Source organism: Methyloceanibacter sp., from assembly GCF_050726195.1.
GTDB lineage: Bacteria > Pseudomonadota > Alphaproteobacteria > Rhizobiales > Methyloligellaceae > Methyloceanibacter.
The window spans coordinates 1-56,504 of the sequence record NZ_JBOHJC010000012.1 but is presented as its reverse complement, the minus strand read 5'-3'; the positions used below and the strand labels follow the sequence as shown (position 1 = coordinate 56,504).

The window sequence follows — 56,504 nt, the reverse complement described above, 5'->3', positions numbered from 1 at the left end:
CGCTACCAATGCGGCCAAAGCCACCACGATCACGTTTCTTCGGCGATTCATGCATCACTCCATGAGTGCTCAATCAATCTCGCAGATCGGCGAACAAGCGCAAGTCCAGGCCCCTCCTGGACAGCCCCGCGACGCCGGCGTTCCCGCTCGCGGCGTGACCGGGGAATAGGCCAGAAGCATTGCAGGCAGGCGCGCAAATTGTCCTCTCCGGCATCCAGCTCGTGCTTGCCGGACTCGGTATCGGCGTGCTGATGGCCGCCCCCATCGGCCCGGTCAACGTCCTCGTCATACAGCGGGCGGTGTCGCGCGGATTTTGGGGTGGCCTGGCCGCCGGTATCGGCGCGGTTCTCGGCGACGGCGTGCTCGCCGCCATCGGCGCTTTCAGCATCGCGGCGATCTCCGACGTGATGATCGCCTACGGCGACGCGATCCAGTATGTCGGAGGCGCGCTGCTCATAATCTTCGGACTTGCGCTCCTGCTCGCCCGGCCGGTGCTGCTGACGCCCTTGAACGAGAAATCTCATCTCCTCGAGCACACCGGTATCATTCCGCAAACCTTCGTCCTGACGGTGACCAATCCAGGCGCCATTCTCGGCATGGCGGCGATGATCGGCGGCCTCGGTTCGCTCATCGGGGGTCTCAATACCAACCTCGAGGCGCTCATTCTCGTCGCCGCCATCATGGGCGGCAGCCTCCTCTGGTGGCTTGGCCTCTCGGAGCTGATCGCCACGATCCGGCACAAACTCACGGAGAACCGGCTCAATCTCATCAACCGGATCGCCGGCACCGTGCTGTTCAGCTTCGGCGTCGCGCTGATGATTGAAGGTCTGATTCGGTATTTCCGCTAGCAGTGCGGGACTACTGCGCGGTCCGCCTCAAGGTGAACTCACCGTGATGAATCCGGCGCGATAGGCCCGTGGTCATCTTGGCCACGGCGTCCTCACCGTAGAGATCGATGAGATCGGCGAGTGCGGCGAACAGGGCGGCGTTCGCGAGCATCTCCGGCTCGATGCCGTCGTGGAGCGCTTCCTCCCACGCATCGAGAATATAGCGCAGCGCCGCCTGCTTCTGGGCCTCGCTCGCTTGCGATTGCAATGGTCGCTTCGCCGTCCGCACGTCACGTGCCCCTTTCGGCAGACCTGGAGTGTCACAATTACACCCCTCTTCCGCCGCCTGTGGGACAGAGTGAACTAACGGTTAAATTTTACGCTTAATCTGGAGGTTCTGGCTCGGCGGGGCGCTCCGGGAGAGCCTCGGTCTCGGCCGCCTCAGCCTCATCTTCGGTGTCGGCTTTGGCCTGTGGCGCTGGCCCGCTGGCGAAGACCGAGGTCGATGCAAGGGAGGCGGCGATGGTGGCGCCTTCGGTGGAAAAGCGCCGCGTGGCGAGCTCCGCCGAGGGCGTGCAGGTGCGGTAGGTGCGGCGATAGCCCCGGTAACCATCGTTGAACGCATTAACGAGCTTGGCGCGGCGCACTGCGGTCGTGCCCTCGTTCTTGAGGATCTCCTTCATCTGGTCGCGCCAGAGCTGGCCCTCGTCGGCGCCGCAAAGCTCACGCAGATAATGGACGGCACCGAGGATCTCGGCGAGCCGCATCAGCTTGTTGTCGTAGGGCCGATCGTCGGGAGGCGGCGGCGCGAAGCTTTCCCGCGGGACGATGGGGGGCAGGTCGTCGCCAGGGGGTCTCGCCGGCCTGGCGGCCCGGGGCGCCGCTTGCTTTTTCTTCTGATCGAACCACCAGAAGAACTGGGCCTCGGCGCGGGGCGGCACGCTCAAGGTCCCGACGGCCGCCCAAACGGCACCGGCGGCGAGCAGCAACAGGCGCTTTGACAGCGGTCCCATCGGGCCTGAGTAGCCTCAATTTTTGTTCAAATCTAGCCGGTCTAGGCCGCCCGGCCGGCGGCGCGGGAAATCAGCGATTGCCGAACAATGCGTCGATGGCCGCCTGGCCGCCGATGTCGCTATCGCCGCGCTCGGAGGCGATCTCGCCATTGGCGATGGCATTGGCCTCCTCGATGAGGACGCGAAGCTGCGCGGCGGCCTTGTTGCAAGTTTTGTCCAGGTCCTTATCGCGGTCCATCAGCGCCGCGCCGACGCTCGCCACCAGAGTCAGCGCTTCGCCGTGCAGCCGCGCCACCGCCTCATCGAAACGCGCCCTGATCTTCGGCGGCGCGCGGCGATAGGCGGCGATCGCGAGGTTCTTGTCGCGGAAGCCCGACTGGGAGAAATGCTCCTCGTAGGTCAGCGGGCGCCAGGAAAGGAGGTCGTCGGTAAACCCTTGCGGCTCGGAGGACAGCGCCTCAAGCAGCATCACCAGCTCGTGGAAATGGTTGAGGTAGTCGCTGGCGAGCAGCGTTGATTCGTTGATGTTGGTGCCCGGGATGTGCGAGCGGAAGTGGCCGACCATGGCCTGCCGGAAGGCCGAGACGATATCCTCCCGGCTCACATCTTCCTGGATTTCCGCTGGGCGGACGTTACGATTCTCGTCAGCGAACATCGGCAATCACCTTAGAACTCAACTAGAAGCTGCCCGATCATGATTGCCAAAGTGTTACCGAGGACCTGCGACGGTGTGCTCGCGCTATAATCTCACCACGCCGCCTGAGGCCGTGCGCGCCTATTTCGGCTACGCCGACACGCCCAACTTCCCCGCGCGCTACAACATCGCCCCGACCCAGCCAATTCCCGTGGTGTGCCGCGACCGCGAAGGCGGCAGGCGCTTTCGGCTCATGCGCTGGGGCTTGCTTCCCCGCTTCGTCAAGGACCCGAAGAAGTTCCCCACCCTCATCAACGCGCGGTCCGAGGAGGCGCTTGTCAAGCCCTCGTTCCGCAACGCCATGCGCTGGCGCCGCTGCCTGGTGCCCGCCGACGGCTTCTACGAGTGGACAGGGCCCAAGGGAAAGCGCCGACCGTTTCTGCTGCGGCCGCGCGAGCCAGGGCTGATCGCCTTTGCCGGGCTTTACGAGCGCTGGCGGGATCCTGAAGGCGGCGAGGTTGACACGGTTGCGATCCTGACTTGCCCAGCCAACCGCACCGTGGCCGCGCTCCACGACCGCATGCCGGTGGTCCTTCCCCCCGAGCAGTTCGAGGCGTGGCTCGATGTCAACGACGTAAAGCCGGAGGACGCCGCCGCGCTGCTTGCGCCTGCCCCGGACAATCTGTTCGAGGCGATCGAGCTGCACCCGAAGATCAACGATTCGCGAAAAGACGAGCCCGGCATCCAAGAGCCGCTTCAGCTCTCCCTCCTCTAGAGGAAGCGTGCGACACTCGGCCGGCGCCAGACAGGGGGAAACGATGCTTCCAGTGAAAATCATCGAGCGATTTCGCGTCACCAAAGGCGAGGGTTTCAAGCTCAAGGACTACGACCCGAGCGACACGGCCGACGTCGACTTCGACAAGGAGGACGGCAAGGAAATGCTGGAGGCCGGGGTCAAGCGCCTCGCCAAGTTGCAGGAGCGGCTCTACGCCGAGGGACGCTGGGCCATTCTCATGGTCCTGCAGGGCATCGACACCGCGGGCAAGGACGGCGTCATCAAGCACGTTCTGTCCGGCGTCAATCCGCAAGGCTGCTCGGTGCACTCCTTCAAGCAGCCGAGCAGCCTCGAGCTCGCCCACGACTTCCTGTGGCGCACGACGGTTGCGTTGCCGATGCGCGGCCGCATCGGCATCTTCAATCGCTCCTACTACGAAGAGACCCTCGTGGTACGCGTACACCACGATTTGCTCGAGAAGCAGAACTTGCCGGAAAAGCTCGTTACGCCCGACATTTGGCAACAGCGCTTCGAAGACATCAACAATTTCGAACTCCACCTTGCCCGCAATGGGACGGTACCTCTCAAATTCTTTCTTCATATTTCCAAGGAGGAGCAGCTGAAGCGCTTGCTTGCGCGCATCGACGATCCTGACAAGAGATGGAAATTCTCACCCTACGACGTGGTCGAGCGCAAGCTGTGGGACCGTTACGCCGACGCCTATGAGGATATGATCCGCCACACGGCGACCAAGCATGCGCCGTGGTATGTGGTGCCGTGCGACAAGAAATGGTTCGCGCGCCTGGTTGTCGCCGGTGCGCTTGCCGAGCATATGGACGCGCTCGATCTGCAATTCCCCAAAGTCGACGAAGAGGAAATGAAGGCCATCGAGAAGGCACACGCCGAACTCTTGGCCGAGAAGAAATAGCGACAGGCGTTGCCTATGGCTCGGAAATGACGAGCACGATGGCGAGCCCATCATGCCCCTTGTTGCCCACGGTCTGGAGGGCGGTGGCGCTCACCCGCGGATCGGCGCCGGCGCGGGCGTAGAACTCGCGCAAGCCCCTTACGTGCGGGTTGTCGCTCTGCGCGGCGAGAATCGCCCCCTCGCGCACCACATTGTCGACGACGATGAGGCTGCCGCGGCGCGACAGCCTGACCGCCCAGTCGTAGTACTGAGGAGTGCTCGGCTTGTCGGCGTCGATGAACACAAGATCGAACGGTCCGGCGCTTTCCGTCTCGAGCTGCGGCAGCGTTTCGAGCGCGTTGCCGACGCGCACCTCGACCCGGCCGGCAAGTCCCGCAATCGTAATGTTGGCGCGGGCGACCTCCGCATAGTCGGCGTTGGCGTCGAGGGTGATCAGGCGCCCATCTTCGGGCAGGGCGCGGGCCAGCCATATCGTGCTGTAGCCGCCAAGCGTGCCGATTTCGAGGATCTTGCGCGCGCCAATGGCCATGGCGAGCAGCATCAGGAGCTTGCCTTGCAGTGGCGCCACGTGGATCGGCGGCAGGCCCGCCTTTTTGCTCGCTTCAAGCGCCGCCTCGAGCGCCGGATCGTCCTTGAGGAAGTTGCCCGCGATGTATTCGTCGATCGCGTCCCAGTTCGCGTCCTGGGTCCTGTCCCAGATCTTGATGGTCATAGCAGTTTGCCCGGATTCAAAATGCCGTTCGGATCGAAGCTCGCCTTGATCTTGTGCATCAATTCGAGCGCGACCGCGTCCTTGGCGTGGGGCAGGAGATCGCGCTTCATGCGCCCGATGCCGTGCTCGGCGCTGATCGAACCGCCGAGGTCGAGCACGATCTCATGCACCGCTGCGTTGAGCGCCTCCCAATTGGCAAGGAACACGGCCTTGTCCATGCCGGGCGGCTGGCTCACATTGTAGTGGATGTTGCCGTCGCCGAGATGTCCGAACGGCACCGGCCGCGCGCCCGGGATCATCAATTCGACAAGCTGGTTGGCGCGGACGATGAACTCCGGCACGCGCGCCACCGGCACGGAGACGTCGTGCTTGATGCTGCCTCCTTCGTGTTTTTGCATCTCGCTCATCAGCTCGCGCAAGCGCCACAGCTCCTGTGTCTGAGTCAGCGAGCCGGCGATCGCCGCGTCGGCGATCTCGTCGGCTTCGATCCCCTCTCCGAGCAGCCCTTCGGCGATCGTGCGGGGCTCGTCACTCTCGCGCGGGCTCGAAAACTCGAACAAGAGGTACCAGGGGTAGGGCGTTGACAGCGGATCGCGTGTCCGGCTGCCATGCTTCAGCACGAATTCGACGCCGAGCCGCGGCAGGATCTCGAAGGCCGTGAGCATCGGCCCGGCGCGCTCATAGACGCGGGCGAAGAAGGCGGGCGCGCGCTCAAGCTCCTTGATGCCGGCGATGCACGTCACCCGCTCCACTGACTTTGGGAACAATCGCAAAACCGCGGCAGTAATGATGCCAAGCGTGCCTTCGGAGCCGATGAACAGGTCCTTGAGGTCGTAGCCCGTGTTGTCCTTGCGTAAGCTCCTCAGCCCGTGCCACACGCGCCCATCGGCCATCACCACTTCGAGCCCGAGTGCGAGGTCGCGCGCGCTGCCATAGGCGAGCACCGCCATGCCGCCCGCATTGGTGGCGAGCACCCCGCCGATCTGCGCGCTGCCCTCCGAGGCAAGGCTCAAGGGAAACAGTCTGCCGGCGCTATCCGCCACTTGCTGGGCGACGGCTAGCACGAGTCCTGCCTCCACCGTCATGGTGTTGGAGGCAAGGTCGATGTCGCGCACATGCGTCATCCGCTCCAGCGACACCACCACCTCGTGGCCGCTTTCGAACGGGATCTGCCCGCCGACCAGCCCGGTATTCCCGCCTTGCGGTACGATGGCGATTCGCGCCGCATTGGCGCATGCGAGGATCGCCGCAACCTCCTCCGTCGACCCCGGCTTGAGCACGAGCGCCGCCTTGCCGCGATAGCGGTCGCGCCACTCCGTGAGGTAGGGCGCCATGTCCGCTTCGTCCGTTATCGCGTGCTCCTCGCCCACGATGCGCACCAGCGCCGCGATGGTGTCGCGGCTCGGGGGCCGGAGTTTTGGGCTCTCGCTCATGAATGAGGGCTAGCGCGCCTTGGCCGCACGCTGCAAGCGGTCGTTGATGGCCTCACCCAAGCCGGAATTGGGGATCGGCATGACCGCGATGGCGCGCGCGCCGGCGTCATCGAGCGCCCGCAGCGTGGCGAAGAGATTGGCGGCCGCTTCCTGGAGGTCGCCACTGGGACTGAGATTGATGCTGGTGGATGCGCCGCTTGGCACGTCGGGTCCGAAGGCGAGCAGAGCTTCGCCTGGGCGCACATCCGTCGCCCCGAGCCGCAGCGGCGTGTTGGGTGCGTAGTGGCGTTCGAGCTGCCCTGGCGCGGCGATCGGCGTATCCGTTTCGACCAGGGCAAGTTTCTGCCCGATGACCGCCTCGATGGTCTCGCGTGGGACGGCGCCCAGACGAAGGAGGAGGGGCGTACGTCCTGCCACGCTGATCACGGTGGATTCGATCCCGAGCTGGCAGGGGCCGCCGTCGAGGATCATCGCGGGAATGTCGTCGAGCTCGGCTTCTACGTGGGCCGCAAGCGTCGGGCTGATCCGCCCCGACCGGTTGGCGCTCGGCGCCGCGATGGGAAGCTTCGCCGCGGCCAAGAGCGCTTGCGCGACTTTGTGATTGGGCGCGCGGAGCGCAATCGTATCGAGCCCGGCGGTGACGAGCTCGGCGATGCCGCTCCCCTCGCGCTTTGGCAGCACGAGCGACAAGGGGCCAGGCCAGAACGATTCCACGAGCTTTCGTGCCGTGGCGTCGAACACGGCGTACCGCTTCGCCGCGGCGATATCGGTCACGTGCACGATAAGCGGATTGAAGCGCGGCCGTTCCTTGGCGGCGAAAACGCGCGCCACGGCGCGTCCGTCGAGCGCGTTGGCGCCGAGCCCATAGACCGTCTCGGTCGGAAACGCCACGATGTCACCGCGGGCAAGCGCCTGCGCGGCGTCACCGATGGTCTGGGCGTTGGCTGGGACGACGGGCATGGTCGGCCCTCATTTCGCGTGTTACCACAGGCCGGTCAAGCTGGAGTGCCGAAGTCAGTGAACCCTATACTTTGTGAATGACCACGCTGCTCCTGACCCATCCCGCCTGTCTTGAGCACGACACGGGCTTCGGTCATCCCGAGCGGGCCGACCGGTTGCGGGCCATTGCTGATGCATTGGCCAAGCCCGAATTCAAGCGCCTCAAGCGTGAGGAGGCGCCGCGCGCCGAACTCGCCGCCATCGAGCGCCTACATCCCAAGGCCTACGTGGAAATGGTCCGCGCCGAAATCCCGAAGCAGCATCACAACTGGCTCGATCCCGACACTGTCGTCTCGTCGGGCAGCTGGGAGGCGGCGTTGCGCGCCGCGGGTGCCGCGATCTATGCCGTCGATCAGGTCGCAGGCGGTCACACGGACAATGCGTTCTGCGCCGTGCGTCCCCCGGGCCATCACGCCGAGCCCTCCCGCGCCATGGGTTTCTGCCTGTTCAACAGCATCGCCATCGGCGCACTCCATGCCCGCGCCGCCCACGGCGCCAAGCGCTTGGCGGTGATCGACTTCGACGTGCATCACGGCAACGGCACGCAAGCCGCGTTCTGGGACGACAAGGATTTATTCTACGGCTCTACCCATCAGATGCCGCTCTTTCCCGGAACCGGCGCGCTCTCCGAGACGGGCGTCGGCAATATCTTCAATGCGCCGCTGAGGCCCGGCGATGGTGGCGAGGACTTTCGTGCCGCATACAGTGAACGCATCCTGCCGGCGCTCGACGATTTCGCGCCAGACTTTATCCTGGTCTCCGCCGGCTTCGACGCCCACCTCAAGGACCCCTTGGCGCAGCTCAGAGTGTTGGAGTCCGACTTCGCCTGGATCACCGAGAGGCTGCTTGAGGCGGCCGCCAAGCACACCGGCGGCAAGCTCGTCTCCACCCTGGAAGGCGGCTACGATCTCGAAGCGCTTGCCGATTCGACCGCCGTCCACGTCGAGACCCTGATGGGCGCCGGCAGTTGAGATGAGCCCTTGATCCAAGGCAACGCAACGCGCTAAGCCAGGCCATGGCCGACCCGACTGACCATTCCGACATCAAAGCCATGAGTTTCGAGCAGGCGCTGAAGGAGCTCGAGACCATCGTCGATCGCCTGGAGAAGGGCGACGTCGAGCTTGAGGCGTCGATCGTGATCTATGAGCGCGGCGAGGCGTTGCGCGCCCATTGCGATGGTCTGTTGCGCCAGGCGGAAGCCCGCGTGGAAAAGATCTCCCTCAACCAGAATGGCCAACCCACCGGCACCGAGCCCCTCGACGTCGAGGATTAGCTGGGGCTTGACGCTAAAGCGGCGTGACCTTGAGCGTCAGCCCTTTCTCGGGGCGCAGCGTAATGCGGGCCAACGGGGTCGGCGCCTCTCCGTCAGGAAGCGCGAAGCGGGCGCCGGCGAGCAGCGTCGCCAGCATGGCCTTGCCCTCGGCGAAGGCGAACGACGCGCCAATGCACGACCGGGGCCCCGTGGAGAACGGCATATAGGCGCACCTATGTCGTTTGGCGCGCGCTTCCGCCGTGAAGCGCGAAGGATCGAAGGCGAGCGGATCGCGCCACAAGTTCCGGTGCCGGTGCACCACGTAGATCGGAATCATGATGGTGGCGCCTGCCGAAAGCGCATGATCGCCTAGCGTCACTGGCGCAAGAGTCCGGCGCATCAGGTTCGGCGCCGGCGGATAGAGGCGCATCGCTTCTTGGAATACGCCATCCATCAGCGGGAGTTGGGCCAGATGCTCGCGGCCAATAACGCCATTGCCGACCACCCTCTGCCCTTCCTCCCGCACGCGTTCCTGCCATTCCGGAAACAGGGCGAGCAAATAGAGCGTCCAGGTCAGCGCCTGCGCCGTCGTTTCGTGTCCCGCCATGAGAAAGGTCACGACATTGTCGACGAGGAGATCGTCCGGCATGGCCTCGCCTGTCGCCGGATCGCGCGCCGTCACCAAGCGTCCGAGGAGATCGTTGCCCGGCGCCCCGCTCGCCCGCGTCCGCGCCAGCACGCGTCCGGCCACCTGTCTCAGGGTCTGTCCCGCGCGCGCCATCACCCGCGCGCCAGGATGGGGCAGGGACGGCGGCAGGCGAAGCGAGGTCAGCGCGAGCTTCCACACGGAATAGGCAAGAAAATCGCTTCCCGCCTGTTCGATCAGGTCCCGATCCTCCCCCGTGAGATGAGCTCCGAGCACCGTGTCTTGAAGTACCTGCAAGGTGGCGCGCGCCATGTCCTGATCGATCTTCTGGCTGGTGCCGTCGCCTCCCTCGCGCCACCGCGCGAGCACCGGGCCGCAGGCGGCGGCGAAAGCTGGAACGAAGTCGAGCACGTCTTCCGGCCGGAACAAGGGTGCCGCGAGGCGGCGCTGCCAGCGCCATTCCTCGCCTTCCGCGTTGAGCAGGCCGCCGCCGATCGCCTCGCCGAGCACATCGTCGTAGAGCGGCTGCTTGGAGAAGCTCCCGGCGGCGTCGAGCAGGACCGTCTGGATCAGCTCGGGCTCCATGACGAACAGCGTCTCGATGCCGAGCCACCGGTAGTAGATCGTCGACTTATCGTAAAAGTCGTCAGACCAGGCGGCGATCGGATTGCCGATCAGCCGCAGGATCATTCCCGGAAACGAAAGACGCCGCTTGGGCGGGGCCGGTCTCTCCGTTATGGTCGCCTGTTCCGCCATCTTCTGTGATGTCCTGGGCGCCCTTATACGATAGTTGCAACTACGCCGTTTGGCCGATAAAGGACGCAAGGTAGCTTGCTGATCTTTCACGCCCTTTCCCGTAAATCCGCCAGGTAAGCGAATGAGCGCCAAAAATGCCACGCCGCTGCTTGATCGCATCCAGACCCCGGAGGATTTGCGGCCGCTTTCCGATCATGAGCTGAAGCAGCTCGCCGATGAGTTGCGGCAGGAGACCATCGACGCCGTCTCGGTCACTGGCGGCCATCTCGGCGCCGGCCTCGGCGTCATCGAGCTTACCGTGGCGCTGCATCATGTTTTTGATACGCCGCGCGACAAGCTGGTCTGGGACGTCGGGCATCAGTCCTATCCGCACAAGATCCTGACGGGACGGCGCGACCGCATTCGCACCTTGCGCCAAGGCGGCGGCCTGTCCGGCTTCTGCAAGCGCGCCGAGAGTGAGTACGACACGTTCGGCGCCGGCCACTCTTCGACCTCGATCTCGGCCGGTCTCGGCATGGCCGTCGCACGCGACCTTGCCGGCGGCGCGAACCACGTGGTCGCCGTGATCGGCGACGGCGCCATGAGCGCGGGCATGGCGTATGAGGCCATGAACAACGCCGGCGCTATGGACTCACGTCTGATCGTCATCCTCAACGATAACGACATGTCGATCGCGCCGCCCGTCGGCGCCATGAGCGCCTATCTCGCGCGCCTCATCTCCGGCGGCACCTATCGGAGCTTTCGCCGCGGGATGAAGCGGCTCGCGGCCAAGCTCCTGCCCAAGAGCTGGCAACGGCGCGCGGCGCGTGCCGAAGAGTTCACCCGCGGCTTCTGGACCGGCGGCACCCTGTTCGAGGAGCTCGGCTTCTACTACGTCGGTCCCATCGACGGTCATAATCTCGATCATTTGCTGCCCGTACTGCGCAACGTGCGCAAGATGAAGAACGGACCGATCCTGGTTCACGTCGTCACCCAGAAGGGCAAGGGCTACGGCCCGGCTGAGATCTCGGCCGACAAGTTCCACGGCGTCGGCCGCTTCAACGTCGTCACTGGCGCGCAGGAAAAATCGGCGCCTGGCGGCGCGCCGAGCTACACCAAGATTTTTGCCGACGCGTTGATTGCCGAGGCCCGCGCCGACGACAGGATCGTCGCCATCACCGCGGCAATGCCGTCTGGCACCGGGCTCGACCGCTTCGCCGAAGTGTTTCCCGATCGCTGCTTCGATGTCGGCATCGCCGAGCAGCATGCCGTGACCTTCGCCGCCGGCTTGGCGACGGAAGGCTATAAGCCGTTCGCGGCCATCTACTCGACCTTCCTTCAGCGCGCTTACGATCAGGTAGTGCACGACGTGGCGGTCCAGCATCTGCCGGTGCGCTTCGCCATCGACCGCGCCGGACTGGTCGGGGCCGACGGCCCGACTCATGCCGGTGCCTTCGACGTTGCCTACCTCTCTTGCCTGCCTGGCATGGTGGTCATGGCCGCGGCCGACGAGGCCGAGCTGATGCACATGGTGGCGACGGCCGCCGCCATCGACGATGGGCCCTCTGCCTTCCGCTATCCGCGCGGCGAGGGCGCAGGTATTCCGCTGCCGGAGCGGGGCACGCCGCTCGATCTCGGCAAAGGACGCATCGTGCGGGAAGGCTCGGCGGTCGCGCTGCTGTCCTTCGGCGCCAGGCTTGCCGAATGCCTAGCCGCAGCGGACGAGCTTGCGGGCTACGGCCTCCCCGCTACCGTCGCCGACGCGCGCTTCGCCAAGCCGCTTGACATGGAGCTTCTCCGCCAGCTCGCGCGGCACCACGAGGTGCTGATCGCCGTCGAGGAGGGCGCAAGCGGCGGGTTCGGCGCGCAGGTGCTGCAGGCCCTCGCGGCGGAAGGTCTCCTCGATCGGGGCTTGAAGGTGCGGACGCTTACCCTCCCCGACCGCTTCATCGAGCAGGACAAGCCCAACCTGATGTATGCCGAGGCGGGTCTTGATCGGGCCGGCATCGTCGCCGCCGTGTTCGCCGCCCTCGGCAAGGATCTCGGCACCGAGGTTGTACGCCGCGCTTAGCCCAACTCGCAGTCCTTGCTGAACTTCTCGACCGACTCGGTTCGGTTGTGATCGGAGAGCGTGGCTTTCGCGGCGCCCACCTCGACACTCACCGGCTCCGTCCCACGCAGCACGTCGAGAACAGGCTTCATCCTGACCTCGCTCGTCTGGGCGAAGGTCCCGCCGCTTGCCTCGTCACTGGCGGCCTCGCTTTCGACCAGGGCCGTCAGCCCGCCCGACGACAGCTCGATGGTGAGCGGGGTGCCTGGCTCGGTCTCCGGCAGATCAAGGCGCACGTCGAGCACGGCGATCCCCATCCCGTTAATGCAGGAAAGCATGAACAGGGGATGCTTCGCCGGATCGAGCGCGCCGTAGGTAAGGGTGACGAAGCCGCCGCTCGTCTTCTGCGTCCACAGCAGAGTTTCTGCAGCCGCGCACTGGGACGACAGGGCGGCAAGCAGCACTGCTGCAAGAGCAATGCGCGTGAGCTTGCGGACTTTCATCAGACCTGAACGCTCGCGGCTTGACCTGCGTTGCCGCCGGACATGGGGCCATGCCGTCGGGGGCTTCTGCTTAGTCCAGCGGGCAGGACTTGGCAAACTCGGCTGTGGTCTTGGCGCGGCCCTTCTCAGGCAAAGTGGTTAAGACGCTCCCCGTCTTGACCGTTACCGGTCCTTTTCCGCCCAAGAGCGCCACCACCGGTTTGACTTTGAAGCCGGTTGCCTCCGCGAACAGGAAGCCGCTCATCTCGTCGGTCCCGATCCTGCCCGGGACTACGAGCGTCGCGTCGCCGCTCTTGAAATCGAGGGTGACGGGGTCGCCGACCTTGGTGCCGACGATATCCACGTAGACGGACATCACCGAGGACTTGTCCGCACCGCAGAACAGGTTGAACAGGTAATCCTCGCCGGTTTCAGTCGAGCCGTAGGTCACGTAAGCGTTACCCTCGCTCGAATCTGCCATCCACGCAAAACCCGGGTACTCCTCGGCCGCCCAGGCAGCCGCCATGCCGAGCAGCGCGACGGCAAGCCCAAGACCGGCGATCCTAGCGGCCATTGGCGTGGAGCTGCGCGTCGAGAGTCGTGGCGGCCATGCCGGGCAGGAAGCCCACGAACCCCGGGTCGAACTCATGATAGTTGCAGGTGATCTCCTCGCCCTCGGCGATGTCGACCAGCGCGTACCCCGTGTCGAAAATGCGGAAGTCCGTGTTGGGCGCGAGACTGTGATTCATGAAGCGCCCGTTGTCGGCGTCGAGCACCCGATAGCCCTGCATCTCCAGATGCGGATAAGTGTACCGGGCGATGAACCCCTTCATATGCGCCGGCAACGTACCGATCTCGGTCTCATGCACGAAGATGTCGAACTTGGGATTCAACTTCCAGATCAGGCTGCCACGCGGCACGTATTCGCCTGCGAACACGCCGAGCCCTTCGATGGGGCTCTGGGCCACATAGGTGCTGATAAGCAGCATCAGTGCGCTCCTGAGATTTGGTTGATGGGAATGGGGAGTGGGTCAGGCGCCGTGAGGCGCCCGGGACAGTCGCCGGGAGTCATCGGACACCGCCAGGGGCTTCGCTCGCCGCAAGGGCGAGGGCCCGCTTGCGCCTCGGCTGCCGCGACGCCTGCTCGCGCCGCAAGGCGTCGATGCGCCGTTGCAGATAGGGCGAGAAATGCCCGGCGTAGCGCTCCCACAAAACCGGGTCGCGCCAATCCTCGCCGGTCATCTTGCCCCGGCACATCGCCGAACCGCACGCGCAGTCGAACTCGTCGTAGGGCGAGCCATCGCACATGGCGTAGTCGATGGTCACCTCTTCGCCGGGCAGGATGCGCTGCATGGCGACGATGGCGATCTGGCCATCGAGGCCGGCATTCGGCTCGCAGGAGTGGTTGATGAAGTCCGGCGGCTCGTCCGCATGGACCGAGGCAAGATAAAGCTCCTCCTCGACCTGCACCGTATGGTGACGGATCTCCGGCGGCAGCGTGTCGAGCTCGTCGGGGCCGACGATCCGCCCGCTCCACACGCCGATCAGCTCGCCGGGATAGATCACCTCCCGGGCGATGACGGAATGACCGCCAGCTACGTCACGATTTCGGACTTCGCACTTGTCGGTAAGGTAAGCCGTTGTCGCTTGGCTCACGAGACCTCCGCGATGGCGCGCCGAGCGGGGCGCTTCGCAGTATGTATATGATGCGGCGCCGACCGCTCCCGGCCTTCGTCCGCCGCGCGGGGATTCCCGACGCGAGCGCGAGCATATGAGAAGCTCTTGTGGCCATCTACAAAAAAACACGTCTCGACAAAAAATTGGTGGACGCCGGTCTGGCCCCCTCCCGGGCTCGCGCCGCCGACCTCGTGCGACGGGGCCAGGTCACCGTGGCGGGCGAGGTCGTCCTCAAGCCTGGCGCTCTCGTCGGGAGCGATGCGCCGCTCGCCGTGGCTCCCGGCGCCGCCGTCTCCGTCTCCCGTGGCGCCATCAAGCTTAGAGCGGCGCTCGACGCCTTCGGCCTTTCGCCGGCGGGACGGGTGGCGCTCGACGTCGGCGCCTCGACCGGCGGCTTCACCGAGGTCCTGCTCGCCCGTGGCGCGGCCAAGGTCTATGCCGTCGATGTCGGCCGCGGCCAGCTTCACGACCGGCTCCGTTCCGACCCGCGCGTGGTGTCGCTCGAGGCGACCGACGCGCGCTCTCTCGACGCGGCCCTCATTCCCGAATCGGCCGGGGCGATCGTCGCCGACGTGAGCTTCATCAGCCTCACCCAGGCGCTGCCGGCGGCGCTCACGCGTGCCGCGCCGGACGCCTGGCTCGTCGCCTTGATCAAGCCGCAATTCGAGGCGGGGCGCGAGGCGGTGGGCAAAGGCGGCATCGTCCGCGACGAGGATGACCGCGAACGGGCGGTCGCCCGCGTGCGCGAGTTCCTGGAAGGCGTGGGCTGGACCGTGCTCGGGGTGATTCCGTCGCCCATCGAAGGCGGCAGCGGCAATGTCGAGTTCCTGATCGGCGCCCGCCATGACGCCTAGCCCTGTCCGGTTTGGCCCCGGTGGCGGAGGTAATGGTCGGCGAGCACGATAGCCACCATCGCCTCGCCGATCGGCACGGCGCGGATGCCGACGCACGGATCGTGCCGGCCCTTGGTGGAGATCTCGGTGTCCTTGCCGGTCTTGTCCACGGTCTCCCGCGGGGTAAGGATCGACGAGGTCGGCTTCACCACGAAGCGCGCAACGATGGGCTGTCCGGTCGAGATGCCCCCGAGGATCCCGCCCGCGTTGTTGGACTTGAACTGGGGCCAGCCGTCGGGCCGGTTGCGCATCTCGTCAGCGCTCTCTTCGCCCGACATGGCCGCCGCGGCGAATCCTGCGCCGATCTCGACGCCCTTCACCGCGTTGATGCTCATGAGTCCGCCGGCGATGTCCTGATCGAGCTTGCCGTAGACCGGCGCGCCGAGCCCGGCAGGCACGCCGTCCGCCACGATCTCGATGATGGCGCCGGCCGATGAGCCCTTCTTCCGCACCGCGTCGAGAAATTTGGCCCAGGTCTCGACCGCCTTAGGGTCGGGGCAGAAGAAGGGATTGTTGTCGACCTCGTCCCAGCGCCAATTGGCGCGGTCGATCTTATGCGGGCCGATCTGCACCAGCGCCCCTCGCACCTGCATGCCGGGCACGACTTTGCGGGCGATGGCGCCCGCCGCGACCCGCATCGCCGTTTCCCGCGCGCTCGCGCGGCCTGAGCCTCGCCAGTCGCGCACGCCGTATTTCACGAAATACGTGTAATCGGCATGGCCCGGGCGGAACTTGTCCTTGATGTCCGCGTAGTCCTTCGACCTAGCGTCGACATTCTGGATCTCGAGCGCGATCGGCGTGCCGGTGGTCTTCTGCTCGCCGTCTTCGGTCTCGAACACGCCGGAGAGGATCCTGACCGTGTCCGGCTCTCTGCGTTGGGTGGTGTAGCGCGACTGGCCGGGCCGGCGCTTGTCGAGATAGGCCTGGATCTCGGCCTCGGTGATGGGAATGCCGGGCGGGCAGCCGTCGACCACGCAGCCGATCGCCGGCCCGTGGCTCTCGCCCCAGGTGGTGATGCGGAACAGATGGCCGAAGCTGTTGTGCGACATGAGGTCTTTTAGGCGTCCATGTCCTACTTTGTCATTACCTGCGAGTCCCATCCCCTCTCCCCTCGTGGGAGAGGGTGGCGCGAGGCCGGACCCCGTCCGGCGTCGCGCCGGGTGAGGGGGTTGTTCTCTTGACGCGGCTACGCCGCTTACCCCTCACCGCGCCGCAAGCGGCGCGTGCTCTCCCACAAGGGGAGAGCGGGGAGTGTGTTGCAAGTGCTCGACAGGACATGACTCTTCGTTGCCGCGACGCGTCCGCGTCCGGCTTTTGCTCCTTTCTTCCCCTCAAGACACGAGGGGGTGGCGCGCCGAACGGCGCAGTCCGTAATGGTGTCGTGTCCTTGGCGAGGACACGCGGGCGCCTTCCGGCGCGCCACTCGCGGCGTCTTACTCGGCATCGGGCCCCGATTTCCGTTGGCCGGCGATAGGCTCCGGGCGGTCAGTCAGCTCCTGACAGGGGCCCGTAGTGGCCCCGGGGGGAGCCCCGATGCGGCCCGAGTGCCTCGCAGCGAACGAGGCCCGCAGGCGCCGCACCCGTCCCGCCACTCAAGACGCCTCTAGAGCAACGCCCCTTAAGCGGACGAGGTGCGCACATTGTAGCGGAGACGGCGAGGAAGGTCTAGGAATATTTTCACAGCAACGTGGCCCGCATGAAGCGAAGCGGAATGCGGGGATGCAGGTGCATTCACTTGGGCCCCCGGAGGTCGCTGCGCTCCATCCGGGCTCCCACCTACTCCTTCACCACGGAGATGTCGGGCGCGTCCTCGTTCTTCATGCCGACCACATGGTAGCCGGCGTCGATATGCAGGATCTCGCCGGTGACGCCGCGCGAAAGATCGGAGAGCAGATAAAGCCCACCGGCGCCGACGTCCTCGATCGACACCGTGCGCCGCAGCGGCGAATTGTACTCGTTCCATTTGAGGATATAGCGGAAGTCGGCGATGCCGGAGGCGGCGAGCGTCTTGATCGGCCCGGCCGAGATGGCGTTAACGCGGATGTTGTTCTTGCCGAGGTCGGCCGCGAGATAGCGCACGCTCGCCTCGAGCGCCGCCTTGGCCACGCCCATCACGTTGTAATGGGGCATCACCTTCTCGGCGCCGTAATAGGTGAGGGTGAGCAGCGAGCCGCCATTCGGCATCAGTGCCTCGGCGCGCTTGGCGAGCGCGGTGAACGAGTAGCAGGAGATCAGCAAGGTCTGGACGAAGTTCTCCTGCGTCGTGTCGACATAGCGCCCGTCGAGCTCCTCCTTGTCGGAGAAGGCGACCGCATGGACCAGGAAATCGATGCCGCCCCATGCCTTGGCGAGCGAATCGAACACGCCATCGACCGAGGCGGTGTCGGTCACGTCGCATGGCAGCACGAGCTTGGAGCCGATTTCGGCGGCGAGCGGCTCGACTCGCTTCTTCAAGGCGTCGCCCTGGTAGGTGAGGGCCACTTCGGCGCCTTGATCGGTGATAGCCTTGGTGATGCCCCAGGCGATGGAGCGGTTGTTGGCGACGCCGAACACGACGCCGCGTCTGCCCGCCATGAGTTTTCCGCCTTCGGCCATTACCCCTCCTTCGCGCTCGAAGTCGGGGCTTTATACATGCGGGGCGAGCGAAGCCGGAAGGGCTTTCGCTGAGGGCATTTGAAGCACAAAGCGTTAGGCCGCCGACGGGCGCCCGCCCCGGCCCTTCTTGCCGCGCCCTATGGGGGTGACGTTGCTCGCCTTGCTCGCCGGCGCCTCTGGCGCAATCAGCTCTTCGATCGGACCTGGGACCTGGACATAGCCGGCGGCGAGCAGCTCGCGGATCCGCTCGGCCGAGGCGGGCCGTCCGAAATAATAGCCCTGCACCTCCTCGCACTCGACGGAGCGGAGGAACTGGAGTTGCCGGTCGGTCTCCACACCCTCGGCGAGCACCGGGATGTCGAGGCTCTTGCCAAGACCGAGAATCGACCGCACGATCATCGCCGCGTGGCTCTTGTCGCCGAGATGCTCGACGAACTCACGGTCGATCTTGATCTTGTTGAAGGGGAAGGCCTGGAGCGAGGACAGGGACGAATAACCGGTGCCGAAATCGTCCATGGCGATGGAGACGCCGAGCGCCCGCAACCGCCGCAATGAATCGATCGCCCGCTGCAGGTTCTCGAACAGCGCCGTCTCGGTGATCTCGAGCTCGAGCCGCGCCGGCGGGAGCCCGGTCTCGATGAGAACGCGGTGCACGACCCCGGGAAGGTCCGAATGCTGGAACTGCCGGGCCGAAAGGTTGATGCCGATCCTGTATGGCTTCGGCCAGGTGGCCGCTTCATGACATGCGGTGCGCAGGACCCATTCGCCGATCGGGATGATGAGACCGGTCTCCTCGGCGATGGGAATGAACTCGCTTGGCTCGATCAGGCCGTGCTCGGGATGATGCCAGCGCAGCAGGGCCTCGAAACCCAGGATCTCGGACGAGGCGATCCTCACCTGGGGCTGGTAGTAGATCTCGAACTCCTGCTCCGCCATGGCGACCCGCATCTCCTGCGCGAGGCGGCGGCGGCGGCGCACTGCAAGGTCCATGTCGGGCTCGAAGAAGCAGGCGCAGCCCCTACCGGTGCTCTTGGCGCGATAGAGCGCCATGTCGGCGTTGGCGAGGAGATTCTCCGCCGTCCCGCCATTATCGGGATAGATCGCGATCCCCACGCTTACGCCAATGTCAGTGGGATTGCCGTCGACCTCGATCGGGGCTTCGAAGGACTCGATGAGCCGGGCGGCCAAGGCCGCCGCGTCACCCGGCTGCTGGCCTTCGCTCTGCACGATGACGAACTCGTCGCCGCCGACGCGCCCCAGATACTCGCCGATCCTCAACACCCGCAGCATGCGGTCGGCGGCGGCGCATAGCACCTCGTCGCCGGCGCCGTGGCCATAGAGGTCGTTGACCTCCTTGAAGTGATCGAGGTCGATGCAGATGACGGCCAACGACTGCGCGTCCGCCTCGGCCTCCCTGACGACATTGTCCAGCCGGCGACGGAGCGTGGCGCGATTGGCGAGTCCGGTAAGCGAATCGAACTGGGCGAGCTGCCGGATGGTCTCCTCGGCTTGACGGCGCTCCTGGAGGTCGCGGATGGCGTAGACCTCGTTCGCCCGCGTGTCGGACTTGTATGGCCTCCAGATCACCTCGACGGGAATGGTTCCGCCAGATGCGGTGATCATCACGGTTTCCATGCGGCGGTCGCCGACCGTGCAGTTGGGATGACGGCTGGCGAACAAAAGATCGCCGAACACGCGCTTGCCGAGCAGCTCCTCCTGCGACCGCTGGGAGAGCTCGGCGATGCGCTGATTGACGTTGACGATCTCGCCGTCCCTGGCGATGACGATGCCTTCGGCCGCGGCGTCGGCGAGCTCATGCACCCGCAGCGCCGATTCGCGCGTGGTCTGCTTGTCGATCAAGGCGGCGGCGAGCGCCGAGAGGATCACGAGCGAGCTCACGCCGGCCACGGCAAGCGCCATCATCGAATTGTCGATGAAGGACGGGTAGACCACCATGGTCGGGTCGGGCGTGATGATCGCCGCGCCCATGGCGGTGAAATGCAAGGTGCAAATCGCGACCGTCAGCAACGCGGCGCCGCTCAGCGCTGCCCAGCGGCTTGCGCTCTCGTGAAACTTGATCATTGCCGCCGCGGCGAACACGACGCCGAACACGATCGAGGCGGCGACGATCGAGCTGTCCCAGTCTATGGTCCCCATGGTGCTGTAGGCGCGCATGCCGGTGTAGTGCATGTCGGCGATGCCGATGCCGATCACCCGCGCCCCCGAGAGCCGGATACCAGCGCGAATGCCCTTGCGCCGCGATCAGGAGGCCGGTGGCGGTAACGACGATGGCGACGAGCAGGGAGGCGATGGTCAGGACAGGATCGTAAGCCGCCGGCAGCCCCGTCTTGAACGCGAGCATGGCGATGAAGTGGGTGGCCCAGATGCCGGCGCCGGTGGCGACGCCCGCAAGCACGATCCAGCCGAGCCGCCGCGAGCCGCGCGTCCGCCTGACGCTCGAGTAAATATAGAACGCCGTGTAGGTGGCGAGCGCGCAGGTGATGACGGCAAGGAGGACGAGGCGATAGTCGTGCTGCTCGGTGAGGCACGTCAGCACTTTGTACATGTCTGGAAACTCCAGCTGCCCCCAATCGGTTAGCAGGCTGGCGTTTAAGGCCCAGTTACAAATTTAACTTGGATTATCAACTCGTTCAGGTTGAAGCGCGGCTAGCAGGCACTTCGCCGCGGGAAGCGCATTTGCGAGACCTCGCGCTCGTTCCGGCCCTCTCTTGCGCCCGCGCGGGACGGGGCAAAATGGGCGCGAAGCGGCGTGAAGCGCGAGTTTGTGCCCCGCAAGGACGCCGAGCCGTCTGCCTCGCGGTCGCCTACGAGCGGGATGAGAGCCTCTGCCGCCAAAGCCGTGTGTGACATGGTGATTCCCCTCTAGCCTGTGATCGACCAGCTTCCGTCTGGCTCGCGACAGGCGACCCCCTCGATCTTCCGCTCATACGCCTCGAGCGCGAGCGTATAGATCAGGCGGCGGCAAATACGGCCCTCGCCGTCGCGGAAGGCGGACACGGGCTTGATTCGGCCGACAAGCCCGCTTTCCTGGCGGCGCCATACCAGCGTCACCCCGTCGGCGAGCTCGGTCAGCGCCATTTGCAGCGCCTGCAGCGCAACCCTGCGGTCTGAATGATCGAGGCTGGCCTTGAGTTCCTTGAAGTCCTGCGGCTGTGGCTCAGCGGCGACCGCCGCGGCCTCGCTTGCCCCGCTCTCCTCGGCCTTGAGAAGAGGGGCGGGCAGCAATACTGACAACACTAGAGCGCCCGCCCCAATGATAGGGGCGTTCCAACGGAACGTACGCATAACCATTCGTCCCCAAACTGTGACGCGATACTCGAAATCCCCACCGCGCCCACTATCAACGGGAGCCATGGTGCCCTATCAGAGTGAGGAAAACGTAAATGCGCGTGCCGCCGCGGGATTTTTCTTGGCCCCGCCGCGCGGCGCCGGAAAGCGGCCGAAAGATGGACGACAACGCGCCGGAAACTAAGGATTTCACCACCGCGGACGACCCGCTCGCCTTGTTCCGGCGCTGGCTGACCGAGGCGGCGGCGGCGGAGCCCATCGACCCCGAGGCCATGGTGGTCGCCACGGTGGACGCCGATGGCCTGCCCAATGCGCGGATGATTCTCTTGAAGGGCGCCGACGAGGGCGGCTTCGTGTTCTACACGAACTGCGAGAGCGCCAAGGGGCTGGAGCTTGCCGCGTCGCCCAAGGCGGCGCTCCTGTTCTACTGGAAGAGTTTGGGACGCCAAATCCGCATCCGCGGCGCCATCGAGCCCGCGACCGAAGCGGAAGCCGACGCTTATTTCGCCACGCGCCACCCGATGAGCCGCATCGGCGCTTGGGCGTCGAGCCAGTCGCGGCCGCTCGCGAGCCGCGCCGCTTTGAAGGAGGCGGTCAAGCGCTACGCCGCGCAGTTCGCGGACGGCGAGGTGCCGCGGCCAGCCTATTGGCGCGGCTACCGGCTGCGTCCCGTCGAGATCGAATTCTGGCAGAGCGGGGAGTTCCGCCTGCACGACCGCATCGTGTTCCGCCGCGCTAGCCCGAGCGGCGCTTGGACCAAGACCCGTCTCTGCCCGTGATGGCCATCATTCCCAACGAAGAGCGCAGAACGCTCGTGCTGACCGGCGCCTCGCGCGGCATCGGCCACGCCACGGTCAAGCGCTTCTCGTCGGCGGGGTGGCGGGTGATCTCCTGCTCGCGCCAACCCTTTCCCGAAGATTGTCCGTGGGAGGCGGGACCTGAGGATCACATCCAGGTCGATCTCGCCGATATCGACAGCACGGTCCGCGCCGTAGCCGAGATCAAGGACCGCCTGCGCGACCAGGGCTCGCGGCTCAATGCGTTGGTCAACAATGCGGCCATCTCGCCGAAGGGGTCGGGCGGCAGCCGCCTCTCCTCCCTCGACACGCCGCTGCACGATTGGCAGCACGTGTTCCAGGTCAATTTCTTCGCGCCGATCCTGCTCGCGCGCGGCCTGATCGACGAGCTGGAGGCGGCGGGCGCCGCCGTGGTCAATGTCAGCTCGGTCGCCGGCTCCCGCGTCCATCCTTTCGCCGGATCCGCCTACGCCACGTCGAAGGCGGCGTTGGCCGCGCTCACCCGCGAGATGGCTGCCGATTTCGCGCCGCTCGGCGTCAGGGTCAACGCCATCTCGCCGGGCGAGATCGACACGGCGATCCTGTCGCCGGGCACCGAGGCGCTGATCGCCGACATCCCCATGCGCCGCCTCGGCCTGCCCGAGGAGGTCGCGAAGGTCATCTATTTCCTGTGCTCCGACCAGTCGAGCTACATCAACGGCGCGGAACTACATATCGACGGCGGCCAGCATGTGTGATCACCACAAACCTGCCATGGCCCCGGTTTATCGCTAAGATGACACCCGGCGGCGTATTCTATACGAGGATCAGGTGAGGTGACGGCGAACTACTCCTTGGAGCGATTCTCCACCGCCCGCTTTGCGGTCAAGGAGGCGTGGGAGGCCAAGTGGGCCCGGCGCATGGCGCTGTTCTTCTTGCAGCTCCTCATCTTGACGGTGCTGCTGCATCGCTTCGCCGGTCTTGGCACGCCGGCCGCCATCAACCTGATCGCCGTCTCGGTGGCCGCGCTGTTCATCGCCATGGTCATCGCCCTGATCTCCCTCATTCGCATTTGGTTCGGCGGCCAGAGCGGCGCGTCGGAGGACTTCGCTGCGATCTTCGTCGCGCTGCTCGGCCTCGCTCTGCCGGCATATTTCCTGTCGAAGGCCGTACTCCTGCCGCCCCTCACCGACGTGCAGACCTCGCCCGCCGATGCGCTACAGTTCACGGCGCTGGCGAACGAGCGTCCCCGCGACGCCAATCTCCTCGTCAACCCGGACGCCGAGAAGTCCGAGCTACAGGCCGAGGCCTATCCTGATATCGGGCCGATGTTTCTCGAGCGTTCGGCGCCGGAGGTGTTCGCCATCGTCAACGAGGCGGTGAGCCGGCTCGGCTGGACCGTGCTCGTCAACGAGACACCCGGCGAAAGCGGCCTCGGCCGCATCGAAGCCACAGATCAGTCCCTGATCATGGCTTTCACCGACGACGTGGTGATCGGGGTCAAGGGCGACGACGCCCATACCTTGATCGACGTGCGCTCCGCGTCCCGCTACGGCATGCACGATTTCGGCGCCAACGCCGATCGCATCCGCAAGCTCTACGCCGAGATCAATACGACGCTCGAGAAGGGCGAGAAGACCGTGCTCGAACAGGCGGCACCGAAGGATGCGGAAGAGCCGGTGGCGAAGCCGGTCGAGCCGGCTAGGAAGAAGACGAAGCGGAGCGTACGTAAAAGGCGCTGAACCGGTCGTCGGCGCCTTCCGCCGCCGCCATGTCGCGGTCGATCAAGTGCTCAAGATGGGCAAGCACTGACAGCGCGGCCGCTTCTTTGAGGTCGGCGTCGAGCGCGCCATAGAGCTTGGCGACGATGCGCGGGATGGTGCAGACGCCCTCGTCGAGGCAGGCGAGGATGGTCTGCTCCCGCCATTTGCGGTGGGTAATATAGGCGCGCACCACGCGTTGCGGCGTTTGGATGCGTCCGCCATGGCCCGGCAGGAACATCTTGTCGCGGCGCGTCATCAGCCGCTCGAGCGAGGCGAGGAAGTCCGCCATGTTGCCCTCGGGCGGCGCGATGACCGTGGTGTTCCAACCCATCACGTGGTCGCCGGTGAACACCGTGCGCTGGCCCACCAGAGCGAAGCACAGATGGTCGGGCGCGTGGCCGGGCATGTGTAGCACGTCGAGCGCAAAGCCGCGGCTTTTGACCGTGTCGCTATCTCGAACCGCGACGTCCGGCGCGAAGGCGGCATCCACGAACGCGTCGCCGAGACCAGGCGCGTCGGCGCCGCGTGGCGTGCCGGTCGGCCCGTAAGCAACGATGTCGCCGCCGAGCTTGGCTTGCAGTGGTTTGGCGCCGTCGCAATGATCGTGATGGCTATGGGTGATGAGGATATGGCGGACGCGCTCGCCGCGCGTTGCCTTGGCGATCGCCGCGAGATGGGCCTCGTCGGCGGGTCCCGGATCGATCACCGCGACGTGGCCTGAGCCGACGAGATAGGTGTTGGTGCCGAGAAATGTGTAGGGGCCGGGGTTGTTGGCCACGATGCGCCTGATGCCGGGCGCAACCTCTTCCGCCACGCCATAGTCGACGTCAACGCTTCGATTGAAGGCAAGCTCCGCCGACATGGTCTTGAGGTCTTGTTGGTCTTCTGGTGAACCCGCGCGGCCAGTGTAGCGGAGCGGCGGCGGGGCAACAGCGCTACCCGCCTGGCAATGTTAACTTTCCCATGGCTTTTTGCGCAAAATGTGTCTGATTGCGGCCGCTTTCGACCCGGATTTTGCGGTGGAGCGGGCGATTTTGAGCCAGAGCGAACACCGGTCAAGGGATCGTCATTGTCATAATCGGATTGCACCAAGGCGCTATGTCTCGAATACAACCGACAGTTCTATCGTCGTATTATGCGCGTATATCTTGGGGAGGACGTGCATGAGCAAAGTCACTTCGGTTCGCGCCTATTGCAATAATGAAGTTGCGTATGTCGCCTGGGCAATCGACGACAAGATAGATGACTGCCTGGGCTTTGAGGTCACGCGCGTCTACATTGACGAGCGGGGTCGTATTATCCGCCGCGCCGATGGCAGTGAAGACCGCGTGAAATGTGCCAGCTGGGTTCCATTCAAGGGACAGCGCAATCCGAAATGGATTGAGCAGGACACGGGCGTCTGGCCCGTTCAGAAGCTCTCCTGGCGTGATCTGACGCTGCGCAAAAAGCGCAACCGCGCCGATCGTCGCCCAGAAGACGCGCGGGTGCGCTACGAGGTGCGCCCGGTAGGCGAGTTGAAGCCAGGCCTCGAGGCTGTGCCTTCAAACGGCAAGGAATTCACGACGGAAATCAAACGCGACAGCAAGGGCAACCCCGTGAAAGGTGAAGACGGGAAGCCAGTTCGGACGCGCATTCGTGCCTATGAGGGGAAGCCGCGGCCGCTAGCGTATCTGGCGCCAGCGGTTGCTTCGAACGACATTCACGTGACGCGGACGAGGGGCTCGTTCCAATCAACCTTCACCAACGGGATTCTGGCGGCGCAGTGGCTGCGGAACGTCCTGTTGGCTGACGGCGTGATCGAGCCAGATGAGCTTATCAAGAAGCTTGAGAATCCGAAGGATGGCCACCGCAAGTACCTCGCCGGTGATGTCATTCCCTTGATTCACAATCTCTTCGCGCGGGAGGGGGAGTTCTATTTGGCCCTTTACGAGCTTGAAGACAGTGAACTTCAGGACATCCTGATTGCCAATGCCTCGCGCATCCACGTCATTCTGTCGAATACCGGCCTAGGTAAGGGAAAGCAGTGGGACGTGCGCAACAAAGAGGCGCGCCGCGCGCTGGTTAAGGCGGGTGCGGATATCCAACACCGCATGTTCAACAACTCAATTCATATCGGTCACAACAAATTTGTTGTGCATGTTCCCCCGGACGGAGGAGCCAGATCCGTTTTCACGGGCAGCACCAACTGGACCTCAACTGGCTTGGCAGGCCAAACGAACAACGCCTTGCTGATCGAGGACGACAAGGTGGCAGGTGTATTTCTGGACTATTGGCATCGCATGAAGCAAGACGTCCTCAAGGTGCCAAGACCATTTGGCAAGGGCATGAATGACAGTCAGCAGAACCCGACATTTCGCAAATCGAACGAGTTGCCGGGTGAAGTGGAGGCCGCTGACGGGACGAGGATAACATTGTGGTTCTCGCCCAATATGCCTCAACGAAAAAAGCCGACCTCGAAAAAGGGCGCGTCCGTACCTCCGGACCTGAGCTACGTTTACCACCTCATGCGCCGCGCGCGGGAGGCCATCTTATTCCTAGCCTTCTATCCTGGCCAAAAGGGTAACGACTGCATTATTGGCGAGGTGATTGAAATCGGTCGCAACGATACGACCCTGCTCGTTACTGGGGCAGTATCGAGCGCGCAAGCCATGCCAAACTACATTGCGACAAAAAAGAAGGACGGCGTCGTCGTCGAGGAAGGTGAATCTCCCTCTACCTTTGATGAGGGGAATGTTTCGATCGTCCGCGCTGCGCGAATCGACGATAGAAACCTTCTTGATGATTTTGGCGCCGAACAATTGACCGCACGAGGCGGGATAGGTGCGATCATTCACGACAAACTTGTGGTGATCGATCCCAAGTCAGATGACTGCCACGTCATCCTTGGCAGTCACAATCTCGGATTCAAGGCGTCCTATTCCAATGACGAGAACATGGTCATTGTCAGCCATAACCGTCCGCTGGCCGAAGCCTATGCCGTGCATATCCTCGATGTATTTGACCACTATCGGTTCCGGGCGATCGAAACGGAGCGTGCGCGAAAGGGAAAGAAGCCCTGGTCAGGCTTTCTCGAGAAGGACGACAGGTGGCAGGACGGTTATGTCGAGGGGAGAAAAGGGGCTCTAATTCGCTACTTCGCCCAAATGTGAAGACGGACCGGAATTTCCGTCACGTTACGCGCCCGTGGTCGCCTGCCATTGGTCCGCAGAGCCAGTCGAACCTGCTTCAGCCAACCTGTTCCGAAACTGTTTCCGCTGGCCTGACCCCAGCTAAGCACTTGAGTAATGGTCGGAGTGGCAGGATTTGAACCTGCGACCCCCTCGTCCCGAACGAGGTGCGCTACCAGGCTGCGCTACACTCCGCTTGGCTGAAGAGTGACGTATATAGACGCCCCGGCCGGGGCTCGCAACAAAGCCGGTCGGCCTCCGGCTCTTCCCGGTCAAGCCGCGCTACTAGGGCGCATTGTGGCCGAATGCAAGGCCGGCTACCTAAACGCCAATCCGCTAGGCATCGTCGAATCCGGCCCAACGGGCAGCTTTTTGCGCGAGCACCGCCGCGCGAGGCCGTGCGCCCTCCTAGCCTTTAGAACCATGTCGCGTTGTCTCGCGGTCGAGGGTCGCATGGAGGCAGCCTCAAGATCTGGAAGCCGGCGCGGGCCGTCCTTCGCCGAGTTGTTCACGCCGAAGCTCGTCACGGTCCTGCGCGAAGGCTACGGCCTCAAGGATTTCCGCGCCGACGCCATCGCCGGGCTGACCGTCGCCATCGTCGCGCTGCCGCTCTCCATGGCCATCGCCATCGCCTCCGGCGTCGGACCTGAGCGCGGGCTCTACACGGCGATCACCGGCGGCTTTCTCGTCTCCGCGCTCGGCGGCAGCCGATTCCAGATCGGCGGGCCGGCCGGCGCCTTCATTGTGTTGGTTGCGGCCGTCGTCGAGCGGCAGGGCTATGACGGGCTCGTGCTTGCCACATTGGTGGCCGGGGTGATCCTGATTGCGGCCGGATTTTTCCGGCTCGGCACTTACGTCAAATACATTCCCTTCCCGGTCACCGTCGGCTTCACCACGGGCATCGCCGTCATCATCCTTGCCAGCCAGCTCAAGGAGCTGCTCGGCCTCGATCTGCCGAGCGAGCCTGCGGCCTTCGTGCCGAAGCTTGAGGCACTGTGGGCGGCCCGCGCCACGATCAACCCGCAAGCTTTCGCGGTCGGCATGATCGCGCTTGCGATCATCTTAGGTTTGCGCAAATGGCGCCCCGCTTGGCCTGGGTTCTTGATAGCGGTCTCGGTCGCCGCGGCAGTTGTCTGGGCCTTCGCGCTCGAAGTGGACACCATCGCCTCGCGCTTCGGCGGCTTGCCGCGAGAGCTGCCGCCCCCGGCACTGCCGCCGTGGAGTTTTGCTAAGCTCAAGGCCGTGCTTCCCGACGCGGTGACCATCGCGCTGCTCGGGGCCATCGAATCTCTGCTGTCGGCGGTGGTGGCCGACGGCATGTCGGGACGCCGGCACCGCTCCAATTGCGAGCTCGTTGCCCAAGGCGTGGCCAATGTCGGCTCGACCCTGTTCGGCGGCGTTCCCGTGACCGGCACCATTGCGCGGACGGCGACCAATGTTCGCGCCGGCGCCGTGGGACCGGTCTCCGGGATGCTGCACGCCCTTTATCTTCTCCTGTTCATGCTCATCGCCGCGCCGCTTGCAGGCTATATCCCGCTCGCAGCGCTCGGGGCCGTGCTGGCCTTCGTCGCTTGGAACATGGCCGAGCGCGAGGATTTCATGGTCCTGCTGGGGACCTCGGCCGGCGACCGGCTCATCCTGCTGGCGACCTTTCTCCTCACTGTGTTCGTCGACCTCACCACGGGCATCGGCGTCGGCGTCGTCCTCGGCGCCTTCATCTTCCTCCACCGCATGGCCGAGAGCGTCGAGGTGAACGGCCAGGGGTAATTGATCGCCGACGACCGGGCTGACGACTACGCCGGCCGCATGACCTACGATCCGGCTGCGTCGGCTGACAGCGACGTCGTGATCTATCGCATCAGCGGCGCCTTCTTCTTCGGGGCGACGGCCGCCGTCAGCGGCGTTCTGGACCGGATCGGCAAGCTGCCCCGCGTGCTGGCGCTCGACTTCTCCGATGTTCCGATGGTCGACAGCACCGCGGCGAAGGCCCTTCTGCGGTTCGCCGAGAAGCTCAACCGGGCGGGGACCTTGGTGTTCTTGACCGGCGCCAGCCCAAGCGTCCGGCGTGTCCTGGTGCGGGCCGGACTCAAGAAGCCGCTGGTGCGGTTCGCGAAGTCCGCCGAGCAGGCGGTGGCTCATGCCAGGCCGCATTTGGCGGCCGAGGCGGCCTCCTGACCCGCGTGCCCTTGGCTAGTTCTTCGCGCGCATTGCCCTGCGCCGGCTCGCCACGCCCGCGATGAAGGTGTCGACCGCCGCCGCGAAGGCCGCATCGGAGTCGAGCGCCTGGAAGGCGGGGATGAGCGCGACGGTTGCCGGGCAGGTGAGGGGGTCGAGCGCTTGGAGTTCGGCCTCATCCTCCTCGCTGATGGGGCGCAGCAGCCCCTCGGCCTCCGCCAAGGCATAGCCGAGAACGAAGGCGTAGAAGGCGAGGCCAAGCCCCGCCGCCTCGTCGTCCGGCAGGCCGGCGCGCCGCAGCGCGCCATACACCACCTCGCTCGAGGCATGATCGGTGGGCCCGGTGGCGTGATAGCGGAAATGCAGGTGAAAAAGGCGGGGATGACGGTGGGCGAGGTTGCGGTAGGCGACCGCCACGGCGCGCAGGTCGGTGCGCCAGTCGCCGCTCGCAACCGGCGGCTCGACGGTGGCGAGCGCCCGGTCGGCGATCCGCCGCAAAAGCTCGTCCTTAGAGCCGAAATGGTGCAGCACCGTCATGGGATCGACGCCGATGCTGGAGCCGAGCTTCCGCACCGAAAAGCCCGCCTCGCCGTTCTGCGACATGAGGTCGAAGGCCGCGTCGAGCAGGTCGTTTTTGTCGAGGCCGCGCCGCCCCCGGGGGCGAGATTTGGCCTTCGATTTGGCCTTGCCCGTTCTTGACAATTCTACACCGTAGCAATTAAACTTTTGGCAGTCATACGCGCCGCCGGGCCGCTGTCAAGCGGCGGCTTGGCGGTCGCTAGGAGTGGAGGTGCCGCGTGACCGGATCAGCCTTGATCGCCGGGATCGTGCGACGGCCCTTGTTGGGGCTTTGCCCCAAAACGGCAACGAAATTGAGCGGAATGAACCGGAAGGCGCTGCTGCTGCTGCTCTGCGCCCGCATCGGCTATACGCCCCCTGCGAACGTCCAGCACTAATTCAGACGGCCCTCGGGTCACGTGTCTGCTGGAGGTTCTAGAGGTGACTAATCAATATCAGACCGCACAATATCGAGAGCTAGATGCTCTCCATCATTTGCATCCATTCAGCCATCACAAATCACTGCGCGAAGCCGGCGTGCGCGTCATCGTGCGCGGCGACGGCCCGTATATCTGGGACAGCGAAGGCCACCGCATCCTCGACGGCATGGCCGGCTTGTGGACCGCCAATCTCGGCCACAGCCGCAGAGAACTGGCCGAAGCCGCGTATCAGCAAATGCTCGAGCTTCCGTTCTACAACACCTTTTTCAAGACGACGCACCCGCCGGTGGTGGCGTTGGCTCGGAAGCTCGCCGAGATCGCGCCCGAAAACTTGAACCAGGTGTTTTTCGGCTCGTCCGGCTCGGAATCGAACGACACGGCCATCCGCCTGATCCGCCATTATTGGGCGCTGAAAGGCGAGCCAAAGCGCAAGATCATCATCTCGCGCAAGAACGCCTATCACGGCTCGACCATCGCCGCCGCCTCGATGAGCGGCATGGCGCACATGCATTTGCACAGTTACCCCGTCTATGAGGGCTTCCGCCACATCATGGATCCTTATTGGTATGGCGAGGCGAAGGATGGCGAGAGCCCGGCGGAGTTCGGCCTTCGCGCCGCCCGCGCGCTGGAGGACGAGATCCTGGCGGTCGGCCCCGAGAACGTCGCCGCCTTCGCCGGCGAGCCGGTGGAAGGCGCCGGCGGCGTCAAGATCGCGCCGGAAACCTACTGGCCCGAGATTCAGCGCATCGTCGACAAATACGGGATTCTGCTCCTCGCCGACGAGGTGATCACCGGCTTCGGCCGTCTCGGCACGTGGTTTGGGTCGCAGCATTATGGCATCCGCCCCAATCTCATCACCTTCGCCAAGGCGGTCACGTCGGGCTATCTGCCGCTCTCGGGCGTCCTCGTCGACGACAAGATCGTCGCCACCATCCTGGCGCACGACGACGACTTCCACCACGGCTACACCTTCTCGGGCCATCCCGTGGCCTGCGCCGTGGCGCTCAAGAATCTCGAGATCATCGAGCGGGAGAAGCTCGTGCCGCGGGTCAAGGAGTTCGGCGCACCGGCGCTTGCCAAGATGCTCGCCAAGTTCAAGGACCATCCGCTGGTCGGCGAGGTCCGCTCCGTCGGGCTGCTCGGCGCCATCGAACTCGTCGCCGACAAGCGTACGCGCCGCCGCTTCGACAATCCGGGGCGCGTCGGGCTCATATGTCGCGATCACTTCTTCGGCGAAGGCTTCATCATGCGCGCGGTGTTCGACACCATGGTGATGTCTCCGCCGCTGATCTGGACTGAAACGCAGTTCGACGAGGCGGAGGCGGCGATCAAGCGCGCGCTCGACCTCACCCTCGAAAACGTCGCCGGAGAGCTTGCCGCATGACGCGACCTATTGTCGTCATACCCGCCTGCACCAAGGTCATCGACGGCGACACTTACGATGCCGTCGGCCGCAAATACGCGGCGGCCGTGGCTGAAGTCGCCGAATGCCAGCCTCTGCTGGTGCCGGTCGGCCCCGGTCTGGCCGATGTCGGCGCCATCCTGGAGATCGCCGATGGGATCCTGCTGTCCGGCAGCCGCTCCAACGTCGCGCCGGAGCATTATGGCGGGGGAGAGCCCATCCTACCCGACAGGCTCGATCCACTGCGTGACGCTTTCACGCTCCCGCTCATCAGAGGAGCAGTCGAGCGCAACACGCCGCTCTTTGCCATCTGCCGTGGCTTCCAGGAGCTGAACGTTGCGCTGGGCGGCAGCCTGTATCAGGCCGTTCACGACGTCGATGGGCACAAGGACCACCGCGCGCAGCCGGACGTGCCGCTCGAGGAAGCCTACGGGCCGAACCATCCCGTGGCCTTAAGCGGCAAGTTGCGAGATTGGATCGGCAAGGACGAGATCATCGTCAACTCGCTGCATTGGCAGGGGGTCGCGCGGCTCGCCGATGGGCTGAAACCGGAAGCGTTCGCCGAGGACGGCCTGATCGAGGCGGCACGCGGACCCGACGACGCGGCGTTCTGTCTCGGCGTACAATGGCATCCTGAATGGGGCGCCAAGGCGAACCCCGTCTCGGCCTCGTTGTTCCGCCGCTTCGGCGCCGCGGCGAAAGGCAAAACATCATGACCAACCCGCGGCTCACCCTCGACGAGGCGCAAGCCTTCCTCGACGCGAACCCGGGGGTGGACTGGATCGATGCCTTTCTGTTCGACATGAACGGCATTCCTCGCGGCAAGCGGGTCCGCCGCTCGGACCTGCTCGGCATCGCCAAGAACGGCCTCATGATGCCGTCCTCGGTGTTCATCATGGACCCGCTCGGCAATTGCGTGGAGGAGACCGGCCGCTTGTGGGAGAGCGGCGATCACGACCACCACTGCCACCTGATGAGCGGCACCTTGGTGCCGATCCCCGTCGGCGACGGCCGGAACGCGCAAGCCGTGATGGTGATCGACGTCAAGGACGAGCTCGACCCGCGCGCAGTGCTCGCCGACCAGGTGCAGCGCTTCATCCGCGCCGGCCAGACGCCGGTTGTCGCCGTGGAGCTCGAATTCTACGTCACCAGCAAGGCGACGAACGGCGCCTTCCCGCCGCAGAGGCCCGAAGGCCTGTCCAACGATCCTTGCCAGCCGCTGACCTTCGGCTTCGAGCAGATGGATGCGCTCGCGCCCTTCATCGACGACGTCTACCGCATCTGCGAGGTCCAGGGCCTGCCCGTCGAAACCGTCATGCAGGAGACGGGGCCCGGCCAGTTCGAGATCAACCTGAAGCATCGCCCCGATGCCGTCGCCGCGGCGCTTGACGGGCTGCTCCTGAAGCGCGCGGTGAAGGCTGCCGCGCGCGCGCATCAGCTCGAAGCGACCTTCATGGCGAAGCCTCACCATGATTGGGCCGGCTCCGGCCTTCATGTCCACCTCAGCCTGACCGACGGCTCGGGGCAGAACCTCTTTGCCGGCGATCCCATCTCGCCGCTCTTTCGGCACGCTATCGGCGGCATGCGCGAAACCATGGGAGACTTCATGGCGGTGTGGGCGCAGTCGGCCAACGCCTACCGGCGCTATGTGCCGAAGTCTTACGTCTCGATGGCCGCGCATTGGGGCTTCAACAACCGCACGGTCGCCTTGCGCATTCCGCGCGGCAACGGCGCCTCGACCCGTATCGAGCATCGCGTGGCCGGCGCCGACGCCAACCCCTACCTGGTGATTGCCTCGATCCTTGCCGGCATCAGCCACGGCATTGCCAACCGGACCGATCCCGGCCCTGCCGTCGAAGGCAACTCCGAGGGGGTCGAGGCGCCGCCGCTCCCGACCGCCTGGATCAACTCGCTCGATCGCTTCCAGCGCTCGGAGATCGTGCGCGATGCATTCGGCGCGCCGTTCCAGGACGTCTTCTCCCGCTTGAAGCATGCCGAGCGCTGCAATTTCGAGCGCATCGTCACGCCGCTCGATCACCTGTGGTATTCGCGAGTCGCATGAGGCTGACCAACCGATGACCATGCTGTTCAAAAAATTTCCCACCGCCGCGCTGATCGATGGCGAGTGGGTGACATCGGCCAAGACCTTTGCCGTGCGCGATCCGGCGACCGGCGAGGAGGTGGCGTCCGTCCCCGACCTCGGCGCCAAGGACGCGGTGCGCGCCATCGACGCCGCGAGCCGCGCCCTGCCGGCCTGGTCGGCCAAGACCGCGAAGGAACGCGCCGCCATCTTGAGGCGCTGGTTCGATCTCATCACCGCCGAGACGGAGAGCCTCGCCCAGCTGATGACCACCGAGCAGGGCAAGCCGCTTGCCGAGTCGCGCGCCGAGGTCGGCTACGGCGCTTCGTTCGTCGAGTGGTTCGCCGAGGAGGGCAAGCGCGCCTACGGCCGCACCATCCCCACTACGGTCGCCTCCAAGCGCTATATCACCATCAAGCAGCCGATCGGCGTCGTCGCCGCCATCGCGCCGTGGAATTTCCCCATTGCCATGATCACGCGCAAAGTCGCCCCGGCGCTCGCCGCGGGCTGCACCGTCGTAGTCAAGCCTGCGTCCGAGACCCCGCTCTGCGCGCTGGCGATCGCCAAGCTCGGTGAGGACGCCGGTCTGCCGCCTGGCGTGCTCAATATCGTTACGACCGAAGATGCGCCGGCAGTGGGCAAAGTCTTTTGCGACGACCCGCGCGTGCGCAAGCTGTCGTTCACCGGCTCGACCGAGGTCGGCAAGATCCTTTACCGGCAATGCGCCGGCACCGTGAAGAAGCTCACGCTCGAGCTCGGCGGCAACGCGCCGCTCGTGGTGTTCGACGACGCCGATCTGGAGCAGGCGGTCGCCGGGGCCATGGCCTCCAAATACCGCAACGCGGGCCAGACTTGCGTCTGCGCCAACCGCATTCTGGTTCAGTCCGGCATCTACGACCGCTTCGCGACGGCGCTTGTTAGCGCGGTTAACAAGCTCGCCGTCGGACCTGGACTGGAGCCCGGTACCGCTATCGGTCCGTTGATCAGCAGCGAGGCGATCGCCAAGGTCGAGGCGCTGGTTTCCGACGCGGTCAAGAAGGGCGCCAAGGTCCTGACCGGCGGCACCCTCGATAATGCCGGTCCGCTATTCTACCGCCCGTCGGTCGTGGGCGACGTGACCGCCGATATGAGCATCGTGCAGGAGGAAATCTTCGGCCCCGTAGCGGCGCTGGTGCGCTTCGACACCGAGGCCGACGCGGTCAGGCTCGCCAACGACACGCCGTTCGGCCTTGCCGCCTACCTGTTCAGCCAGAATATCGGCCGCGCCTGGCGCGTCGCCGAGAAGCTCGATGCCGGCATGGTCGGCGTCAACGAGGGCATCTTCTCCAACGAGGTCGTGCCGTTCGGCGGCGTCAAAGAATCGGGCCTTGGCCGCGAGGGCGCCGCCGAAGGCTTGGAGGAGTACCTCGAGGTCAAATACATCTGCCTGGGAGGCATCGACGCATGATTGGTCAAGCCCGTGGGCAAGATGGCTATCGATTGGGCTGGCGGCTACTTTCGCAAGCCGCCATACTGGACCGCATTCTTTGCAATGACCAGACGTGAGGACTAAGCAGCCGCCGCAGGCAAGCACAGGGAGAGTAGGTTATGATTAAAGTGCCCGCCAAATATTTCAAGACAAGCGCTTCTCGCCGCTCAATTCTGAAAGGTCTCGGCGCCGCCGCTATCGGCATCAGCCTGGCGCCCGGGAAATACTCGGCCTGGGCCGCCGAGGAGCCCAAGCTCAACTTCTATAACTGGGACACTTATATCGGCGAGGAGACGCTTCCCGGCTTCACCGACGCGACCGGCATCGACGTCAATATGAGCTTGTTCGCCACCAACGACGAGCTCTTCGCCAAATTGCGGGCGGGCAATCCTGGCTACGACGTCATCGTTCCCGGCAGCGAGTTCGTCCAGCGCATGATCGAGGCCAAGCTGCTCGAGCCGCTCGATCATTCCAAGATCCCCAACATCAAGAACATCGCACCTGAGTTCATGACCGACGCGCCGTTCGATCCCGGCCGTAAATTCAGCCTGCCCTATACCTGGCTGGTCATCGGCATCGGCTATCGCAAGTCGAAGGTCGATGGAGTTCCGGATAGCTGGAAGTGGCTGTTCGACTCCGACAAATACAAGGGCAAGATCACCGTCATGTCCGACGCGAGCGAGCTGTTCCGCAACTGCTTCAAATATCTCGGCGGGTCGCTAAACGATGCGTCCACCGAGCTGCTCCAGAAGGCCGAGGCGATGCTCACCAAGCAGAAGCCCAACATCAAAGCCTTCCACGAGGACAACGGCCAGGATCTGCTGCTCTCGGGCGAAGTCGATCTCGCCATGGAGTATAACGGCGACATCGCACAGATCATGACCGAGGACGACGACGTCGACTTCGTCGTGCCGAAGGAAGGCGCCATGAAGCAGCAGGATACGCTCGCCATACCCAAGGGCGCGCCGCACCCGGAGAATGCGCTCAAATTCATCAACTACATCTTCGAGCCTGAGGTCGGCGCCGAGATCTCCAAGACGATTCTGTATCCGTCGCCGAACGCCGCCGCAGTCGCGCTGATGCCGGAGGATTACAGGAACAACTCGGTGATTTTCCCGCCGGCCGACATCATGGCCAAGTGCGAGTGGCCGAACTACCTGGGCCCCGAGTTCTCGCGGCTCCTCGAGGAAGCGATGACCCGGCTGCGCGCGTCATAACGGCGTAGAGATCGGAAGAGCCCGACGATGGCAACGCGGACGCAGGAACGTCGGCTGGCCTTTCTGGCCACGGCACTACCACCCATCGGCTGGGTGGTGGTGTTCTTCCTCGCCCCGCTTGCCATCGTCTGGGCCTACAGCTTCGGCCAGAATGTCAGCCTGACCGAGGTCGACATCAGCGGCACGTTCGCCAACTATGCGCGGGCGCTTCAGCCGCTCTATCTCGGCATTTTCCTCAAATCGATCTTCATTGCCGGCATCACCACGCTACTGTGTCTCATCATCGGTTTTCCGGTGGCATTGTCGATCGTCTTTGCCGGCGAGCGCTGGCGGCCGTGGCTGCTGCTGCTGATCATGCTGCCGTTCTGGACCAACCTCCTGATCCGCACCTATGCGCTGATCGCGGTGTTGCGCACGCAAGGCTTCGCCAATTTCACGCTGGAATGGTTGTGGGACCAGGGCAGCTGGCTCATGACCTTGGTCGGCTTGCAGCCGCTCGGCGACTTCACCCCACTACAGATGCTCTACAACAATTTCGCCGTGGTGGTCGGGCTGGTCTACGTCCATCTGCCGTTCATGGTCCTGCCGCTGTTCGCCGCGCTCGACCGCATCGACAAATCGCTGATGGAGGCGAGCTTGGATCTCGGCGCCGGCCATATCCGCACGATATTCTCCATCGTCGTGCCCTTGGCGCTGCCGGGCATCATCTCCGGCATCATCATCACCTTCGTTCCCGCGCTCGGCGCCTATCTCACGCCCGATCTCCTCGGCGGCCCCGACAGCCAGATGATCGCCAATGTCATCGAGCGCCAGTTCAAGCGCGCCAACGATTGGCCGTTCGGCGCCGCGCTGTCCTTCTTGCTGATGTACGCCACATTCGCGGTGATCGCCTTCCGCGCCTATCTGGCCCGCGGCAAGCCTGCCGAAGGACACGGGATCTAGCCATGACCCAGCGTCGCGCTCCCCTCGAATATAACAGCATGTGGCAGATGCGCCTGTGGCTGTTCCTCGTGTTCTTCTTTCTCTATGCGCCGCTCATGGCGCTGATCGCCTTCAGCTTCAACGACTCCAGGCGCAACATCGTCTGGCAGGGGTTCACCCTCAATTACTACAAGAAGCTGTTCAACAACCAGGACCTGATGATCGCCTTCGCCAACTCGCTGACCATCGCCTTCCTGGCCACCCTCATCTCCCTGGTCATCGGCACGCTCGCCGCGGTGCTGCTGTGGCGCTACCGCTTCATAGGCAGGGCGGCGGTCGAGGGCGCGTTCACCTTGCCGCTCGTCGTGCCCGAGATCTGCATGGGCGTCTCCATGCTGCTGTTCTTTACCCGGGTGATGCCGTGGCCCAACAACCTCATATGGCCGTTCAGCTTGGGCTCGATCATCATCGCCCATGTGTCGTTCTGCTTCCCCTTCGTCGCGCTCGTGGTGCGCGCGCGGCTTGCGAGCTTCAACAAGGAGCAGGAGGAGGCGGCGCGCGACCTTGGCGCCAACGATTGGCAGGCATTCCGCGACGTGCTGCTGCCGCATATCCAGCCTGCGCTGATTGCCGGCGCGCTGCTCGCGTTCACGCTGTCGCTCGACGACTTCGTCATCACGTTCTTCACCTCGGGGCCGGACACGATCACCTTCCCGGTCAAGGTCTATTCGATGCTGCGTTTCTCGGTGACGCCCGAGGTCAACGCCGCGTCGACCATGCTGATCCTGCTCACCGTCGTGTTGATGATCATCATGATGGTGCTGCAGAACCGGGCGCAGAAAAAAGCGAAGGGATGAGTGCCGTGGATCAAGTATTGCCCAACGGCGCCAAAGCCGCCGCCGTCAAACCGATCATCAGCTTCCGCAACATTACCAAGCGCTGGGGGTCCATGCTCGCCGTGGACAATGTCAGCCTCGACATCGAGCCCGGAGAGTTCTTCGCCCTGCTCGGGCCGTCGGGCTGCGGCAAGACGACGTTGCTGCGCGTGCTGGCCGGCCTCGAAGTGCCGACCGAAGGCCACGTCCTCATCGACGGCCAGGACATGGGCGACATCCCGCCCAACAAGCGCGCGGTGAACATGGTGTTCCAGTCCTACGCCGTGTTTCCGCACATGTCGGTCGCCGACAATGTCGCCTACGGCCTCAAGATCGATCGCGTGCCCAAGGCGGAGCGGGACACGCGCGTTCAGGAAGCCCTCGATCTGGTGCAGCTCGGCCACCTTGCCGGACGCATGCCCGACCAACTGTCGGGCGGTCAGCGCCAGCGCGTAGCGCTGTCCCGCGCGCTGGTGAAAAAGCCGAAGGTCCTGCTGCTCGACGAGCCGCTGTCGGCCCTCGACGCCAAGCTGCGCGAGGCCATGCGCTTCGAGCTATCGCAGCTCCAGCAGAAGGTCGGCATCACCTTCATCATGGTCACTCACGACCAGGACGAGGCTCTGGCGATCGCCTCGCGCATCGCCGTCATGAACAAGGGTTCGATCGCCCAGCTCGGCACGCCCTCCGACCTCTACGAGTTTCCGGCCTCGCGGTTCGTCGCCGACTTCATCGGCTCGGTGAACATGTTCGAGGGCACCTTGACCAAGGACGAACCCGACGAGGCGACCGTCGCCTGCCCCGAGCTCGCCCCTTATCCGGTCGATGTGCCGCATGGGGTCTCCGGCAACAGAGATGCGAGTGTTTGGGTGGCGATCCGCCCCGAGAAGATGACCTTGCACAAGGATGCGCCCGAGCCGCCCCAGCCGCCCGAGTGTCCGGCCGGGTGCAACGTGGCCAAGGGCGAGATCAGGGACACCTCCTATCTCGGCGATATTTCGATCTATCACGTGCAGCTGGTTAGCGGCCGGCTCATTCGGGTCTCGCGGCCCAACCGCTCGCGCTGGGACCAGGACGACTTCAGCGCTGGCGATAAGGTCTGGGTCAGCTGGGACGGCTCGAGCCCCGTCGTGCTCCAGTCCTGACGCCGCGCGCCAAGACACCTAAGTAGAAAGAACAGCAGGTCCACATGCCAACGTCGGCCGAGCTTCACGAGCGCAGAATGGCGGCTGTGCCGCGTGGCGTCGCTCATGCCACTTCGATCTACGCCAAGCGCGCCAAGAACGCCGAGCTGTGGAGCGAAGACGGCAAGCGCTATATCGACTTCGCCTCCGGCATTGCCGTGGTCAACACCGGCCACCAGCATCCGAAGGTCGTCGCCGCCATCGAGGCGCAGCTGAAGGCGTTCAGCCACGCCTGCTTCCAGGTCACGCCTTATGAATCTTATGTGCGCCTGGCGGAGCGGTTGAACGCGATCGCGCCCGTGCCGCGCCCCGCCAAGACCATCCTGCTCTCAACCGGCGCCGAGGCGGTCGAGAACGCGGTGAAGGTCGCGCGCGCCCACACCGGGCGGCCTGGTATCGTCTCGTTCAGCGGCGGCTTTCACGGCCGCACGCTCATGGCCATGGCGCTCACCGGCAAGGTCGTACCCTATAAGAAGGGCTTCGGGCCGTTCCCAGCCGACGTCTACAACGTCGAGTTTCCCAATACTTATCATGGAGTTAGCAGCGAACAGAGCCTCGATGCGCTGCGTGCGCTGTTCAAATACACCGCCGATCCGTCGAGCATTGCCGCCATCATCATCGAGCCGGTGCAAGGCGAGGGCGGCTTCTACATCGCGCCGTTCGATTTCCTCCGCGCGCTCAGGGCGCTGTGCGACGAGCACGGCATCCTCCTTATCGCCGACGAGATCCAGACGGGCTTCGCCCGCACCGGAAAAATGTTCGGCCTTGAGCACTCCGGCATCAAGGCCGACGTCGTGACCTTGGCCAAAGGGCTGGGCGGCGGCCTTCCGCTCTCGGCGGTCACCGGCCGCGCCGACGTCATGGATGCGTCGAACCCCGGCGGTCTTGGCGGCACCTATGCCGGCAATCCCGTGGCATGCGCCGCCGCGCATGCGGTGCTCGACGCGATCGAAGAGGAAAGGCTCTGCGAACGCGCGCAGGCCATCGGCAAGATCATCGTCGACCGCTGCAACGAGATAAAAAGCCGCTCCAACCTGAACTGCATCGGTGATGTGCGCGGCCTCGGCGCCATGTGCGCCGTCGAGCTGGTGAAGGACAATGCGAGCGCCGAGCCTGCGCCGCAATTGACCCAGACCGTGATGAAGGTCGCCAACGAAAAAGGGCTCATACTTCTATCTTGCGGCACCTACGGAAACGTCATCCGCTTCCTCGTGCCGCTCACCGCCGGCGACGACATCGTGCGCGACGGCATGGATATCTTCGAGGCGAGTCTCACCGAGGCCGTAACCCGGGTCGCGTGACCTCGTCTCCATTCAACAGGCATACATTACGGACATCACCATGAGCGACAGGCTCGCAACCAACAATCTCGAAGCATTCTGGATGCCGTTCACGGCGAACCGCCAGTACAAGAAGGCGCCGCGCCTGCTCGTCAGCGCCGAGGGCATGCACTATACCGCCGCCGACGGGCGCCGCATTCTCGACGGCACGTCCGGATTGTGGTGCGTCAATGCCGGCCATTGCCGGCCCAGGATCGTCGAGGCAGTACGCAAGCAGGTCGGCGAGCTAGACTTCGCCGGCACCTTCCAGCTGGGCCACCCAAAGGCGTTCGAATGCGCCGCGAAGCTCGTGAGCATCGCGCCGCCCGGCTTCGACCACGTGTTCTTCACCAACTCCGGGTCCGAGTCCGTCGAGACCGCGCTCAAGATCGCGCTGGCCTATCACCGGGTGAAGGGCAATGCCTCGAAGGTCCGCCTGATCGGCCGCGAGCGCGGCTATCACGGCGTCAATTTCGGCGGCACCTCGGTCGGCGGCATCCCCAGCAATCGCAAGATGTTCGGTACGCTGCTCACCGGCGTCGACCACATTCGCCACACCCATGACCTCGCCCGCAACGCCTATACCCGCGGCGAGCCGGAGCATGGCGCCGAGCTTGCCGACGATCTCGAGCGTCTCGTGGCGCTGCACGACGCTTCGACCATCGCCGCCGTCATCGTCGAGCCGGTCGCGTGCTCGACCGGCGTCCTCGTCCCGCCCAAGGGCTACCTGAAACGCCTCGCGGCGATCTGCGCCAAGCACGACATTTTGTTGATCTTCGACGAGGTCATCACCGCCTTCGGCCGGCTCGGCACGCCGTTCGGCGCCGACTATTTCGATGTCTCACCCGACATCATCACCACGGCGAAGGGCGTCACCAACGGAACCATTCCCATGGGCGCCGTCTTCGTGAAAGGGAAGGTCCACGACGCGTTCATGGGCGGCCCGGACGACGTCATCGAGCTGTTCCACGGCTACACCTATTCCGGCCACCCCGTGGCCTGCGCCGCCGCCATCGCGACTCTGGAGACCCTTGAAGAAGAGGGGCTGTTGACCCGCGCTGCGGAACTCGCGGCGTATTGGGAGGAGGGCGTGCATTCCCTCAAGGGCTTGCCCCATGTCATCGACCTCCGCAATATCGGGCTGATCGGCGCCGTCGAGTTCGATCCCATCCCTGACGCGCCGGGCAAGCGGGCCCATGCGCGCTTCATCGAAGCGTTCAACCAGGGCCTTTTGGTCCGGGCCACCGGCGATATCATCGCGCTGTCGCCGCCGCTCATCATCGACAAGCGTCAGATCGACCAGCTGTTCGACATTTTCTCGCGCGTCCTCAAGACCGCGAATTGAAGGTTTGGTGCCGTAACCATGCAAATGATCCACAACGCCATCGACGGCAAGAAAGTCGCCTCTGCGTCGCGGCGCATCGCGCCGGTGTTCGACCCGGCGACCGGCGAGCAGACCGCCGAGCTGCCGCTCTCGACCGTCGAGGAGGTGAACGCCGCCGTCGCCGCCGCCAGGCAGGCTGCCCCCGGATGGGGCGCGACCCCGCCGCTCAAGCGCATCAAGCCCATGTTCCGCTTCAAGGAGCTGCTCGAACGCCACGCCGACGACATCGCCCGCACGATCTCGAAAGAACATGGCAAAACTCACCCAGACGCTCTGGGCGAGCTTGCCCGCGGCATCGACGTCGTCGATTTCGCCTGCGGCATTCCGCATCTCTTGAAGGGCGAGTTCAGCCGCAATGTCGGTCCCGACATCGACAGCTGGTCCGACCGCCAGCCGCTCGGCGTGGTCGCCGGCATCACGCCGTTCAACTTCCCCGCCATGGTGCCGATGTGGATGTATCCGGTCGCCATCGCCTGCGGAAACACGTTCGTCCTGAAGCCGTCCGAGCGCGATCCATCGACGTCGATGCTGATCTGGGAGCTGTTCCAGGAGGCCGGCTTTCCGCCCGGCGTGCTCAATGTCGTGCATGGCGACAAGGAAGCTGTCGACGCCATCCTCGATCATCCCGACATCAAAGCGGTGAGCTTCGTCGGCTCGACGCCGGTCGCCGAGTATATCTACGCGCGGGGCTCGGCCGTGGGCAAGCGCGTGCAGGCGCTCGGCGGCGCCAAGAACCACATGATCGTCATGCCCGACGCCGACATGGACCAGGCGGTCGACGCGCTGATGGGGGCGGGCTTCGGCTCCGCCGGCGAGCGCTGCATGGCCATCTCCGTTGCCGTGCCGGTCGGCGACAAGACCGCGGACCGGCTCGTCGAGGCGCTCGCGCCGCGGATCCGCACCATGAAGGTCGGCCCCGCCGCCGACCCCGAGTCCGAGATGGGGCCGGTCATCACGGCGGAAGCCAAACGCCGCATCGAGGCACTGATCGGCCAGGGCGTGCAGGAAGGCGCCGAGCTTGTGGTTGATGGGCGCGGCCTCGAGCTACAGGGCTACGAGCACGGCTTCTTCCTCGGCGGCTCGCTGTTCGATCGCGTCACCAAGGACATGACCATCTACAAGACCGAGATTTTCGGGCCCGTGCTCTGCGTCGTGCGCGCGGGCGGCTACGCGGAGGCCGCCGACCTCATCAACCGCCATGAGTATGGCAACGGCACCGCGATCTTCACCCGCGACGGCGATACCGCGCGCGCCTTCGCCTCCTCCATCGAGGTCGGCATGGTCGGCATCAACGTAGCGATCCCCGTGCCGGTCGCCTATCACTCCTTCGGCGGCTGGAAGCGCTCGCTGTTCGGCGATCATGCCATCTACGGTCCGGAGGGCGTGAACTTCTATACCCGCCTCAAGACCGTGACGGCGCGCTGGCCGACCGGTATCCGCGGCGGCGCCGAGTTCCATTTTCCGAGCTTGAAGTAAAGAAGAAGCCGGTCCGCTCGAGGGAGAACGGACCGGCTATACGGACGCGGTTGGGGGGGAGTGCGTCCGGCTAGGGGCTCGCCGCGGGCTATTCAGCCGCGACGAGGTGAATCTTTTCCGGCAGCCGATCGAAGCCGAGCGAAGTCGCGGCCGCCTCGTGCACGATCCGGCCGCCGCGGACATTGAGACCTGCGGCAAGATGCGGATCCTCGTCGAGTGCGGCCAAGCCCTTGTCGGCGAGCTTGATCACGAACGGCAGGGTGGCGTTGTTCAGCGCCTGCGCCGACGTGACGGGCACCGCGCCCGGCATGTTGGCCACGCAGTAATGGATGACGCCGTCGACCTCGAAGGTCGGCTCGGCATGGGTCGTCGGCCGCGACGTCTCGAAGCACCCGCCCTGGTCGATCGACACATCGACGAGCACGGCGCCGCGCTTCATGCGGGGAAGCATGTCGCGGGTCACGAGCTTCGGCGCGCTGGCGCCGGCGACGAGAACCGCGCCGACCACCACGTCGGCACTCAGAACTTCGGTCTCGATGGTCTCGAGGGTCGATGCGAGCGTGCGCACACGGCCCTCGAACAATTCGTCGAGCTGACGCAGACGCGGCAGCGAGCGGTCGATGATGGAAACATCGGCCCCAAGGCCTGCCGCCATGCGCGCCGCGTGTGTGCCGACCACGCCGCCGCCGAGCACAACGACCTTGGCGGGACGAACGCCTGGCACGCCACCCATCAATACGCCGCGTCCGCCGGTGGGGCGGCGCAGCGCGATGGCCGCGGCCTCGATGGCAAGACGGCCGGCGACTTCGCTCATCGGCGCGAGCAGCGGTAGGCCTCCGGCATTGTCCGTCACGGTCTCGTAAGCGATCGCCGTGGCGCCTGAAGTCATGAGGCCGCGCGCCTGATCGGGATCGGGAGCGAGATGAAGATAGGTGAAGAGAATCTGGTGCGGCTTGAGCCGGCGATACTCGACGGCCTGCGGCTCCTTGACCTTGACAATCATGTCGGCCTCGTCGAACACGGCTTCTGCCGTCGGCAGAATGCGTGCGCCGGCCTTCTCGTATGTTTCGTCGTCGGCAAAGATTCCGGCGCCGGCGCCGGACTGCACCACGACGTCGTGGCCGCGCGCCGTCAGTTCGCGAACCGAACCTGGCACGAGCCCAACACGAAACTCGTTGCACTTGATCTCAGTCGGAACGCCGATGCGCATGATGTCCTCCGCTTTCAGGAGCGATTCACATGGGTTGGAGACTGCCAGAAAACCAGATTAGATAGCTGGCTTTTTCTTCGGCGTAGAATTAGGATGACGCAGAGAATCAGCGTGCTTTTCTAGTAGGACGCCGGAAAATGAAGGAAATGGAACTAGACGCGCTAGATCGTGCGATTCTGGCGGCGCTTTTGGAGAATGGCCGTCTGAGCCAGGTCGAGCTTGCCGAGCGCCTCCCGCTCTCGGCCACCGCCATTGCCAGGCGCATCCGCGCGCTCGAGGAGAGGGGAGTTATTCAAGGCTACCAAGCGCGGGTCAACCGCCAGGCCCTTGGCCTCAGCACGACAGTGATCGTGCATGTCGGCCTCAAGAGCCAGAACGAGGACCTGCTCAAGGCCTTCGAGGAGGCCGTGGTCAAAGCCCCGTCAGTGGTGTCGTGTCATTTGATGTCGGGCGAGGACGACTACCTGATTACCGTGATGGCGCGCGACCTCGCCGATTTCGAGCGCATCCATAAGGAGCAGCTGTCGCGGCTTCCGGGCGTCGCGCGCCTCAAGTCGAGTTTTGCGCTGCGGAATGTCGCCGACAAGACGCTGCCTGCCTCATGCCTGTTGCCGTGACGCAAAAATCGCTGCGATCACGGCGACTTGTTGGGCGGACGGCAAACAACGCTTCAACCATCCCGCCACTTGTGCCAAACTTTAGCCCCACCGGGGGTTCGCATGCCGCAGACAATTGTTGGCCGTCATGCCCGTGGTTTCTCGAACGGTGCAACTTTGGAGCCGCTCCCGGCGTCGCGCCTGTTTGCGATCCCGCAATATCCCCTTTCATCTCAACATCGTGAGTCATAGCCATGTCGCGCACGCCTCTGTTCGCCATCGTAAGAAGAGCTTTGGCCCGTTCCATCAGGGAAAGCACAGTCATTCGCACGCGATCGTCGGCGCTGTCGCGACGGCGGCTCTTGCGACTCTCCGCTGCCGCTGCCGGTGCGACCGCGTTGGCGCCCATGTTGAAGTGGGATGCTTACGCCGAGGAGAAGGCAAAGAGCGGAACGCCGACAGTCGCCATCGTCGGCGGCGGCGTCGCTGGGCTGACCGCGGCTTACCGTCTCCAGGCCGCCGGCATCAAGCCCATCCTGTTCGAAGCGAGCAACCGGTGGGGCGGGCGCATGCTCACCGTGTACGACTTCTATAAGGGCATGTTCGCCGAGCTCGGCGGCGAGTTCGTGGATACCAATCACGAAGACCTGATAACGCTCGCCGGCGAACTCGGCCTCGAAATGCAGAGCCTCGCGGTCGAGGGTGAGGACCTCTATTACTTCGGCGGAAAATTCTACACGCCGAGCGACATGGTCGATCCCGAGAAGCAGTCCGGCGCCTTCGCGCCGATCGCCGAGAAGATCGCCGAGGATGCCGATCAGCTTTACACCGAGGACGAGGACTGGACGGACTTTGCCTACGAGCTCGATAAGATGAGCCTGAAGGATTACCTCGAGCAATTCCGCGGCAAGGCGGAGGACTGGGCGATCGATCTGCTCGACGTGGCCTATGTCGGCGAGTTCGGACTGGAGACGGAGGATCAGTCCTGCCTCAATCTGGTGGATTTCATCGGCACCGATCTGAATGAGCCTTTTGCCATCTTCGGCGACAGCGACGAAGCCTACCGCATCAAGGGCGGGTCTTCGACGATGATCAAGGCGCTGGAGGCTGCGCTCAAAGACAAGGCCGACATGCGGCTCGGCCACGCACTGACGGAGATCGGCACCAAGGACGGGCAGGTCGTCCTGACGTTCAACGCTCCCGGCGGCACGAAATCGGAAAGCTTCGATCACGTGATCTTCACCTTGCCGTTCACGAAGCTGCGTGAGGTTAAGGGCCTGGAGAGCCTGGAGCTTGACGAGCTGAAGATGCAGGCCATCAATGAGCTTGGCTATGGGACCAATGCCAAGGTCTATAACGGCACGACCTCACGGCCGTGGCGCAGCAAAGATTTGTCCGGCTTGCCCGCGGTCTCGAATGGTGCCTTCTATTCCGATCTCGCGTTCCAAGATATCTGGGAGATGAGCCGAGCCCAACCGGGCGAAGGCGGCATTCTCACCAATTATCTGGGCGGCAAAGCCGGTACAGGCGACGAGAATGCCGCGCTCGATGCCTTCCGCTCCGGCGTCGCCAAGATGGCGCCCAAGGTGGCCGAGAGCTTCGACAAGGCGGCGACGGCGTCCTTCTTCTGGGACCGCTATCCCTACACGCTCGGCAGCTATGCCAGCGCCAAGCCCGGACAATATACGACGTTGCTCGATGTGGCGGCGGAGCCGGCCCTCGATGGGCGGGTCCAATTCGCCGGCGAGCACACCAGCGTTGACTTCCTCGGCTACATGAACGGTGGCGTCGAAAGCGGCAACCGTGCCTCCGCCGCGCTCATCGAGATCATGGCGCCCGAGAAGGCCGAGACCCCGTGAGGCGAACAGTGTTGCCGGCGACCGCGGGACAAGCGCCCGAAGCTGCATGCTTGTGGCGCCCAACGCGGTCCTCGACTAACATCGTGCGTGGGGTTGCCGGGGGGCGCTTAAGCCTGCCGGGACCAAGTGTCCGAGCCCCGCGGTTTCGCCCGCGGCTCGTTTAAGGAGTCTAATGTCATGAAGCCCGCAACTAGTGTGTCAGCAGCTGTGATTGCCTTGCTTGTCTTTGGCGGCGCCGCGCTCGCCGAAATGCCGAGCGAAATTGGCGAGGGGGAAGGTCAAGTCGATATCGTCGCCTGGCCCGGCTACATCGAGCGCGGCGAGACCGATAAGAACTATGACTGGGTCAGCGAATTCGAAAAGGCGACGGGCTGTAAGGTCAACGTCAAGACCGCAGCCACGTCGGACGAGATGGTGACGCTCATGAACCAGGGCGGCTTCGATCTCGTCACCGCTTCGGGCGATGCCTCCCTCCGCCTGGTCGCCGGCAAGAAGGTGCAGCCGGTCAACATCGACCTGGTCCCGAGCTGGAAGACGGTGGACGACCGTCTCAAGGACGCGCCTTGGCACACCGTCGATGGCGTTCACTACGGCGTGCCCTTCCAGTGGGGTCCCAACGTGCTCGCCTACAATACGGAGGTCTTCAAGGAGGCGCCGACGAGCTGGGCAGTGGTCTTCGAGGAGCAGACCCTTCCCGACGGCAAGAGCAACAAGGGACGCGTGCAGGCCTATGACGGTCCGATTTACGTGGCGGATGCCGCCGTCTATTTAATGAAGACCAAGCCCGAGCTCGGCATCAAGAACCCCTACGAGCTCAACCCCGAGCAATATGCCGCGGTGATGGACCTGCTTGAGGCCCAAAGAGCGCTCATTGGCCGCTATTGGCATGACGCCATGGTGCAGGTCGACGATTTCAAGAATGAAGGCGTCGTGGCATCCTCGTCATGGCCGTTCCAGGTCAATCTCCTGCAAAGCGAGAAGAAGCCGGTCGCCTCGACTGTTCCCGAAGAAGGGGCAACTGGCTGGGCCGATACGACGATGATGCATGCCAACGCTAAGCACCCCAACTGCGCGTACATGTGGCTCGAGCATTCCTTGAATCCCAAGCTCCAGGGCGACCTCGCGTCTTGGTTCGGCTCGGTGCCTTCGGTGCCGGCTGCCTGCAAGGGCAACGAGCTCTTGACCGATGAGGGCTGCGCCACCAACGGCTTCGACAACTTTGAGAAGATCTGGTTCTGGCGGACGCCGACGGCGAAATGTGAGGTAGAGGGGGCCTGCGTACCCTATTCGAAATGGGCAAAGGACTACATCGCCATTCTCGGCCAATAACGCTTCGCACGAACAACGGCCCGGACGCAAAGCTCCGGGCCGTTTTCGCGATGGCGCGCCCCCATGTCAGTTGCCGTTAGATTCGTCAACGTCTCACGCCGCTTCGGCGCGGTGCGCGCTGTCGACGCGGTCACGCTCGACATCGCCGTAGGCGAGTTCTTCGCCATGCTTGGCCCCTCCGGCTCCGGCAAGACGACATGCTTGCGCTTGATTGCCGGGTTCGAGCAGCCGAACGAGGGCCATATCGAGATCTTCGGTGAAACCGTCGAAGGCGTGCCGCCCTACAAGCGCAACGTCAACACCGTGTTCCAGGACTACGCGCTGTTTCCCCACATGACGGTCGGCGAGAACGTCGCTTACGGCCTCATGATCAGAGGCATCGGCCGGGCCGAGCGCGAGACCAAGGCGAAGAACGCGCTCGCCATGGTCAAGCTCGGTGGCTACGAGGGGCGGCGGCCGGCGCAGCTTTCCGGCGGCCAGAGGCAGCGTGTCGCGCTTTCTCGCGCCTTGGTCAATGGACCCAAGGTGCTGCTCCTCGATGAGCCGCTCGGCGCCCTCGATCTCAAGCTCAGGGAGCAGATGCAGGAGGAGTTGAAGGCGCTGCAGAAGGAGCTCGGCATCACCTTCGTGTTCGTCACCCACGACCAGGGCGAGGCCCTGTCGATGGCCGACCGTGTCGCCATTTTCAATGACGGCAAGATCGTCCAGGTCGGCTCGCCCCCCGATATTTACGAGCGGCCGCAATCGCGTTTCGTGGCCGACTTCGTCGGTTCGTCGAACGTGCTGTCTCCCGCATTCGCGACCGCTCATGGCGGGACAGCCAAGTGGACAAGCCTAAGACCTGAGAAGATCGAGGTGCACGCCCCGGGGTCGCCGGTGCCCGGCCCAAGCGCCCACGCTGACGGCGAGATCAAAATGATCAGCTATCAGGGCGCCGTCACCAGATTCAGCGTGGAGACCGGCGATACGAGACTCACCGCCGAGATGCCGGCCGGTGCGGCTGACTTCCCCGAAGGCGACAACGTGCGGCTCATCTGGCCCAAATCGGCCATGGTGACCATGGAGGACGGCGCGTGAGCCACGTCGCGACAGTCGAAAGAAGAGATGGGGTTCTCGATACGATCTCCGACTTCTTCGTCACGCACTCGAAGCTGCTGACTTTCGTGCTTCTGCTGCCGCCGCTATTGTGGATCGGCATCGTCTATGTCGGTTCGTTGTTCGCACTCCTGCTGCAGAGCTTCTATTCGCTCGACGACTTCTCGGGCCTCGTCGTCCGCGAGTTCACTTTATCGACCTATGCGCAACTCCTGGAGGCGTCCAGCCTCCAGATCATCCTGCGCTCGGTGCTTATGGCGGCATTCGTCACGCTCGCCTGCGCGGTCATCGGCTTCCCCGTCGCCTATTACGCGGCGCGCTACGCGCGTGGCTGGACCAAAGCGTTGTTCTATCTCGCGGTAATGATGCCGCTGTGGTCGGCCTATCTTGTCAAGATCTATGCCTGGAAGCTGATCCTCGCCAAGGAAGGCATCCTGACGTGGCTCGCCGAGACCGTGCACCTGTTATGGCTGTTGAATGCGATTCTGGCCGTGCCGGTGATCGGCGGCCCGTCGCTTTCATTCAGCTATATCGGCACCTTCCTCGTCTTTGTTTACGTGTGGATCCCCTACATGATCCTGCCGACTCAGGCCGCGCTCGAGCGCGTGCCCGTCAACTATCTCGAAGCCTCCGCCGATCTCGGCGCCGACCCCCGGCAGACGTTCTGGACGGTGATCTTCCCGCTGGCGCTGCCCGGCGTCATTGCCGGCTCCATCTTCACTTTCTCGTTGACCCTCGGCGACTACATCGTGCCCACCATCGTCGGCAATTCGCGGCCCATGATCGGCCAGGCGGTCTACACGCTGCAAGGCACGGCGGGGGACATTCCGCTCGCCGCCGCCTTCACCGTCGTCCCCATGGCGATCATGGGCGTCTATCTCTACGTGGCGAAGCGCATGGGGGCGTTCGATGTCCTCTGAGCGAAGTCGCAGCACGCCTCTCGGACTGCGCCTGGCCGCCGTCGTCGGCCTCTTGTTCATGCATCTGCCGCTCGCGCTGATCGTGCTCTATGCTTTCACCACGGAGGAGAAGAGCTTCCAGTTCCCGCCGCCGGGCTACACGACCAAATGGTTCAGCGTCGCCTGGTCGGAGCGGCCCGACATTTGGCGGGCGCTCTATCTCTCGCTCCGGGTCGCCGCAATTGCGACCCTGCTGGCCCTCATCTTCGGCACGCTCGCCGCGGCCGCGCTGTCTCGCGCCCGCTTCTTCGGCCGCGAGACCATCTCGTTGCTGTTCATTCTGCCGATTGCGCTGCCGGGCATCATCACCGGCATCTCGCTGCGCTCGGCGTTCGACATCATGGGCATCAACTTTTCGATCTGGACCATCGTGCTGGGGCACGCCACGTTCTGCATCGTCGTGGTCTACAACAACGCCATCGCCAGGTTCCGGCGGCTGCACGGCAACCTGGTCGAAGCGTCGATGGATCTCGGCGCCAACGGCTTCCAGACCTTCCGCCACGTCGTTCTGCCGCAAATCGGCACGGCACTTCTCGCCGGCGGCATGCTCGCCTTTGCGCTGTCGTTCGACGAGGTGATCGTGACGACCTTTACCGCCGGCCAGCAATCGACCTTGCCGATTTGGATGCTGTCCGAGCTGATCAGGCCGCGCCAGCGGCCGGTGACCAATGTGGTCGCGGTGTTCGTCATTCTTGTTACCCTGGTGCCGATCCTCCTCGCCTACTATCTGACGCGCGAGGGCGAGCATATCGGCGGAGCGGCGAAGTAGGCGGCGACCCGCGCCGGAGTGGAGGATAGTGATGCAGGACACGCGAATGTTGATTGGCGACGACTTCGTCGCGGGCACCGAGGCGCACGCGCCCGTGGTCAATCCCAAGACCGAGGAGACCATCGTCGAGCTTCCCGACGCCTCGCCGTCGCAGGTCGATGCTGCGGTCGAGGCTGCCGCGAACGCGTTCCACTCCTGGTCGCGCACGACCCCGGGCGAACGCTCGGCCCTGCTCTTGAAGCTGGCCGACGCCATCGACGCGGAGGCCGAGGCATTCGCCACTCTCGAAGCGCTGAACTGCGGCAAGCCGAGGATCCGCGTCCTGCAGGACGAGATGCCTGCCGTGTCCGACTGCTTCCGCTTCTTCGCCGGCGCCGTGCGCAACATGCACGGCTCGCTCGCCGGCGAGTATCTGCCGGGTTTCACCTCGATGATCCGCCGCGATCCGATCGGTGTGGTCGGCTCGATCGCGCCGTGGAACTATCCCCTGATGATGGCGGCGTGGAAGCTCGCCCCGGCGCTCGCCGGCGGCAACACCATCGTGCTGAAGCCCTCGGAGCAAACGCCGCTCACCACCTTGAAGCTTGCCAAGATCGTTGCCGGCATCTTTCCCGAGGGCGTGGTCAACATCGTCACCGGCCGCGGCGCGACCACCGGCAACGTTCTGATCAATCATCCCAAGGTTGCCATGGTGTCGCTCACCGGCTCCATCGCCACCGGGCAAAAGGTGCTGCAGGCCGCGTCCGCCACCATCAAGCGCACACATCTTGAGCTTGGCGGCAAGGCGCCGGTAATCGTGTTCGACGATGCCGATTTGGGCGCGGTAGTCGAAGCCATCAAGGCGTTCGGCTATTACAACGCGGGCCAGGACTGCACCGCCGCCTGCCGCATCTATGCCGGCAAGAAGATCTACGACAACCTCGTCGGCGACCTGACCAGCGCCGCCAAGGCGCTGAAATTCAATCTGCCCAACGACGACGAAAACGAGATCGGGCCGCTGATCTCATCGACCCATAAGGCAAGGGTGCACGGCTTCGTCGAGCGGGCCGGTCAGCAGAAGCATATGTCGATCACCACCGGCGGCAAGCCGCCCGGCGGCAAGGGCTTCTTCTACGAGCCGACCGTGATTGCCGGCGCGCGTCCCGGCGACGAGATCGTGCGCAAGGAGGTGTTCGGTCCGGTGGTGTCGGTGACCCGCTTCGACGACGTCGACCAGGCAGTGGCGTGGGCCAACGACAGCGACTATGGGCTCGCCTCGTCGGTATGGACCAAGGACATCGGCAGGGGCCTGGCCACCGCCGCGCGCCTGCAATACGGCTGCTCGTGGGTCAACACGCATTTCATGCTGGCGAGCGAGATGCCGCATGGCGGCCTGAAATCCTCCGGTTACGGCAAGGACCTGTCGATGTACGCGCTCGAGGACTACACCGTTGTGCGCCATGTCATGGTCAAGCTGTGACCATTGCTCCGGCACGCCGTCCTTGGTAGGACTTCGCCCCGCCACCATATGGGACTTGTCGGCTCGTCCCTTGCGGTGCTCCGAGGCATGGCGGTCGCACCAGTGGACGGCTTGCGGGCGGACTTTCAGTCGAATTGGGGCGTGGCCAAGCGGTAAGGCAACGGGTTTTGGTCCCGTGATCCCAGGTTCGAATCCTGGCGCCCCAGCCAGACCAAGTCATTGATATAGAAGGAAAAACCGTGTTTCACGGAACCTCCATTTTTCGGGCGGTTTCCAGCGCATTTGCCCTCCGTCCGTGCGTCATTCAAGCGACAGAGACGCTTTTGCCGGAACCGAGGGGCGCCGTCTGCGCGAAAGTCTCTCGGAGGGCATTTGGGGGTCAACATTTTCACACGAGTGCATCGGAAAGCATCGCGCAGCAACATGCGCAAAACTCACACTATTGCTGCTGAAACCCGAGCAGCTTGCGCTGTTGGTCCCAATCGGTGGGGAGTTTGAGGGCTAAGCGCGTTAGCCGCTTCGCGCTGAGCTCCGGCGGGTGCTTGCCGTTGATGATGGCCGTGACGATGTCGGGCGCTAGCGACGGAAGCCGCAGCAGGCGAGACAAATAGCCGATGGTGAGTCTTTCCTGGCTGGCAATGGCCGGCACGGTCAGATCAGGGTCGTCCATGAGACTTTCTTGGAAATCGTGCGCACGCGCAATGATCCGGAGCAATCCGGGATCTGCCACCACTCGGTCGTCGGCGTTGTGCACGACCAGCTTCATCTCGCGCCCGACGCGCCGAAGTCGTGCCTCGACCTTGAGTTTCAGAATGCCGCCGGCGTGGCTCGTAGGAGTTGCCGCTGCCAAAGACGGATCTATCGACCGCGCCTGGAGCAGGTCGTGAAGCCGCTGTCGATAGATTCTGATCTCGATGTGCTCCGCTTTGATGTCGACCCGGTCGACGAGCGTCAGGAGGAGGGATCGGACCATGTCTGGGGCAAGCGTCGGAAGCTGCTCTGAAATCTGACGTCCGCGTGCGATCAGCCGCTTTTGCTGGGCTCCATTCTGTTCCGCATCGGTGACAGCACTCAGCACCGCTCCTTCGTCGGCGAGGAAGGCGTGGAGCTTTCCAATAACTAGGTCCTCGAGATTGCCGGCGGGAATCCGCCGCCCCAGCGAATGATCCTTGGCGATCCCAGTGATCAGTGACTTTGAGACGTAGTATCGATAGCGCGTGCCCTTCTTCACGGCATGCGTGGGCGTCAATCGTTCACCGCTGTCGTCGAAGGCCAAACCGGCCAGGAGACTGGGATACTTTGCGTCTGCTCCGGTAGCCCGGTCGACCCGGTTTTCGGCGAGGACAGCTTGGACCTTGTCCCACAGGGCCTGGTCCACGGCGGCCTTATGTTCTCCGGGATAGGCGCTGCCCTTGTGCGTGATCTCGCCGCGATAGATGCGGTTCTGCAGCATGAGATAGAGGGCGCCGCGGGAGAGCTTATGACCGCCATAGACGGTTCCATCCGCGAAGGTGCGGCGCTTGCTGCGGATTCCCGCGGCATCGAGTTCTTCCTTAAGGGCACGCACCGACCGGAGTTGGGCGTAACGGCGGAATATATGGAGGACGGTCTGTGCCTCTTCTGCATTGACGACAAGCTTCCGGTCCCGAACCTCGTAGCCGAGCGGCGGTAGGCCGCCCATCCACATCCCCTTCTTCTTCGACGCGGCGATTTTGTCCCGGATCCGCTCACCAGCCAGTTCCCGCTCAAACTGGGCGAAGGAGAGAAGGATATTTAGCGTCAGTCGGCCCATGCTCGTAGTGGTGTTGAACTGCTGCGTGATCGAGACGAACGAGACGCCGCGAGCCTCGAAGACCTCCACGATTTTGGCGAAGTCGAAGAGCGAGCGCGTCAGGCGGTCGATCTTGTACACGACGACCACGTCGACTTTACCTTCCGTGATATCGGCGAGAAGCCGCTGCAGGGCAGGGCGGTCCAATGTCCCTCCTGAGTAACCGCCGTCGTCATACAAGGTGGGCAAGACCGACCACCCTTCGTGCTTCTGGGAAAGAACGAAGGCAGCGCAGGCTTCGCGCTGCGCATCGAGTGAATTGAAGGCCTGTTCCAGACCTTCGTCCGACGACTTGCGGGTGTACACGGCGCACCGCAGCCGTTTCGAAGAGCGAGATGCGGGCTCTCGGGACTTAGGCATTGCCGGTCCCCGCCTCAGAGCTGGTGCCGGCGCGCACGAGCCCGAAGAAGCGTGGGCCCGACCAATGGGCTCCCGTGATCTTCTTGGCGATTTTCGTGAGGGAGGAGTAGCTCACGCCGGCATATTCGAAGCCGTCTTCCGTCACCATCACGGTGTGCGTGCGGCCATGCCATTCGCGCACCAGCCGAGCCCCCGGCTTCAGGGCGAGGCCGGGATCTGGAGCCACCCGGCCCGTGGTCCGGAACATCTTCGCCAGCGTCTTGAGCTTGCGGCGGGTCGTCTTGCCGAGTCCACCGTGCTCAAGTTCCTGGAGTCGATAGGCGATCCCGCGAAGGAGAAGATCGCGGCTGACCCTTGGCGGTTCACTGCGGTAAAGCCGCCGCCACTCACGGCGGAGTTCATCAAGGCTGGCGTTTGCAAGGTCTCCGGTGCCGTGCAGCTTCGGTGCGGAAGGGGGCGTGCTCGCGCGATCTTCCGCAACGGAATGGTTGGTCGTACTCATGACTGACCTCCTTTGAAGCCCGGAATAGGGCCCTTGCACCGCCACAAGCCCGGAGCGGAGGCCGGGCATCAGGGCGTGCTCAGAGGTCAGTCAGTCTGTCCGCCTCCACCACACACGCTCTCTTTGCTAGTGAAGTCCAGAGGAAAGTCGCTCGGAATTGCTCGATGCGGCCGATTAGCAGAACGGCTGCAATCGACTGGAGAGCGAGCAGTGCTCCTTCGAAGACATCCCTTGGAGCACCACTCTGGCGGCGTCAGAACCGTCTATCGGAAAGATAGTAAGTGATATCGAAGAATGCTTGCATCTTCGCTTTGGTACCCTGCTGCTAGCGGCAGCGCCATTTCACGTGGGTGTTGTCCCGATGGCGCAGGCTGAAAAGGCAGATTCTGACAAGGAAGCCCAAAAATCAACCGTGGCGGCAAGGTTCGAGCGGCATGACACAGTCCCCGCCTTTGGGCTCTCGACAGCTTCCCGCTATACTTGTCCCTTAATCGAATCGATGAGTAGGAGTTGGGACATGGCGAACGATGACGACAAGGACCCACCGAAGGAACCCGAGGGCGACAAAGAGCGGCCCAAGCTTCCCCCAGACTGGTCCGGGCAAAAGAGCGAGAACCCAAAGCCGAAGCCGCGCTGACCTCAACACGAGATCAGTAGGCTCAGCAGACCCGTCACGAGGGCGAGGGCGGGGGACACTATCCCTGCCCACTTTGCAATAGCAAAGTCGCGGGCCGTCACGCGGTTAGTTTCCCTGTCCCGCTCTTGCCCGTTGGCCAATTCACTCAAATATTGATCCGCGATCACCGGAACCGTGACTTTATTGTCTAGCGCGGCCTTCCAGAAATCAGCTCCGCGTCCCGGCAGGCTGACTTTTGCGGACCTCATCGAGCGGAAGCAGAACACGCATCCTACGAAGAGAGCAACAACTGCAGCAATGAGACCGACCGCGACCGACTTGGGAATCGAGCTCGTCGATGTAAAGCCGGCAACAGCGCCAGCAGCGGCAGCCATCCCAATCGTCACATGAAGACGAAGGAGACCGAGCGCCTTGGTGTCTGTGGAGTAGATTAGGTCTAGTAGCGCTATCTGGCGATGTCTTGCGTCGTCAATCGCCAGTTTTAGCTGGTCGGCATTCATAATCTGGTCGTCATCCATAATTCGTCCTACCGCGTCGCAGCACTCTAGCAGAGGCGCCCGCTGCGGACACTCGCCCGGTGCATGGATGGGGCCCCAGAGCGAGCCTGCTCGGCCCGCGCCCTGAGGGTCACACGTCCCAGGACCAGATGGCTTCACGATCGGCGTAGCATCACGATGTGCATTAGAGTTTGAATCTGATCCGCCCGTCCCTCTGGCTGTAAGCCGCTATCGTAGCG

At 64.3% G+C, this 56,504-nt stretch carries 52 protein-coding genes, 2 tRNA genes and 2 pseudogenes (1 of these 56 running past the window's edge); 32 read left to right on the top strand and 24 right to left on the bottom strand.

Translation table 11 applies throughout. The annotated features are described in order from the left end of the window. Positions 1–51: the 5' end (the start) of a hypothetical protein gene (locus ACRECX_RS09975; protein ID WP_431558683.1), read on the bottom strand. It extends 585 nt beyond the left edge of the window; the window shows 51 of its 636 coding nt (coding positions 1–51); the start codon lies at positions 49–51; its stop codon lies off the left edge, out of view. Positions 52–179: 128 nt separating this feature from the next. Here ACRECX_RS09975 and ACRECX_RS09970 point away from each other — a divergent pair, with 128 nt between their 5' ends. Continuing rightward, a complete protein-coding gene (locus ACRECX_RS09970) occupies positions 180–848 on the top strand; it encodes a LysE family translocator (RefSeq protein ID WP_431558682.1) in 669 nt (222 codons plus the stop codon). A 10-nt stretch (positions 849–858) separates the two neighbouring features. On the opposite strand, the gene ACRECX_RS09965 is transcribed toward ACRECX_RS09970, so the two are convergent. The 3 genes from ACRECX_RS09965 to ACRECX_RS09955 all read right to left on the bottom strand — a co-directional run bounded on the left by ACRECX_RS09965 (position 859) and on the right by ACRECX_RS09955 (position 2,495). After that, complete coding sequence (locus tag ACRECX_RS09965; protein WP_431558681.1) at positions 859–1,116, bottom strand: hypothetical protein; 258 nt, start codon at positions 1,114–1,116, stop codon at positions 859–861. Between the two features lie 94 nt (positions 1,117–1,210). Next, positions 1,211–1,840 (bottom strand): TIGR02301 family protein, encoded by a 630-nt coding sequence (locus tag ACRECX_RS09960; protein ID WP_431558680.1) that lies wholly within the window; start codon positions 1,838–1,840, stop codon positions 1,211–1,213. A 70-nt stretch (positions 1,841–1,910) separates the two neighbouring features. Beyond that, entirely contained in the window at positions 1,911–2,495 is a 585-nt protein-coding gene (locus ACRECX_RS09955) for a hypothetical protein (protein WP_431558679.1), read from the bottom strand. Positions 2,496–2,568: 73 nt separating this feature from the next. On the opposite strand from ACRECX_RS09955, the gene ACRECX_RS09950 reads away from it, so the two are divergent. Beyond that, entirely contained in the window at positions 2,569–3,249 is a 681-nt protein-coding gene (locus ACRECX_RS09950; protein ID WP_431558678.1) for an SOS response-associated peptidase, read from the top strand. Between the two features lie 43 nt (positions 3,250–3,292). Beyond that, the gene (locus tag ACRECX_RS09945) at positions 3,293–4,177 is read left to right on the top strand and encodes a polyphosphate kinase 2 family protein (protein ID WP_431558677.1); all 885 of its coding nucleotides are present in this window, start codon (positions 3,293–3,295) and stop codon (positions 4,175–4,177) included. Between the two features lie 13 nt (positions 4,178–4,190). Here the strand turns inward: ACRECX_RS09945 and ACRECX_RS09940 are convergent, their stop codons facing one another. The 3 genes from ACRECX_RS09940 to ACRECX_RS09930 are packed head-to-tail and all read right to left on the bottom strand — an operon-like array spanning position 4,191 to position 7,282. After that, entirely contained in the window at positions 4,191–4,889 is a 699-nt protein-coding gene (locus ACRECX_RS09940; protein ID WP_431558676.1) for an O-methyltransferase, read from the bottom strand. After that, positions 4,886–6,322 carry an FAD-binding oxidoreductase gene (locus ACRECX_RS09935; protein ID WP_431558675.1) on the bottom strand — a complete coding sequence of 479 codons (1,437 nt, stop codon included), beginning with the start codon at positions 6,320–6,322 and terminating at the stop codon, positions 4,886–4,888. Before ACRECX_RS09935 ends, ACRECX_RS09940 begins: the two co-directional genes overlap by 4 nt. Before the next feature lie 9 nt (positions 6,323–6,331). Beyond that, positions 6,332–7,282: an L-threonylcarbamoyladenylate synthase gene (locus ACRECX_RS09930; RefSeq protein ID WP_431558674.1), complete on the bottom strand. Its 951-nt coding sequence runs from the start codon at positions 7,280–7,282 to the stop codon at positions 6,332–6,334. A 77-nt stretch (positions 7,283–7,359) separates the two neighbouring features. Between ACRECX_RS09930 and ACRECX_RS09925 the strand changes: the two genes are divergently transcribed. Together ACRECX_RS09925 and ACRECX_RS09920 are read left to right on the top strand one after the other, a co-directional pair. Next, the gene (locus tag ACRECX_RS09925) at positions 7,360–8,292 is read left to right on the top strand and encodes a histone deacetylase family protein (RefSeq protein WP_431558673.1); all 933 of its coding nucleotides are present in this window, start codon (positions 7,360–7,362) and stop codon (positions 8,290–8,292) included. A gap of 44 nt (positions 8,293–8,336) precedes the next feature. Further along, positions 8,337–8,594, top strand: coding sequence for an exodeoxyribonuclease VII small subunit (locus tag ACRECX_RS09920; RefSeq protein ID WP_431558672.1), 258 nt, complete (start codon positions 8,337–8,339; stop codon positions 8,592–8,594). Positions 8,595–8,607: 13 nt separating this feature from the next. Here the strand turns inward: ACRECX_RS09920 and ACRECX_RS09915 are convergent, their stop codons facing one another. Next, on the bottom strand, positions 8,608–9,909 hold the full coding sequence (locus tag ACRECX_RS09915) for a cytochrome P450 (protein WP_431558671.1): 1,302 nt from the start codon (positions 9,907–9,909) through the stop codon (positions 8,608–8,610). Between the two features lie 187 nt (positions 9,910–10,096). Here ACRECX_RS09915 and dxs point away from each other — a divergent pair, with 187 nt between their 5' ends. Continuing rightward, complete coding sequence (dxs, locus tag ACRECX_RS09910; RefSeq protein WP_431558670.1) at positions 10,097–12,025, top strand: 1-deoxy-D-xylulose-5-phosphate synthase; 1,929 nt, start codon at positions 10,097–10,099, stop codon at positions 12,023–12,025. Here dxs and ACRECX_RS09905 read toward each other — a convergent pair. The 4 genes from ACRECX_RS09905 to ACRECX_RS09890 form a co-directional block, all read right to left on the bottom strand. Beyond that, positions 12,022–12,507: a hypothetical protein gene (locus ACRECX_RS09905; protein WP_431558669.1), complete on the bottom strand. Its 486-nt coding sequence runs from the start codon at positions 12,505–12,507 to the stop codon at positions 12,022–12,024. The two genes, dxs and ACRECX_RS09905, sit on opposite strands and share 4 nt — an antisense overlap. Positions 12,508–12,577: 70 nt before the next feature. Continuing rightward, positions 12,578–13,060 (bottom strand): hypothetical protein, encoded by a 483-nt coding sequence (locus ACRECX_RS09900; RefSeq protein WP_431558668.1) that lies wholly within the window; start codon positions 13,058–13,060, stop codon positions 12,578–12,580. Continuing rightward, entirely contained in the window at positions 13,050–13,475 is a 426-nt protein-coding gene (locus ACRECX_RS09895; RefSeq protein ID WP_431558667.1) for an SET domain-containing protein, read from the bottom strand. Before ACRECX_RS09895 ends, ACRECX_RS09900 begins: the two co-directional genes overlap by 11 nt. Before the next feature lie 79 nt (positions 13,476–13,554). Continuing rightward, positions 13,555–14,142, bottom strand: a complete 588-nt coding sequence (locus ACRECX_RS09890; protein ID WP_431558666.1) for an SET domain-containing protein — start codon at positions 14,140–14,142, stop codon at positions 13,555–13,557. A 128-nt stretch (positions 14,143–14,270) separates the two neighbouring features. On the opposite strand from ACRECX_RS09890, the gene ACRECX_RS09885 reads away from it, so the two are divergent. After that, positions 14,271–15,017 (top strand): TlyA family RNA methyltransferase, encoded by a 747-nt coding sequence (locus ACRECX_RS09885; protein WP_431558665.1) that lies wholly within the window; start codon positions 14,271–14,273, stop codon positions 15,015–15,017. On the opposite strand, the gene aroC is transcribed toward ACRECX_RS09885, so the two are convergent. From aroC to ACRECX_RS09860, 5 genes and pseudogenes are all read right to left on the bottom strand, one after another. Then, complete coding sequence (gene aroC / locus ACRECX_RS09880) at positions 15,014–16,105, bottom strand: chorismate synthase (RefSeq protein WP_431558664.1); 1,092 nt, start codon at positions 16,103–16,105, stop codon at positions 15,014–15,016. The genes ACRECX_RS09885 and aroC overlap by 4 nt on opposite strands. Before the next feature lie 727 nt (positions 16,106–16,832). Next, positions 16,833–17,651, bottom strand: a complete 819-nt coding sequence (gene fabI, locus ACRECX_RS09875; protein WP_431558663.1) for an enoyl-ACP reductase FabI — start codon at positions 17,649–17,651, stop codon at positions 16,833–16,835. A 93-nt stretch (positions 17,652–17,744) separates the two neighbouring features. Further along, a complete protein-coding gene (locus ACRECX_RS09870) occupies positions 17,745–19,865 on the bottom strand; it encodes a putative bifunctional diguanylate cyclase/phosphodiesterase (protein ID WP_431558662.1) in 2,121 nt (706 codons plus the stop codon). A gap of 64 nt (positions 19,866–19,929) precedes the next feature. Beyond that, positions 19,930–20,013 (bottom strand): annotated as a pseudogene (locus tag ACRECX_RS09865) (MHYT domain-containing protein); the annotation flags it as partial. Positions 20,014–20,534: 521 nt separating this feature from the next. Next, complete coding sequence (locus ACRECX_RS09860) at positions 20,535–20,909, bottom strand: RT0821/Lpp0805 family surface protein (RefSeq protein WP_431558661.1); 375 nt, start codon at positions 20,907–20,909, stop codon at positions 20,535–20,537. Between the two features lie 209 nt (positions 20,910–21,118). Here ACRECX_RS09860 and pdxH point away from each other — a divergent pair, with 209 nt between their 5' ends. From pdxH to ACRECX_RS09845, 3 genes are all read left to right on the top strand, one after another. Continuing rightward, entirely contained in the window at positions 21,119–21,739 is a 621-nt protein-coding gene (gene pdxH / locus ACRECX_RS09855) for a pyridoxamine 5'-phosphate oxidase (RefSeq protein WP_431558660.1), read from the top strand. Then, a complete protein-coding gene (locus ACRECX_RS09850) occupies positions 21,739–22,494 on the top strand; it encodes an SDR family NAD(P)-dependent oxidoreductase (protein ID WP_431558659.1) in 756 nt (251 codons plus the stop codon). The genes pdxH and ACRECX_RS09850 overlap by 1 nt, the downstream gene beginning before the upstream one ends. A 78-nt stretch (positions 22,495–22,572) precedes the next feature. Then, the gene (locus ACRECX_RS09845; RefSeq protein ID WP_431558658.1) at positions 22,573–23,478 is read left to right on the top strand and encodes a DUF1499 domain-containing protein; all 906 of its coding nucleotides are present in this window, start codon (positions 22,573–22,575) and stop codon (positions 23,476–23,478) included. Here ACRECX_RS09845 and ACRECX_RS09840 read toward each other — a convergent pair. Continuing rightward, complete coding sequence (locus ACRECX_RS09840) at positions 23,438–24,361, bottom strand: MBL fold metallo-hydrolase (RefSeq protein WP_431558657.1); 924 nt, start codon at positions 24,359–24,361, stop codon at positions 23,438–23,440. The two genes, ACRECX_RS09845 and ACRECX_RS09840, sit on opposite strands and share 41 nt — an antisense overlap. Positions 24,362–24,662: 301 nt before the next feature. Between ACRECX_RS09840 and ACRECX_RS09835 the strand changes: the two genes are divergently transcribed. After that, positions 24,663–26,648: a phospholipase D-like domain-containing protein gene (locus ACRECX_RS09835; protein WP_431558656.1), complete on the top strand. Its 1,986-nt coding sequence runs from the start codon at positions 24,663–24,665 to the stop codon at positions 26,646–26,648. A 136-nt stretch (positions 26,649–26,784) separates the two neighbouring features. On the opposite strand, the gene ACRECX_RS09830 is transcribed toward ACRECX_RS09835, so the two are convergent. Further along, positions 26,785–26,861: transfer RNA gene (locus tag ACRECX_RS09830), tRNA-Pro, on the bottom strand. A gap of 258 nt (positions 26,862–27,119) precedes the next feature. Between ACRECX_RS09830 and ACRECX_RS09825 the strand changes: the two are divergent. Then, positions 27,120–28,841: pseudogene (locus ACRECX_RS09825) on the top strand (SulP family inorganic anion transporter). Between the two features lie 15 nt (positions 28,842–28,856). Here ACRECX_RS09825 and ACRECX_RS09820 read toward each other — a convergent pair. Beyond that, positions 28,857–29,543 carry a TetR/AcrR family transcriptional regulator gene (locus ACRECX_RS09820; RefSeq protein WP_431558655.1) on the bottom strand — a complete coding sequence of 229 codons (687 nt, stop codon included), beginning with the start codon at positions 29,541–29,543 and terminating at the stop codon, positions 28,857–28,859. A gap of 95 nt (positions 29,544–29,638) precedes the next feature. Between ACRECX_RS09820 and ACRECX_RS09815 the strand changes: the two genes are divergently transcribed. From ACRECX_RS09815 to ACRECX_RS09760, 12 genes are all read left to right on the top strand, one after another. Beyond that, the gene (locus tag ACRECX_RS09815) at positions 29,639–29,797 is read left to right on the top strand and encodes a hypothetical protein (protein WP_431558654.1); all 159 of its coding nucleotides are present in this window, start codon (positions 29,639–29,641) and stop codon (positions 29,795–29,797) included. Positions 29,798–29,840: 43 nt separating this feature from the next. Next, positions 29,841–31,223 (top strand): aspartate aminotransferase family protein, encoded by a 1,383-nt coding sequence (locus ACRECX_RS09810; protein WP_431558653.1) that lies wholly within the window; start codon positions 29,841–29,843, stop codon positions 31,221–31,223. Then, positions 31,220–31,957 (top strand): gamma-glutamyl-gamma-aminobutyrate hydrolase family protein, encoded by a 738-nt coding sequence (locus ACRECX_RS09805; RefSeq protein ID WP_431558652.1) that lies wholly within the window; start codon positions 31,220–31,222, stop codon positions 31,955–31,957. Before ACRECX_RS09810 ends, ACRECX_RS09805 begins: the two co-directional genes overlap by 4 nt. After that, complete coding sequence (locus tag ACRECX_RS09800) at positions 31,954–33,303, top strand: glutamine synthetase family protein (RefSeq protein ID WP_431558651.1); 1,350 nt, start codon at positions 31,954–31,956, stop codon at positions 33,301–33,303. Before ACRECX_RS09805 ends, ACRECX_RS09800 begins: the two co-directional genes overlap by 4 nt. 13 nt (positions 33,304–33,316) lie before the next feature. Further along, a complete protein-coding gene (locus tag ACRECX_RS09795; protein WP_431558650.1) occupies positions 33,317–34,768 on the top strand; it encodes an NAD-dependent succinate-semialdehyde dehydrogenase in 1,452 nt (483 codons plus the stop codon). A 140-nt stretch (positions 34,769–34,908) separates the two neighbouring features. Next, positions 34,909–36,006 carry an ABC transporter substrate-binding protein gene (locus ACRECX_RS09790; protein WP_431558649.1) on the top strand — a complete coding sequence of 366 codons (1,098 nt, stop codon included), beginning with the start codon at positions 34,909–34,911 and terminating at the stop codon, positions 36,004–36,006. Positions 36,007–36,033: 27 nt separating this feature from the next. Further along, positions 36,034–36,948, top strand: a complete 915-nt coding sequence (locus ACRECX_RS09785; protein WP_431558648.1) for an ABC transporter permease — start codon at positions 36,034–36,036, stop codon at positions 36,946–36,948. A gap of 2 nt (positions 36,949–36,950) precedes the next feature. Then, entirely contained in the window at positions 36,951–37,784 is an 834-nt protein-coding gene (locus ACRECX_RS09780) for an ABC transporter permease (protein ID WP_431558647.1), read from the top strand. A 5-nt stretch (positions 37,785–37,789) separates the two neighbouring features. Then, positions 37,790–38,944, top strand: coding sequence for an ABC transporter ATP-binding protein (locus ACRECX_RS09775; RefSeq protein WP_431558646.1), 1,155 nt, complete (start codon positions 37,790–37,792; stop codon positions 38,942–38,944). 44 nt (positions 38,945–38,988) lie between these two features. Further along, positions 38,989–40,284 (top strand): 4-aminobutyrate--2-oxoglutarate transaminase, encoded by a 1,296-nt coding sequence (gene gabT, locus ACRECX_RS09770; RefSeq protein WP_431558645.1) that lies wholly within the window; start codon positions 38,989–38,991, stop codon positions 40,282–40,284. A 40-nt stretch (positions 40,285–40,324) separates the two neighbouring features. Next, on the top strand, positions 40,325–41,647 hold the full coding sequence (locus tag ACRECX_RS09765; RefSeq protein WP_431558644.1) for an aspartate aminotransferase family protein: 1,323 nt from the start codon (positions 40,325–40,327) through the stop codon (positions 41,645–41,647). 18 nt (positions 41,648–41,665) lie between these two features. Beyond that, positions 41,666–43,162: a CoA-acylating methylmalonate-semialdehyde dehydrogenase gene (locus ACRECX_RS09760; protein ID WP_431558643.1), complete on the top strand. Its 1,497-nt coding sequence runs from the start codon at positions 41,666–41,668 to the stop codon at positions 43,160–43,162. 88 nt (positions 43,163–43,250) lie between these two features. Here the strand turns inward: ACRECX_RS09760 and ald are convergent, their stop codons facing one another. Beyond that, a complete protein-coding gene (gene ald / locus ACRECX_RS09755) occupies positions 43,251–44,372 on the bottom strand; it encodes an alanine dehydrogenase (protein WP_431558642.1) in 1,122 nt (373 codons plus the stop codon). 137 nt (positions 44,373–44,509) lie between these two features. Between ald and ACRECX_RS09750 the strand changes: the two genes are divergently transcribed. From ACRECX_RS09750 to ACRECX_RS09715, 8 genes are all read left to right on the top strand, one after another. Next, a complete protein-coding gene (locus tag ACRECX_RS09750; protein ID WP_431558641.1) occupies positions 44,510–44,989 on the top strand; it encodes an Lrp/AsnC family transcriptional regulator in 480 nt (159 codons plus the stop codon). 386 nt (positions 44,990–45,375) lie between these two features. After that, the gene (locus ACRECX_RS09745; RefSeq protein WP_431558640.1) at positions 45,376–46,827 is read left to right on the top strand and encodes a flavin monoamine oxidase family protein; all 1,452 of its coding nucleotides are present in this window, start codon (positions 45,376–45,378) and stop codon (positions 46,825–46,827) included. 177 nt (positions 46,828–47,004) lie between these two features. Continuing rightward, positions 47,005–48,156, top strand: a complete 1,152-nt coding sequence (locus ACRECX_RS09740; protein WP_431558639.1) for an ABC transporter substrate-binding protein — start codon at positions 47,005–47,007, stop codon at positions 48,154–48,156. Positions 48,157–48,219: 63 nt separating this feature from the next. Continuing rightward, positions 48,220–49,233, top strand: a complete 1,014-nt coding sequence (locus ACRECX_RS09735) for an ABC transporter ATP-binding protein (protein ID WP_431558638.1) — start codon at positions 48,220–48,222, stop codon at positions 49,231–49,233. After that, complete coding sequence (locus ACRECX_RS09730; protein ID WP_431558637.1) at positions 49,230–50,171, top strand: ABC transporter permease; 942 nt, start codon at positions 49,230–49,232, stop codon at positions 50,169–50,171. Before ACRECX_RS09735 ends, ACRECX_RS09730 begins: the two co-directional genes overlap by 4 nt. Beyond that, complete coding sequence (locus tag ACRECX_RS09725; protein WP_431558636.1) at positions 50,161–50,979, top strand: ABC transporter permease; 819 nt, start codon at positions 50,161–50,163, stop codon at positions 50,977–50,979. The genes ACRECX_RS09730 and ACRECX_RS09725 overlap by 11 nt, the downstream gene beginning before the upstream one ends. Before the next feature lie 31 nt (positions 50,980–51,010). Then, a complete protein-coding gene (locus ACRECX_RS09720) occupies positions 51,011–52,438 on the top strand; it encodes a gamma-aminobutyraldehyde dehydrogenase (protein ID WP_431558635.1) in 1,428 nt (475 codons plus the stop codon). A 135-nt stretch (positions 52,439–52,573) separates the two neighbouring features. Further along, a tRNA-Gln gene (locus ACRECX_RS09715) sits at positions 52,574–52,647 on the top strand. Between the two features lie 230 nt (positions 52,648–52,877). On the opposite strand, the gene ACRECX_RS09710 is transcribed toward ACRECX_RS09715, so the two are convergent. The 3 genes from ACRECX_RS09710 to ACRECX_RS09700 all read right to left on the bottom strand — a co-directional run bounded on the left by ACRECX_RS09710 (position 52,878) and on the right by ACRECX_RS09700 (position 56,286). Next, on the bottom strand, positions 52,878–54,575 hold the full coding sequence (locus tag ACRECX_RS09710) for a recombinase family protein (RefSeq protein WP_431558634.1): 1,698 nt from the start codon (positions 54,573–54,575) through the stop codon (positions 52,878–52,880). Between the two features lie 46 nt (positions 54,576–54,621). After that, complete coding sequence (locus ACRECX_RS09705; protein WP_431558633.1) at positions 54,622–55,131, bottom strand: DUF2924 domain-containing protein; 510 nt, start codon at positions 55,129–55,131, stop codon at positions 54,622–54,624. A 639-nt stretch (positions 55,132–55,770) separates the two neighbouring features. Continuing rightward, a complete protein-coding gene (locus ACRECX_RS09700) occupies positions 55,771–56,286 on the bottom strand; it encodes a hypothetical protein (protein WP_431558632.1) in 516 nt (171 codons plus the stop codon). Positions 56,287–56,504: the final 218 nt, after the last annotated feature.

Bases quoted from the DNA above. Each gene is read 5' to 3' on its own strand.
- ACRECX_RS09905 (WP_431558669.1), bottom strand. From the start codon at position 12,507: ATGAAAGTCCGCAAGCTCACGCGCATTGCTCTTGCAGCAGTGCTGCTT.
- ACRECX_RS09900 (WP_431558668.1), bottom strand. From the start codon at position 13,060: ATGGCCGCTAGGATCGCCGGTCTTGGGCTTGCCGTCGCGCTGCTCGGC.
- ACRECX_RS09735 (WP_431558638.1), top strand. From the start codon at position 48,220: ATGTCAGTTGCCGTTAGATTCGTCAACGTCTCACGCCGCTTCGGCGCG.
- pdxH (WP_431558660.1), top strand. From the start codon at position 21,119: ATGGACGACAACGCGCCGGAAACTAAGGATTTCACCACCGCGGACGAC.
- ACRECX_RS09760 (WP_431558643.1), top strand. From the start codon at position 41,666: ATGCAAATGATCCACAACGCCATCGACGGCAAGAAAGTCGCCTCTGCG.
- ACRECX_RS09915 (WP_431558671.1), bottom strand. From the start codon at position 9,909: ATGATCCTGCGGCTGATCGGCAATCCGATCGCCGCCTGGTCTGACGAC.
- ACRECX_RS09925 (WP_431558673.1), top strand. From the start codon at position 7,360: ATGACCACGCTGCTCCTGACCCATCCCGCCTGTCTTGAGCACGACACG.
- ACRECX_RS09795 (WP_431558650.1), top strand. From the start codon at position 33,317: ATGACCATGCTGTTCAAAAAATTTCCCACCGCCGCGCTGATCGATGGC.
- fabI (WP_431558663.1), bottom strand. From the start codon at position 17,651: ATGGCCGAAGGCGGAAAACTCATGGCGGGCAGACGCGGCGTCGTGTTC.
- gabT (WP_431558645.1), top strand. From the start codon at position 38,989: ATGCCAACGTCGGCCGAGCTTCACGAGCGCAGAATGGCGGCTGTGCCG.
- ACRECX_RS09785 (WP_431558648.1), top strand. From the start codon at position 36,034: ATGGCAACGCGGACGCAGGAACGTCGGCTGGCCTTTCTGGCCACGGCA.
- ACRECX_RS09725 (WP_431558636.1), top strand. From the start codon at position 50,161: ATGTCCTCTGAGCGAAGTCGCAGCACGCCTCTCGGACTGCGCCTGGCC.
- ACRECX_RS09945 (WP_431558677.1), top strand. From the start codon at position 3,293: ATGCTTCCAGTGAAAATCATCGAGCGATTTCGCGTCACCAAAGGCGAG.
- aroC (WP_431558664.1), bottom strand. From the start codon at position 16,105: ATGTCGCACAACAGCTTCGGCCATCTGTTCCGCATCACCACCTGGGGC.
- ACRECX_RS09780 (WP_431558647.1), top strand. From the start codon at position 36,951: ATGACCCAGCGTCGCGCTCCCCTCGAATATAACAGCATGTGGCAGATG.
- ACRECX_RS09960 (WP_431558680.1), bottom strand. From the start codon at position 1,840: ATGGGACCGCTGTCAAAGCGCCTGTTGCTGCTCGCCGCCGGTGCCGTT.
- ACRECX_RS09740 (WP_431558639.1), top strand. From the start codon at position 47,005: ATGAAGCCCGCAACTAGTGTGTCAGCAGCTGTGATTGCCTTGCTTGTC.
- ACRECX_RS09840 (WP_431558657.1), bottom strand. From the start codon at position 24,361: ATGTCGGCGGAGCTTGCCTTCAATCGAAGCGTTGACGTCGACTATGGC.
- ACRECX_RS09765 (WP_431558644.1), top strand. From the start codon at position 40,325: ATGAGCGACAGGCTCGCAACCAACAATCTCGAAGCATTCTGGATGCCG.
- ald (WP_431558642.1), bottom strand. From the start codon at position 44,372: ATGCGCATCGGCGTTCCGACTGAGATCAAGTGCAACGAGTTTCGTGTT.
- ACRECX_RS09790 (WP_431558649.1), top strand. From the start codon at position 34,909: ATGATTAAAGTGCCCGCCAAATATTTCAAGACAAGCGCTTCTCGCCGC.
- ACRECX_RS09940 (WP_431558676.1), bottom strand. From the start codon at position 4,889: ATGACCATCAAGATCTGGGACAGGACCCAGGACGCGAACTGGGACGCG.
- ACRECX_RS09745 (WP_431558640.1), top strand. From the start codon at position 45,376: ATGTTGAAGTGGGATGCTTACGCCGAGGAGAAGGCAAAGAGCGGAACG.
- ACRECX_RS09895 (WP_431558667.1), bottom strand. From the start codon at position 13,475: ATGCTGCTTATCAGCACCTATGTGGCCCAGAGCCCCATCGAAGGGCTC.
- ACRECX_RS09850 (WP_431558659.1), top strand. From the start codon at position 21,739: ATGGCCATCATTCCCAACGAAGAGCGCAGAACGCTCGTGCTGACCGGC.
- ACRECX_RS09705 (WP_431558633.1), bottom strand. From the start codon at position 55,131: ATGAGTACGACCAACCATTCCGTTGCGGAAGATCGCGCGAGCACGCCC.
- ACRECX_RS09955 (WP_431558679.1), bottom strand. From the start codon at position 2,495: ATGTTCGCTGACGAGAATCGTAACGTCCGCCCAGCGGAAATCCAGGAA.
- dxs (WP_431558670.1), top strand. From the start codon at position 10,097: ATGAGCGCCAAAAATGCCACGCCGCTGCTTGATCGCATCCAGACCCCG.
- ACRECX_RS09700 (WP_431558632.1), bottom strand. From the start codon at position 56,286: ATGGATGACGACCAGATTATGAATGCCGACCAGCTAAAACTGGCGATT.
- ACRECX_RS09835 (WP_431558656.1), top strand. From the start codon at position 24,663: ATGAGCAAAGTCACTTCGGTTCGCGCCTATTGCAATAATGAAGTTGCG.
- ACRECX_RS09800 (WP_431558651.1), top strand. From the start codon at position 31,954: ATGACCAACCCGCGGCTCACCCTCGACGAGGCGCAAGCCTTCCTCGAC.
- ACRECX_RS09805 (WP_431558652.1), top strand. From the start codon at position 31,220: ATGACGCGACCTATTGTCGTCATACCCGCCTGCACCAAGGTCATCGAC.
- ACRECX_RS09720 (WP_431558635.1), top strand. From the start codon at position 51,011: ATGCAGGACACGCGAATGTTGATTGGCGACGACTTCGTCGCGGGCACC.
- ACRECX_RS09930 (WP_431558674.1), bottom strand. From the start codon at position 7,282: ATGCCCGTCGTCCCAGCCAACGCCCAGACCATCGGTGACGCCGCGCAG.
- ACRECX_RS09920 (WP_431558672.1), top strand. From the start codon at position 8,337: ATGGCCGACCCGACTGACCATTCCGACATCAAAGCCATGAGTTTCGAG.
- ACRECX_RS09935 (WP_431558675.1), bottom strand. From the start codon at position 6,322: ATGAGCGAGAGCCCAAAACTCCGGCCCCCGAGCCGCGACACCATCGCG.
- ACRECX_RS09750 (WP_431558641.1), top strand. From the start codon at position 44,510: ATGAAGGAAATGGAACTAGACGCGCTAGATCGTGCGATTCTGGCGGCG.